The organism is Paraburkholderia sp. J41 (genome assembly GCF_905220235.1).
GTDB lineage: Bacteria > Pseudomonadota > Gammaproteobacteria > Burkholderiales > Burkholderiaceae > Paraburkholderia.
The window spans coordinates 1-56,823 of the sequence record NZ_CAJMZE010000005.1; the positions used below are offsets into that span (position 1 = coordinate 1).

A 56,823-nucleotide genomic window follows, 5' to 3' on the forward strand; every position below is an offset into this window, starting at 1 on the left:
AAGCCGGCGAAAGCCGGCTTTTTTATCGCGCGTGCAACGCATTCGGCGGTGCGCTAACGCCTCCGGCTCACTGCCCGAATCCCGTCAAGCCGATCAGGCTCCCCGCGCCCAGCAGCCACAGCGGGTGAATCTTCGTGCGGAACGCAAGCACCGCGCACGCGCCCGTAATCGCCCAGGCGATCCACGAAGGATCGGAGGCGCGCGCGATCAGCACGGCGCTCGCGGCCACGAGCCCCGCCGTCACCGGCACGAGCCCTTTTTGCGCGACGCGCCGCCACGGGCGGTCCTTGAAACGGTCCCACGCATGCAGCGCGGCAACGGTCACGAGCGACGAAGGCCCGAACTTCGCCAGCGACGTCACGAACATGCCGGGCCAGCCGGCCACGTGCCAACCCACCAGCGTGACGATCATCATGTTCGGGCCGGGCGCGGCCTGCGCGAGCGCGAACAGCGCGCTGAATTCGCTCGCGGGCATCCAGTGATGCACCTCGACGACCTGGCGCTGCATCTCCGGCAGGATGGTGTTGCCGCCGCCGAACGCGAGCAGCGAAAGCTGGCTGAAGATCGTGGCCAGCGCAACGAGCGTGGCCGTCATGGCGCGTCTCCGGCGTGCTTGCGCGCGGCGCGCGCCGCGATGGCGATGCCGACGGGCGTCAGCACCAGCATGGTCGGCAGAAGCGGCACGCGCAGCACCGCGATCGCCGCGAAGCCGAGCGCGGCCACGGCCGCCGCCGCCGGTTCGCGCCGCAGCGGCAGAATGATCTTCAACGCCATCGAAATCAGTAAGCCGGCCGCCGCCGCCGCCAGTCCGACAAACAGATGCCGCACGTGCGGATCGTTCTGCGTGCGCTCGTACAGCACGCCAAGGCCGATCACGACCAGCGAAGGCCCCGCGATCAGCCCGAGAATGCCGGCGAGCGCGCCGCGCCAGCCGTGAAAGCGCATGCCGATCGCCACCGAGAGATTGATGACGTTGCCGCCCGGCAGGAACTGGCACAGGCCGAGCAGGTCGGTGAACTCGCTGGCGGCAAGCCAGCGGCGCTGCTCGACGATCGCGCGGCGCGCGAGCGGCAGCGCGCCGCCGAACGAGGTGAAGCCAAGGCCGAGAAAGCCGAGAAATATTTCGCGCACCGTGGGCGTGTGCAGGCCGGCCTCGGCGCCGGTGCTGGCGGGGAAAGCGGTGTGTTGTGTCATGGCGATAAGAACCTCTGAGGCAAGCTGCGAGGTTAGCGCCGATCGCGCGCGCGGCAAAACGATTTTTCAGGCGGCGCTTTGTGATCTACACTCACAAGGATGGCTCGCTCACTTCCTCCCTTTCCCGCGCTGCGGGCGTTCGAAGCCGCTGCACGGCACAACAGCTTCACCGCCGCGGCCGCCGAACTTCATGTGACTCACGGTGCAATCAGCCGGCAGGTGGCCGCGTTCGAGGCGTGGGTCGGCGTGCAGGTGTTTCATCGGCATGGCAAACGGGTCGCGCTCAGCGACGCGGGGCGCCGCTATTTGACCGCCGTGCAAGCCGCCTTCGACGACATCGCGCGCGCAACGCAGCAGTTGCGCGATACGGGCGTCGTTCACGTTTTGCGCGTGAATGCGCTGCCCACCTTCGCGATGAAATGGCTCTTGCCGCGCCTTTCGCAGTTTCAGCGGCTCGCGCCCAACGTGGAGCTGCGTTTGTCCACGTCGAATGCGCCCGTCGAAACGCTCGAGGGTTTCGACGTGGCCGTGCGGCGCGGTCCGGCGCATTGGCCCGATTGCGAAGCTGGCCATTTTCTCGACGAAACGGAACTGCCCGTGTGCAGTCCCGCGTTGCTCAAGCGTGCGCCGATTCATCAGCCGGGCGATCTCGCGCGTCACGTTTTGCTGCATTCGGATACGCGTCCCGATGCGTGGCGCAACTGGCTCGCGGCGGCCGACGTGAAAGCGAAGTGCCGCAAGAAGCAGTCTTTCGATCACTTCTATCTGGCGTTGCAGGCGGCGGTGGACGGATTGGGCGTGGCGCTCGGGCCGTTGCAGTTGCTCGACGACGAATTGGCGTCGGGGCGCCTCGTGGCGCCGCTGGCGGGACCGCAGCATCATGCGCGCGGCTATTGGTGGGTGGCGCGCCGCGAAGTTGCGCAGGCGCCGCTCGTCATGCAGTTTTGCCGCTGGCTGGAGGAGCAGGCGGCGCAAGGGGAAAAAGACGAAAGAGCGGAAAAAGCCGAATCCGCGAACGGCGATCGCGTGTACGAGCGCACACGCGATCCCGCTTGATGCCTGCTTGATGACTGCTTGATGCCTGCCCGGTGTCTTAGAGGTAGAACATGCGGTCGTCGTCGGAGTCGCGGTCCTCGATTGCCGGCTTTTCCTTCCCGCCTTCCTCGCCTGCGTCCTCGTAGAACTTCAGCACGGCTTCGAGCACCTGGTCCGGGTCGTCGATCACCTGCATCAGGTTCATGTCCTCGGGATTGATCAGGCCCATCGGCACGAGCGCGGTGCGGAACCAGTCGAGCAGGCCGGTCCAGAATTCGCCGCCCACGAGAATGATGGGCACGTGACGCGACTTCTTCGTTTGAATGAGCGTGAGCACTTCGGCGAGTTCGTCGAGCGTGCCGAAGCCGCCGGGCATGACGATCACCGCGTCGGAGTTCTTCACGAACGTGACCTTGCGCGTGAAGAAATGCCGGAACCGCAGGGAAATGTCCTGCCATTGATTGCCGGACTGCTCGTGCGGCAATTCGATGTTCAGGCCCACGGAAGGCGACTTGCCCGCGTGCGCGCCCTGGTTCGCCGCTTCCATGATGCCGGGGCCGCCGCCGGAGATGACGGCGAAGCCCGCGTCGGAGACTTTTCGTGCGATTGTGGTGGCGAGCTGGTAGTACTTCGAATCGGGTTTCAGGCGTGCGGAGCCATAGATGCTGACCGCTGGCCGGATCTCGGACAGGTACTCGGTCGCCTCGATAAACTCTGCCATAATCGTGAACATCTGCCACGATGCGCGCGCCTTCTTGGCCGTTGCGCGCTCTTGATCTGCGAGTGAACGCAGACTCGGAATCACTTTTCTCTTGTCCATAATGCCTGAAGAACTACGCGTGAATACAACCCTGCAGCAACAAGCCGGGCTGGAAGGTAAGACCCTGCTGCTGGTCGACGGTTCTAGCTATCTCTATCGGGCCTTCCATGCGATGCCGGATCTGCGCGGTCCTGACGGCGAGCCGACGGGGGCGCTCTACGGCATGATCAACATGCTGCGCCGCATGCGCAAGGACGTTACGGCAGAGTATAGCGCGTGCGTGTTCGATGCAAAGGGCAAGACGTTCCGCGACGACTGGTATCCCGAGTACAAGGCGAATCGCCCTTCCATGCCCGAGCCGCTCGCTGCACAAATCGAGCCCATTCACGTGGCCGTGCGCTCGCTCGGCTGGCCGTTGCTCATGATCGAAGGCGTGGAAGCCGACGACGTGATCGGCACGCTCGCCTGCCAGGCCGAAAAGCTCGGCATGAAGGTGATCGTTTCCACCGGCGACAAAGACCTCGCGCAACTGGTCACGGATCACGTCACGCTCATCAACACGATGACGAACGAAACGCTCGATCGCGAAGGCGTGATCGCGAAGTTCGGCGTGCCGCCCGAACGGATCGTCGACTATCTCTCGCTGATCGGCGATACGGTCGACAACGTGCCCGGCGTGAACAAGTGCGGCCCGAAAACGGCGGTGAAGTGGCTCACGCAATACGGCTCGCTCGACGGCGTGATCGAACATGCCGACGAAATCAAGGGCGCCGTGGGCGGCTATCTGCGCGACGCGCTCGAATTCCTGCCGATGGCGCGCAAGCTCGTCACCGTGGAAACGGCGTGCAATCTCGAACCGCATCTGGAGTCGATCGAAGCGTCGCTCGCCACGCGCCCCGAAGCGCGCGAGGAATTGCGCGACATCTTCGCGCGTCACGGCTTCAAGACCTGGCTGCGCGAAGTGAACGAAGCCGCGCAGCAAAGCGAAACCGTGCCGGCCGCCACGAGCGGCGACGTGCCCGAGAAAGACGCCAACGTGCAGCCCGCTTTGTTCGTCGAAGCGCCGCGCCATTACGAGACCATTCAAACGTGGGAGGTGTTCGACGCGTGGCTCAAGCGCATCGAAGCCGCCGAACTCACGGCGTTCGACACCGAAACCACGGCGCTCGATCCGATGGTCGCGAGGCTCGTCGGCGTGTCGTTTTCCACGGAGCCCGGCGTGGCCGCGTATTTGCCGCTCGCGCACCGTGGGCCGGACGCGCCCGATCAACTGCCGTTCGACGAAGCGATCGCGCGCCTCAAGCCGTGGCTCGAAAGCGAGCGGCACAAGAAGGTCGGCCAGCACCTCAAGTACGACGAACAGGTGCTGGCGAATTACGGCATCGCGCTGAACGGCGTCGAGCACGACACGCTGCTCGAATCGTACGTGCTGGAATCGCATCGCACGCACGACATGGACAGCCTCGCGCTGCGCCATCTCGGCATCAAGACGATCAAGTACGAGGAAGTCGCGGGCAAGGGCGCGCAGCAAATCGGTTTCGACGAAGTGGCGCTCGACAAGGCGGCCGAATACGCGGCCGAAGACGCCGACGTCACGCTGCAATTGCATCGCGCGCTGTATCCGCAGATCGCGCCGGAAAAGGGCCTCGACTACGTGTATCGCAGCATCGAGTTGCCCACTTCACGCGTGCTGCGCACGATGGAGCGCAACGGCGTGCTGATCGACGCGGAACGCCTCGAAAAGCAAAGCGCCGAAATCGCGGTGCGCCTGATCGAACTGGAGCAGCAGGCATACGCGCTCGCGGAAGGCGAATTCAATCTCGGCTCGCCCAAGCAGATCGGCCAGATCTTCTTCGAAAAGCTGAAGCTGCCGGTCGTGAAGAAAACCCCCAGCGGCGCGCCTTCCACCGACGAAGAAGTGCTGCAAAAACTCGCCGAGGATTATCCGCTGCCGAAGCTGCTGCTCGAACATCGCGGGCTTTCCAAGCTCAAGTCCACGTACACGGACAAGCTGCCGCGCATGGTCAACGCGCAAACGGGCCGCGTTCACACGAACTATGCGCAGGCCGTGGCGGTCACGGGGCGGCTTGCGTCGAACGATCCCAACTTGCAGAACATTCCCGTGCGCACGGGCGAAGGCCGGCGCATTCGCGAGGCGTTCATCGCGCCGCCGGGCTGCAAGATCGTGTCCGCCGACTATTCGCAAATCGAGCTGCGCATCATGGCGCATATTTCGGGCGACGAAGCATTGCTCGGCGCGTTCGCGCGCGGCGACGACATTCACCGCGCCACGGCCGCCGAAGTGTTCGGCGTGACGCCGCTCGAAGTGTCGAACGATCAGCGGCGCATCGCGAAGGTCATCAATTTCGGCCTGATTTACGGCATGAGCGCGTTCGGGCTCGCGTCGAATCTCGGCATCACGCGCGACGCGGCGAAGCTTTATATCGACCGCTATTTCGCGCGTTATCCGGGCGTGGCGCGTTACATGGACGAAACGCGCATGGACGCCAAATCGAACGGTTACGTCGAAACCGTGTTCGGCCGCCGCCTGTGGCTGCCCGAGATCAACGGCGGCAACGGTCCGCGCCGCCAGGCCGCCGAGCGCGCCGCCATCAACGCGCCGATGCAGGGCACGGCCGCCGACCTCATCAAGCTTTCGATGATCGCGGTGCAGAAGTGGCTCGACGAGAGCGGCATCGGCACGAAGATGATCATGCAGGTACACGACGAACTCGTGCTCGAAGTGCCGGACAGCGAGCTTTCGGATGTGCGCAAGCGCCTGCCCGAGTTGATGTGCTCGGTGGCGCAGCTCAAGGTGCCGCTCGTCGCCGAAGTGGGCGTGGGCGCGAACTGGGAGGAAGCGCACTGAGCACGTGAGCGCCCTGGCGCGGCCGCGCACGCAAGAGGTTGCGGCGCGCTTTGTGCGCAGCGTTCGTCCATCGTCATTCGACATGCACGGAGAAGCTATGCATCGGTTTATCGTTGTGGGTGGGGGCGCGGGCGGGCTGGAACTGGCCACGCGTCTTGGCGACCGTTACGGCGAAACGCGCGCGAAGCGCGGGCGGCCGCGCGCCTCGATCACGCTCGTCGACCGCTATCCGACGCATATCTGGAAACCGCTGCTGCACGAAGTCGCGGCGGGCAGCATGGACCCGTTCACGCATCAGCTCGAATACGCGGCGCAGGCGCGCTGGCACGGCTTCGAGTTTCAGCAGGGCGATCTCACGGGCCTCGACCGCGCGGCCAAACGCATCACGCTCGGCCGCGTGTTCGACGAGGACGGCGCGGAAATGCTGCCCGAGCGCACGCTCGAATACGACACGCTCGTGATCGCCATCGGCAGCACCACGGCATTTTTCGGCGTGCCGGGCGCGGCCGAAAATTCCATCGCGCTCGATACCGTCGAGCAGGCCGAACGCTTTCGCAAGCGCTTGATCGCCGCGTGCGTGCGCGCCGAGCATCAGGCTTCGGAGCGCGTCGCGCCGGACGCCGCCGCCGATGTGCCCCCTATCGCGCCCAACGCGCCCAACGTGGCCGCTGGCGGCGAGCCGCGCGTGCAGGTGGCCATCGTCGGCGCGGGGGCGACGGGCGTGGAATTGTCGGCGGAACTGCGCAACACCGCGCAGGTGCTCTCGGCGTATGGGCTGCACAATCTCGACCCGCGTCACGACGTGGGCATCGTCGTGATCGAATCGGGGCCGCGCATTCTGCCCGCGCTGCCCGAGCGCGTTTCGTCGGCCACGGCGGAACTGATGACCAAGCTCGGCGTGCGCATTCTCACCGGCGAGCGCGTGACCGAAGTCGCGCCCGGCGTCGTGCGCACGGCAAGCGGCAAGGCGTTGCGCGCCGACCTCACGGTGTGGGCGGCGGGCATCACCGCGCCCGGCGTGCTCGCGAAGCTCGACGGCCTTGCGGTCAACCGCATCGGCCAACTGGTCGTGCGCCGCACGCTGCAAACCGAAACCGACGACAACATCTTCGCGCTCGGCGACTGCGCGGCCTGCGAATGGCCCGGCCACGAACGCGGCGTGCCGCCGCGCGCGCAGTCCGCGCATCAGCAGGCCACGTTTCTGTTCAAGTCGTTCGGCGATTTGCTCGCGGGGCGGCCGCTGCCCGAGTTCACCTATCGCGACTTCGGCTCGCTCGTGTCGCTCGGGCACTTCAGCGCGGTCGGCAGTCTGATGGGCGGTTTGATCGGCGGGAATATGCTGATCGAAGGCCTGTTTGCGCGCTTCATGTACATGTCGCTGTACCGCCTGCATATTGCGGCGCTGCACGGCTACGCGCGCATGATGCTCGACACGTTCGCGCACTGGCTGCGCCGCACCACGCTGCCGCGCGTGAAGCTGCACTGAGCGTTTGTCCCTTGGCAGGTTCGTCCTTTATCGAGGAGCGTCAGCATGCTGAAACCCGAAGTCGATAGTCTCGTGCCGCACGTGCCGTTCGACCGGCGCACGTTCATCAAGGCGGCGCTCGGCAGCGGTTTTGCCGCGGCCGTGCTGCCGGTTTCGGCGCAAACCATCCACACGGACAGCGAAGGGCTGGAGGCCGGCGAGATCGGCTTTCAGTCGAACGGCACGCTGATTCCCGCGTATCGCGCCCAGCCGCGCGGCAAGACGCATCTGCCGGTCGTCATCGTGATTCACGAGATTTTCGGCGTGCATGAACATATCGCCGACGTATGCCGCCGCTTCGCGAAGCTCGGCTACATGGCGATCGCGCCGGACCTGTATGTGCGTCAGGGCGACGCCTCGGTGTATCCGACGATCCAGCAGCTCAACGAGCAGCTCGTGAGCAAGGTGCCCGACGCGCAGGTGCTCGGCGACATCGACGCGGCCGTGGCCTGGGCCGGCCAGCATGGCGGCGACACGCGGCGGCTGGGCATCAACGGTTTTTGCTGGGGCGGGCGCATCACGTGGCTGTACGCGGAACACAATCCGCGCGTGAAAGCGGCCGTGGCGTGGTATGGCCGTGTGGCGGGCGATCGCACGCCGAACACGCCGCAGAATCCGCTCGACCTCGCGGGCAATCTGCAAGTGCCGGTGCTCGGCCTTTACGGGCGCCAGGACAACAGCATTCCGCAGGACACGCTGGAGCAGATGAAAGCGGCCATCGCGCAGGGGCCGCAAGGCGGGCGCGGCTCGCAGTTCGTCGTGTACGACGACGCGGCGCATGCGTTTTTTGCCGATTACCGGCCGAGCTACCGCAAAGCCGACGCCGAAGACGGCTGGAAGCGCGCGATTGCGTGGTTCAAGGAGCACGGCGTGGCGTGACGCCGTGCTGTTGCTCGATGCCGGTTTTTCGGGCGGGGCTTACGGATTCGGCCCCGTCGCGACGGGGCGTGACGGATCGGCGCTCCATTCGCTCCACGAGCCGGGGTAGAGCGCCGCGCCGTGCAGCCCGGCGATCTCCATCGCCAGCGCGTTATGGCATGCGGTCACGCCCGAGCCGCATTGCAGCACCACGTGTTCGGGCGTCGTGCCGGGCAACAGCGCGGTGAAGTCCTCGCGCAGCGCGTGCGCCGACTTGAAGCGGCCGTCCGGCGTGAGATTGTCCTTGAAGAAGCGATTGCGCGCGCCCGGAATGTGGCCGCCTATCGGGTCGATGGTTTCGTTTTCGCCGCGATAGCGGTCGGCGGCGCGCGCATCGACCACGGTGAGTTCGCGCGCCGTGAGGTTGCGCATGACCGCTTGCGCGTCCACCGTCACCTGGAGCGGCGCGCCGGCCTTGAAGGTGCCGCGCGCGGGCGTGGGCACGTCGCGCGTGAGCGGAAAGCCGGCGGTTTCCCACGCTTGCAGACCGCCGTCGAGCACCGCCACGGAGTCGTGGCCGAGCCAGCGCAGCAGCCACCAGAGGCGCGCCGCGTACGAGCCGCCCTGCGCGTCGTAAGCCACCACTTGCTGACCTTCGTTGAGCCCGCGCAGCGCGAGCGTGGTCACGAGCGCGGAACGGTCCGGCAGCGGATGCCGGCCGTTCTTGCCCGTTTTCGCGCCCGAAAGATCGCGGTCCAGATGCAGATACTGCGCGCCCGGCAAGTGGCCGAGCGCGTAAGCGGTTTCGCCGGCCGCGGGATCGACGAGATCGAAACGGCAATCGAACACGAGCACGCTGCCCGGCGCCGCCGTCAGGCGTTCGTGCAGATTGTCGGACGAGATGAGCGTGGTGTAGTGCGTATGGTGGACGTGGGACATGGCGGCTCCTTGAATCGTGCGCGGCCGCCCGCGTGCGCGCGGCGGCCCGGTGCCGTCAGTCTAAACAAAAAGACGGGCCGAAGCCCGTCTTTCCTTGCCGCCCTCGCGCCGCGTTCGAACCGCCGCGCGGGTGTTCGCCGTTGCGCTCAGATCGGCCCAAGCTCGCGGCGCAGGAACTCGTGGAAGTGCTGCATGCCGTCTTCCATCGGGCTCTGGTACGGGCCGACTTCGGACTCGCCGCGCTCGTAAAGCGCGCGGCGGCCGGCGTCCATGCGCTCGGCGATCTCGTCGTCTTCCACGGCCGTTTCCATATAGGCGGCGCGTTCCGCCTCGACGAATTCGCGCTCGAACAGCGTGATTTCCTCGGGGTAATAGAACTCGACGATATTGGTCGTTTTCTGCGTGCCGTTGGGGACGAGCCACGACACCACGAGCACGTGCGGATACCACTCGATCATCAGATTCGGGTAGTACACCATCCAGATCGCGCCGAACTCCGGCGGCACGCCGTTACGGAAGCGCAGGACTTCGTCGTGCCACTTGCGGTACGTGGGGCTGCCGGGCTTGCCGAGCTGGCTGTGGATGCCCACCGTCTGCACGCTGTACCACTCGCCGAACTCCCACTTCAGGTCGTCGCAGGAGACGAACTGGCCGAGACCGGGGTGAAACGGCACGACGTGGTAATCCTCCAGATAGACCTCGATGAAGGTCTTCCAGTTGTAATTGCACTCGTGGATCTCGACGTGATCGAACATGTAGTCCGTGAAGTCGAGATGTTTGGCCGGACCGAGGCGGGCGAGATCGCGCGCGACGTCGCGCCCCGCCGTTTCGAACAGCAGGCCGTTCCACTTTTGCAGCGGCGTGTTGTTGAGGTTCAGGCAGGGCTTGTCGGCGAAATGCGGCGCGCCGAGCAGTTCGCCCTTGAGGTCGTAAGTCCAGCGATGCAGCGGGCATACGATGTTGTCTGCCGAGCCGCGACCGTTTAGCATGATGGCCTGGCGATGACGGCAGACGTTCGAGAGCAGCTCGATCTCGCGGCTCTGGTTGCGAACGAGCACGCGGCCTTCTTTTTCGCCGGGCAACGCAAAATAATTCCCCGCTTCCGGCACCATCAGCTCGTGCCCGACGTAACGAGGACCTTTCTGGAAAAGCGTGTCGATTTCGCGCTTGAGAAGCGCTTCGTCAAAATAAGCGGTGACTGGCAGCTGGCTGTGGATAGACTTCAGCTGCAATGCATTGCTCAGATTGGACATTCCCACTCCCGATGAAGACGTGAAAGCAGTGAACAACCCAACCATCGAAAATTCGATTTAGGGAGCCGGCGATTATACCCGGTTTACCCGATGTAGGGGGCAGCTAAGTCACTGATTTCCGCACGAATTGTGTCGGGAAAATGTCCGATTCATGAAAATTCGGCGCCGAATGGCGAAATCGCGATGCCGCCGCCGTGGGGCCGTGTTTTCGCTCGAAACGACCCTCGCGCCGGCGAGCGGTTCGAAAGGTCTGCTTTTGCCGTAGAATGTCCGCCTTGTTTCATTCTGGCGACGACTCATGGCGAAATCCGCAAGAAACGACGGTGCCGCAACGGCCGGCACGGCCGAAGCCGAAGCGCTCCCCGAGAGCTACGAGGCGGCGCTCGCGGAACTCGACGGGCTCGTCGCGCGCATGGAAGGGGGCAGCCTGAGCCTCGAAGACTCCCTGGCTGCGTACCGCCGCGGCGCCGCGCTGGTGCGTTTCTGCCAGCAGCAGCTCGAAAAGGTTGAACAACAGGTGCGCGTGCTCGACGGTGAAACGCTGCGGCCCGTGCCCCTCAATACGACAGACTCCGCTGCGGGCGGAGACGACGATCTATGACATTTGACCAATGGACCCGGCAGGTGCTCGACCGGGTCGAAAGCGCGCTCGATCACTATTTGCCGGCTGCCGGCGTGCAGCCGGCGCCGCTGCACGACGCCATGCGCTACGCCGTGCTGGGCGGCGGCAAACGCGTGCGCCCGTTGCTGTGCCACGCGGCGGGCGAACTCACGGACGCCGCGCCCGAGGCGCTCGACGCGGCGGCCTGCGCGCTCGAAATGATCCACGTCTATTCGCTCGTCCACGACGACATGCCGTGCATGGACGACGACGACCTGCGCCGCGGCAAGCCCACGGTACACGTCAAATATGACGAACCGACGGCGCTGCTCGTCGGCGACGCGCTGCAATCGCAGGCTTTCATTACGCTGACGTCGGACGCCGTCGCGGCCACGCGCCAAGCGCCGCTCGTGCGCGAACTCGCGCTGGCGAGCGGCTCGATCGGCATGGCCGGCGGCCAGGCGATCGACCTCGCGAGCGTCGGCCACGCGCTCACGCGCTCCGAGCTGGAAACCATGCATCGCCTGAAAACGGGTGCGCTGCTGCGCGCCTCGGTGCGCATGGGCGCGCTCGCGGGCGAAGCGCCCGCGGCGCAAACGCTCGCGGCGCTCGATGCCTACGCGGCGGCCGTCGGGCTCGCGTTCCAGGTGGTGGACGACATTCTCGACGTGACCGCCGACTCGGCTACGCTGGGCAAGACCGCCGGCAAGGACGCGAAAGACGGTAAGCCGACCTACGTGTCGATCATCGGCCTCGATGCCTCGCGCGCCCTCGCGCAGCAGTTGCGCGCCGACGCGCATGCCGCGCTCGAACCGTTCGGCGCACGCGCGCAGCGCCTCGCCGAACTCGCTGACCTGGTGGTGAACCGGGTGAGCTGACCGCGCCAACCCGCCCGCGCGCACGACGCGGCACGCCGCGTCATGTGCAGAAAAAGTGCGGGAGCGCCAGTTTTCCTACAATGGAACGACGATGTACGACTTGCTGAAAACCATTGACGACCCGGCGGATCTGCGCCGTCTCGATCGCCGACAGTTGCAACCGCTTGCCGACGAACTGCGTGCCTTCGTTCTCGAAAGCGTCTCGCAAACGGGCGGCCACCTGTCGTCCAACCTCGGTACGGTCGAACTGACGATCGCGCTGCACTACGTGTTCGACACGCCGCGCGACCGCATCGTCTGGGACGTGGGCCATCAGACGTACCCGCACAAGATCCTGACCGGCCGCCGCGACCGCATGCCCACGCTGCGCCAGCTCGACGGCCTTTCGGGCTTTCCGAAGCGCGACGAATCCGAATACGACACCTTCGGCACGGCGCATTCGAGCACGTCGATCTCGGCGGCGCTGGGCATGGCCATCGCGAGCAAGCTCAAGGGCGAAAACGCCATGGGCATCGCCGTGATCGGCGACGGCGCGATGACGGCCGGCATGGCGTTCGAGGCGATGAACAACGGCGGCGTGGAAGACGACGTGCCGTTGCTCGTCATTCTCAACGACAACGACATGTCGATTTCGCCGCCGGTGGGCGCGCTCAATCGCCATCTCGCGCGCCTGATGTCGGGCCGCTTCTACGCCGCCGCACGCGCGGGCGTGGAGCGCGTGCTGCGCCATGCGCCGCCGGTGCTCGACCTCGCGCGCAAGCTCGAGGAGCACGCGAAGGGCATGATCGTGCCGGCTACGCTGTTCGAGGAATTCGGTTTCAACTACATCGGCCCGATCGACGGTCACGACCTCGATTCGCTGATCCCCACGCTGCAAAACATCAAGGAACTGCGCGGCCCGCAATTCCTGCACGTGGTCACGAAGAAAGGCCAGGGCTACAAGCTCGCCGAAGCCGACCCGGTGCTCTACCACGGCCCCGGCAAGTTCAATCCGGCCGAAGGCATCAAGCCGTCCACGGCGCCTTCGAAAAAGACCTACACGCAGGTGTTCGGCGAGTGGCTTTGCGACGCCGCGGAACTCGATACGCGCGTGGTGGGCATCACGCCGGCCATGCGCGAAGGCTCGGGCCTCGTCGAATTCGAGAAGCGCTTCCCCGATCGTTACTTCGACGTGGGTATCGCCGAGCAGCACGCGGTGACGTTCGCAGGCGGTCTTGCCGCCGAGGGCATGAAGCCCGTGGTCGCCATCTACTCGACCTTCCTGCAACGCGGCTACGACCAGTTGATTCACGACGTGGCGCTGCAAAACCTGCCGGTGGTGTTCGCGATCGACCGCGCGGGTCTCGTGGGCGCGGACGGCGCGACGCACGCGGGCGCCTACGATCTCGCGTTCATGCGCTGCATCCCGAACATGATGATCATGGCGGCGTCCGACGAAAACGAGTGCCGCCAGATGCTTTACACGGCGCTCCAGCAGGATTGCCCGACGGCCGTGCGTTATCCGCGCGGCGCGGGCACGGGCGTGGCCACGGTCAAGCAAATGGCCGCGCTGCCGGTAGGCAAGGGCGAAGTGCGCCGCGAAAGCAATGCGCCGGCGGGCAAGCGCGTGGCGATCCTCGCGTTCGGCACGATGGTCGCGCCGTCGCTGGCCGCGGCCGAAACGTTCGACGCCACCGTCGCCAACATGCGTTTCGTCAAGCCGATCGACGCGGAACTCGTGAAGCAGCTCGCCGAAACGCACGACTATCTCGTGACGGTCGAGGAAGGCTGCATCATGGGCGGCGCGGGTTCGGCCGTCGTGGAATCCCTGCTTGAAAGTGGGGTTATCAAGCCCGTACTACAATTGGGCCTCCCCGACCGCTTCATCGATCACGGCGACCCGGCGAAGCTGCTGGCGGGCTGCGGCCTGGACGCGGCAGGCATCGCGAAGTCGATCCGCGAGCGCTTTCTCGATCAATCGGCGGCGGCCGGAAAATCGGTGATGCGCGTCGCTTGAGGCAGGCGCCCGACAGTTCGGGCGGCTCGTTCAAGGGTCCATTTCACATTGAACCGGCGGACGGGTTTTCCACCCGCGCACCGCCAGACAGCGCCGGCTCTTGCCGGCGTTGCCATTTGCGCGCCGTATCCGGCGCGGCTTGAGGACAAGAACATGAATCAGATGAACCCGGCCTTCGTGATGCCGGACGTGCAAAGCTCCGTCGATACGCGTCAGATTCCGATCCAGCGCGTGGGCGTGAAGGGCGTGCGCCATCCGCTCACGGTCAAGACGGGCGCGGGCGACGTCCAGCCGAGCGTCGGCACGTGGGATCTCGACGTTCATCTGCCGGCCGACCAGAAAGGCACGCACATGTCGCGCTTCGTCGCGCTGCTCGAAGAGAACAAGGCGCCGCTCGATCCGGCCACGTTCCGCGCGATGCTGGCCTCGATGCTCGAAAAGCTCGAATCGCAGGCGGGACGCATTGCCGTGTCGTTCCCGTATTTCGTGAAGAAGGTCGCGCCGGTGTCGGGCGTGGAAAGTCTTCTGGACTACGAAGTGACGCTTGCGGGCGACGTGCGCGGCGGCCAGACGCGTCTGTTCCTCAAGGTGCTGGTGCCGGTCACGAGCCTGTGTCCATGCTCGAAGAAAATCTCGCAATACGGCGCGCACAATCAGCGCTCGCACGTGACGATCGACGCTGAATTCGACGGCAATCTGGCCGTGGAAGACCTGATCCGTGTTGCGGAAGAAGAAGCGTCGTGCGAACTCTGGGGTCTGCTCAAGCGCCCCGACGAGAAGTTCGTGACCGAGCGCGCGTATGAAAATCCGAAGTTCGTGGAAGACCTCGTGCGCGACGTGGCCGTGCGTCTGAACGCGGATTCGCGTGTGCTCGCCTACACGCTGGAAGCCGAGAATTTCGAGTCGATCCACAATCACAGCGCCTATGCCGTGATCGAGCACGACAAGCGCGCGGCGTGATTCAAGCAAGCGCAAGCCGAAAAAAAGCCGCCTGAAAAGGCGGCTTTTTCGTTGATGGGCGCGCGCGATACGCAATACGCGATATGCGATAGCGCCGTTATCGCTGCGCGAGCGCCGTCAAATCCCAGCGCGGCTTCACCGTGAACGCGTAGTCGCGCGTGGCTTGTTCAGGCCAACGCTGCAAGCGCAACGCGCCCGCGAGCGCAATCATCGCGCCGTTGTCGGTACACAGCGAGAGATCGGGGTAATGCACCTCGAAGCCCCGCTTCTTCGCCGCCGCCGAAAGCGTCTCGCGCAACTGCTTGTTCGCGCCCACGCCGCCCGCCACCACGAGGCGCTTCATCTTCGTTTTCTTGAGCGCGGCGAGCGATTTCGCGGCCAGCACTTCCACGGCGGCGTCGACGAAACCGCGCGCGATGTCGGCCTTGGCCTGCTCGCAGATATTCGCGCCGAGCTTCTTCACCTGCGTGAGCACGGCCGTTTTGAGGCCGCTGAAGCTGAAATCGAGATCGCCCGAGTGCAGCATCGGACGCGGCAGCTCGACCGCGCCCGGCGTGCCGAATTCGGCGAGACGCGAGACTTCCGGGCCGCCCGGATAGCCGAGGCCGAGCAGTTTGGCGGTCTTGTCGAAGGCTTCGCCGGCGGCGTCGTCGAGCGTTTCGCCGAGCGTTTCGTACACGCCCACGTCGGTCACGCGCATCAGTTGCGTGTGGCCGCCCGAAACCAGCAGCGCGACGAACGGAAACGGCGGCGGCGCGTCCACCAGCAGCGGCGAAAGCAGATGCCCTTCGAGATGATGAATGCCGACGGTAGGCCGGTTCCACGCCATCGCGAGCGCGTTGGCGATGCTCGCGCCCACGAGCAGCGCGCCGGCGAGGCCGGGGCCTTGCGTGAAGGCGATCGCGTCGATGTCGGTGCGCGTCGCGCCGCTTTTCTCGAGCACTTCCTCGAGCAGCGGCAGCGCGCGGCGGATATGGTCGCGCGAAGCGAGTTCGGGCACGACGCCGCCGTACTCGCGGTGCATGGCGATCTGCGAATGCAGCGCGTGCGCGAGCAGGCCGCGCTCGCTGTCGTAGAGCGCGAGGCCGGTTTCGTCGCAGGAGCTTTCGATGCCGAGAACAAGCATGGTGTGGCGCGCAACGGTCGCGAAAGCGCCGCGAATCGTCGCTAAATCGAGGTAAAAGGGAAGCCTGAAAGTATAACAGCGCGCGCGACGGCCGGCTGAACGCGGCGAAGCGCGTGAGCGACGCCGCCGCGCAGGTAGAATGCGCGCCATGGAATCTTTCGATATCGCCGTGATCGGCGCGGGCGCGGCCGGCATGATGTGCGCGGCGGTGGCTGGCCAGAAGGGGCGCCGCGTGGCGTTGATCGACCACGCGCCGCGCCTCGCGGAAAAAATCCGCATCTCCGGCGGCGGCCGCTGCAATTTCACCAATCTGCACGCGAGCCCGGCCAATTATCTGTCGAACAACACGCATTTTTGCCGCTCGGCCCTGGCGCGCTACACGCCGCGCGACTTTCTCGCGCTGCTGCGCCAGCATCGCGTGACGTGGCACGAGAAGCACAAAGGCCAGCTTTTTTGCGATCAGTCGAGCGATGCGATCATCGACGTGCTGCGCGCCGAATGCGATGCGGGCCATGTGGCGTGGCGCCGTCCGCTGCCTGTCGAAGCCGTGGGTCATGCCGATGGCGCGGGCTTCACGCTCGGCACGCCGCAAGGCGAGATTCGCGCTCGCGCGCTCGTGATCGCGACCGGCGGCCTGTCGATTCCGAAGATCGGCGCGACGGATTTCGCTTATCGCATCGCGAAGCAGTTCGGCCACAAGCTTGTCGACACGCGCCCGGCGCTGGTGCCGCTCACGTTCGCGCAGGACGAATGGGCGCCTTACGTGCCGCTCGCGGGCGTGTCGCTGGAAGTGAACGTGGCGACGGGCGAGCGCAAGAGCGGCGGCGCATTCGACGAAGATTTGCTGTTCACGCATCGCGGGCTCTCGGGGCCGGGCGTGCTGCAAATTTCGAGCTACTGGCAGCCGGGCCAGCCGATTCGCGTGAACCTGCTGCCGGAGCGCGACGCCTCGGCCGCATTGATCGAGGCGAAGGGCGCGACGAAACGCCAGATCGGCAATCTGCTCGCCGAATGGGTGCCCGCGCGTCTCGCGCACGCGTGGCTCGAAACGCATCGGGTGAGCGCCGACGCGCGCCTCGCCGATCTGCCCGACAAGACGCTGCGCCGCATCGGCGAAGGGCTCGCGCAGTGGACGCTCACACCCATCGGCACGGAAGGCTACAAGAAAGCGGAAGTCACGCGCGGCGGCGTGGACACGCGCGAGCTTTCGTCGTCGACGCTGATGAGCCAGCGCGTGCCCGGCCTCTATTTCGTGGGCGAAGCGGTGGACGTCACGGGCTGGCTCGGCGGCTACAATTTTCAGTGGGCGTGGGCTTCGGGCGTGGCTGCCGGCGAGGCCGCCGCGGACTTCGCGAGCGCCGCGCGCAAGGCTTGACGATGGTCTGGCCTTGTGTCAGGCCCTCTGCTAAACTCGGATTTCTTTACCTCCGATCCGTTATTGGAAAATGACGACCATCCGCGTAAAAGAAAACGAACCTTTTGAAGTGGCCATGCGCCGCTTCAAGCGCACGATCGAGAAGAACGGTCTGCTAACCGAGCTTCGTGCGCGTGAGTTTTACGAGAAGCCTACGTCGGAGCGTAAGCGCAAAAAGGCAGCGGCGGTAAAGCGCCATTTCAAGCGCCTGCGTGGCCAGATGCTGCCGAAGAAGCTGTACTGATTCCGGCGCCGCTGCCTTATTAAGTTGGACCCGGCGGGGCTTGCGGGCTTCGTTGCAGCGGCTGCCAACTCTGGTGTGGTCGCAACCAGGTCAAATTAGCGCCGACCCGCCTGGAAACGCTTCCAGGCGGGTTTTTGCATTCCAGCAACCCAACGCATTCAGGTGAGTGATGAGCCTCAGAGACCAGATCAACGACGACATGAAGGCCGCAATGCGCGCCCGCGAAACCGAGCGCCTCGCCACGATTCGTCTGCTGCTCGCCGCCATCAAGCAACGCGAAGTCGACGAGCGCATCACGCTCGACGACGCGGGCGTCACGGCCGTCATCGACAAGATGATCAAGCAGCGCAAAGACTCGATCAGCCAGTTCGAAGCCGCCGGCCGTAACGATCTCGTCGAAAAGGAAGCCGCCGAGTTGACCGTGCTTGCCGCCTACATGCCCGCGCAGCTTTCGGACGCCGAAATCGCCGCGGAAGTGCAGGCCGCTGTCGCGCAAGTGGGCGCGGCGGGCCCGCAGGACATGGGCAAGGTAATGGGCGTGCTCAAGCCGAAGCTGGCGGGCCGTGCCGACATGACCGCGGTTTCGGGCCTCGTCAAAGCCGCGCTCACGAAGTAAAGGCACGCTACACGAAGTAAAGGCGCGCGGCGTTTCGCACCGTTTTCGGGCCGCGCCGCACGGCTCGTTGCCGCGCGCCGCGCGCAACCGCGCTCAACGGGCGCACAGGCCTTCATGATTCCGCATTCTTTTTTGCAGGACCTGCTCAACCGCGTCGATATCGTCGACGTGGTGGGCCGCTACGTGCAGCTCAAGAAGGGCGGCGCGAATTTCATGGGCTTATGCCCGTTCCACAACGAAAAAAGCCCGTCGTTCACGGTCAGCCCGACGAAGCAGTTTTATCACTGCTTCGGCTGCGGCGCGCACGGCACGGCCATCGGCTTTCTCATGGAGCACGCCGGGCTCTCGTTTCCCGAAGCCGTGGAGCAGCTTGCGCAGTCGGTCGGGCTTTCGGTGCCGCAGGAACCTTCGCCGATGCGCGGCAGCGCCGGCGGCGGTGCGGGCGCTTCCGGCGGCTATTCGCCGGGCGTGTCGAAGGCGGTGTCCACGGCGCTTTCCGACGTCATGCAAACGGCTTGCGACTATTACCGCAAGCAGTTGCGCGGCGCGCCCAACGCCATCCAATACCTCAAGAAGCGCGGGTTGACGGGCGAGATCGCCGCGCGCTTCGGCCTCGGCTACGCGCCGGACGGCTGGCAGAACCTCGAATCCGCGTTCGAGAATTACCGCGACGATCTGCTTGTCGAGTCGGGTCTCGTCATCGTCAGCGAAAAGCAGGATGCGCAGGGCCAGTCGCGCCGCTACGACCGTTTTCGCGACCGGGTGATGTTTCCCATTCGCAACGTCAAGGGCCAGGTCATCGGCTTTGGCGGACGCGTGCTGGACGGCGGCGAGCCGAAATATTTGAATTCGCCGGAAACGCCGCTATTTAACAAGGGCAGCGAGTTATACGGGCTGTTCGAGGCGCGGCTGGCGATTCGCGAGCAGCGTTATGTGCTGGTGGTCGAAGGCTATATGGACGTGGTCGCGCTGGCGCAACTGGGTTTCCAGAACGCCGTGGCCACGCTGGGCACCGCGTGTACGCCCATTCACGTGCAGAAGCTCATGCGTCAAACCGACACGGTGATCTTCAGTTTCGACGGCGATTCGGCGGGCCGCCGCGCGGCGCGGCGCGCGCTGGACGCGTGTCTGCCGCATGCCGCCGACAACCGCACGATTCGCTTCCTGTTCCTGCCCGCGGAACACGACCCGGACAGCTACGTGCGCGAATTCGGCACGGAAGCGTTTTCGGAGCAGGTGGAGCGCGCCATGCCGCTCTCGCAGTTCATGCTGAACGAAGTGCTGGCGGAAAAGGAGCTGGATCAGCCGGAAGGCCGCGCCCGCGCGCTGTTCGACGCGAAACCGCTGTTGCAGGCGCTGCCCGCGAACGCGTTGCGCGCGCAGATCATGCACATGTTCGCGGACCGGCTGGACGTGCCGTTCGAGGAAGTGGCGGCGCTGTGCGAGGTGGACGCGCGCATTGCCCAGGCGGCGCGCCAGGCGCCCGCGCGCAAGGACCGGCACCTCGTGACCGGGCTGGAACGCAAGGCGCTGCGCAATCTCGTGATGCATCCGCGTATTGCGGCGCAGCTCGACGAAGAGTCGGAGAAGGCGCTTATCGGCTTGACGCGCCACGGCGAGCTGTTCGAGGAGGTGGCCACCCACGCGCGCGCACTCGGCGACGCGGCGGAATTTCAGCTTCTTTCCGACTTGCTGAGAAATGGGGCCAATGCTCCTACGTTCGAGGAGATTTTTCGAGAAATTCTGGACTATGATGAAAACGTTCGGGATCTACTGATGAAAAACCCGGAGGACGGCACTGCGGTGGAGGAGCGCCGCGAGCAGGAACGGCTCGTCAGCGAGGAATTGAAAGCGGCAATCCTGAAAATGCGTTACGACGCTTGTTGCGAGCGGTTGGACGCGCTTTCGCGGCAGTCGCGCCACACGCCGGAAGAAATTGCGGAATTGACGTCGTTGAGTCAGACGCGGGCTGAAATGAAGCGTCAGCTCGGTCTGTAGGGGAAGGCCGCAGGAAGGGTCATTTTTTCTGCGTGCTAAAATAACAGGTTTTCAGCGGTTTGTTTTTGTTTTTCCGGGGGGGCGCGTAGGGTGGTAGGCCGGGTTGGGGTAACCGGGCGTGTCCAGTCTCCAGCAAGGGCGGAATGCAATGGCAAAGACTATGGGCGGGAAAAAGGCGGCAGGCAAGGGCTCGACGGAGCCGACCACTGAGGTCGAACAGGCCAGCGCCGCCAGATCCCCTCGTTCGTCAGGAAAAGCGCCGAGCACCCGTTCCGACCCGGCATCCCGGAGGAAGTCCATGGCTGCTTCGGCTGCGAGAGCGGCGCCTGTACGCGCGGCGAAAGCCGCTACGCAACCGGCAACGAAGCGGTCCGGTTCGAGAAGTGCAAGGGAAGTGCCTGCCGTCGCGGACGATGCGGCAGAGCGCGAGGCTCACGTATCCACGGTTCAAGAGGCTGTTGTCCAGCAGCCGCGAGTCGAGACTATAGCCGGTACGGCGAACTCCATGACGAAAAAGCTGAATGAAGTACCCGTCGATGACGAGGCAACCCAGAGCGAAGAGAGCGCACCCGCCGCCAAGGAGAAAACCTCCCGCGCGCGCGACCGGCGAGCGAAGGAAAAGGCGCTGCTGAAGGACGCTTTCGCGTCGTCGCAGCCCGGCACCGTCGAGGAGCTGGAGGAGCGGCGCACCAAACTGCGCGCGCTCATCAAGCTCGGCAAGGAGCGCGGCTTCCTCACGTATGCGGAAATCAACGATCACCTCCCGGACAACTTCACGGAAACCGAGGCGATCGAAGGCATCATCAGCACGTTCAACGACATGGGCGTGGCCGTCTACGAACAGGCGCCCGACGCCGAAACGCTGCTGCTCAACGACAACGCGCCCAACGCTTCTTCCGACGACGAAGTCGAAGAAGAAGCCGAAGTCGCGCTCTCGACCGTCGACTCCGAATTCGGCCGCACGACCGACCCCGTGCGCATGTACATGCGCGAAATGGGCACGGTCGAACTGCTCACGCGCGAGGGCGAAATCGAAATCGCCAAGCGTATCGAAGACGGCCTCAAGCACATGGTCATGGCGATCTCCGCGTGCCCGACCACCATCGCCGACATTCTCGCGATGGCCGAGCGCGTCGCCAACGACGAAATCCGCGTGGACGAACTCGTCGACGGCCTGATCGATCCGAATGCCGAAGATACCGACGGCTTCGACGCGAAGCAGGCCGAAGAAATCGAAAACGAGGACGAAGAGGAAGAAGAGGAAGAAAGCGAGGAAGAGGAAGAAGAGGACGACGGCGCGGCGCAGGCGACGGCCAACGCGGCGCAGCTCGAAGCCTTGAAGCGCGCTTCGCTCGAAAAATTCGGCTTGATCAGCGAGTGGTTCGACAAGATGCGCCGCGCGTTCGAGAAGGAAGGCTACAAGTCGAAGTCCTACCTCAAGGCGCAGGAAACCATCCAGAACGAGCTGATGTCGATCCGCTTCACGGCGCGTACGGTGGAGCGTTTGTGCGACACGCTGCGCGCGCAGGTGGACGAAGTGCGCCAGGTCGAGCGCCAGATCTTGCATACGGTGGTCGACAAGTGCGGCATGCCGCGCTCGGAATTCATCGCGCGTTTTCCGGGCAACGAAACCGACCTCGACTGGTCGGAGAAGATCGTCGCCGAAAGCCACTCGTATAGCGCCATTCTTTCGCGCAACGTGCCGGCGATTCGCGAACAACAGCAGCGCCTGCTGGACTTGCAGGCGCGTGTGGTGCTGCCGCTTAAGGACCTGAAGGAAACCAACCGCCAGATGGCGGCCGGCGAACTGAAGGCGCGTCAGGCGAAGCGCGAAATGACCGAGGCCAACCTGCGTCTCGTGATTTCGATCGCCAAGAAGTACACGAACCGCGGCCTGCAATTCCTCGATCTGATTCAGGAAGGCAATATCGGTTTGATGAAGGCGGTGGACAAGTTCGAATATCGCCGCGGCTACAAGTTCTCGACTTACGCAACGTGGTGGATTCGTCAGGCCATTACGCGTTCGATCGCGGACCAGGCGCGCACGATCCGCATTCCGGTTCATATGATCGAAACGATCAACAAGATGAACCGCATCTCGCGTCAGATTTTGCAGGAAACCGGTCTTGAGCCGGACCCGGCAACGCTGGCGGAAAAGATGGAGATGCCGGAGGACAAGATCCGCAAGATCATGAAGATCGCGAAGGAGCCGATCTCCATGGAAACGCCGATAGGCGACGACGACGATTCGCATCTCGGCGACTTCATCGAGGACAACAACACGGTGGCGCCCGCCGACGCCGCGTTGCACGCCTCGATGCGCGACGTGGTGAAGGACGTGCTCGATTCGCTCACGCCGCGCGAGGCGAAGGTGTTGCGCATGCGCTTCGGGATTGAAATGAGCACGGACCACACGCTCGAAGAAGTCGGCAAGCAGTTCGACGTTACGCGCGAGCGTATTCGCCAGATCGAGGCGAAGGCGCTGCGCAAGCTGCGTCACCCGAGCCGTTCGGACAAGCTCAAGTCCTTCCTCGAAGGCAATTGAGGCAGATGCAGGTTTAATGCGCGGAAGTCTCGCGCTGGATGGCCAGGCCGGTCTGCTTTCGTGTAGTATATCGGCCTGTCGTCAAAAAGCCCGGCCTTTGGGTAGACCGGGCTTTTTTATTGACCGCAGGAAATATCGTGGGCCGGACGCCGTGTTGGTTGCAGGCAGCGGACTCATAATCCGCCTCCGAAAGGACGTCGTCGGTTCGAACCCGACCCGGCCCACCATTCTCCATTCCTTCAAGTTTTCCGGGGCGTTCTGCGCCGTTAAACATAAAGTGGCCATTTAGGCACGTTATGCTTTATCGGGCGATCGGCCTCTCAGGCTGACCCTTTCTCGGCTCGCCGAAGCGACATTCCAAATCGAGCCGAACGCTCGGCGGTTTGCCACCGGAAGCGTGAGCGTTTCTTTCGGCTCCTCGAAGGGCCTCGTTATCTACAAGCGCGACGGGAGCAGGCATGGCGCGGCAGCGCGTTCTATGCTGAAATGCATTTCACGCTCGAACCCGCCGATTGACCGATACTGACGCCAGTACGCTGCTGTTCGGAAAGCCCATGACCCCTGCGAGGCATCGCGAAAATTCATCCGCTGCATGGCCGATCCGTATCGGATGCGCCGGATGGAGCTTGTCGTCAAAGGTAGCGCAGCGGTTTCCGGGTCAAGGTAGTCATCTCGAGCGGTATGCGCAGGTCTTTTCTTCGGTCGAAATTGACACGTCGTTCTACCGCCGGCACCAGCCCAAAACGTATGCCCGCTGGGCGGCAAGCGTGCCCGATGCCTTTCGGTTCTCCGTCAAGCTGCCACGGGCGATCTCGCACGAGCTGAGATTGCGCGATGCCGATACCGCCACCAGCGAATTTCTGGCGGACATTGCGCCGTTGGGCAAACATCTGGGATGCCTGCTGCTTCAGTTGCCGCCCAGCCTCGCACTGGACGAAGCCACGGCCCGGCATTTCTTCGCGCAACTGCGCGGCCTCACGGACGCGCGTATCGTTTGCGAGCCGCGCCATCCGACATGGTTTTCGCAAGCAGGCGCCGACACGATGAAAAGCGCTGGAATTGCCTGCGTACATGCTGATCCGTCGCCCGTGCCCGGTGGCGCGGAACCGGTGGGCGATCCGCATACCTTGTATTTCCGTTTGCACGGCTCGCCCGAAGTGTATTACTCGGCCTACGACGAGCCGTTCATCGAGGCGATGGCTGCGCGGATCACCGAGGCCCGAAGCGCGGGTTGCGAAGTCTGGTGTATTTTCGACAATACGGCTCGCGGCGAGGCCGTTCCCAACGCACTCACGTTATTGGAGAAGCTGCACAAGACGGTTATCTAAAGATGGTTGCGGGCACAACGTGTTATGCGCGATTGCCCTGAGGCAGCCGTCTGCGTCTTTCGCCGTTGCCGACGTTTTTTGTGCGGACGCGGTATTGATTTTTCGGCATTGCCTGTAATTGATGGGGCTTTAATATCGAATTTGGACGACAGAAAAAGTAGATAAATAACTTAAAGCCGACTTGAGAAAATTTTAGAAAATTCATACTCTGCGATATCTCGCTACAATGATCGCCATCGCCGGCTGTGCAAGATACAGTGTCGGTCATTTCCAAAATTACTCGCCGCTCCTCAGCCGAATAACGTCGTCCAAGACGTGAATATGCCTTTTCCCTCGTTAAACGTTGACGCCGGTTAAATCACTCACGCCCAACGTTTCCCGGCGACGCTGTACTATCGACAATCGCTGTTTGGCTCATCGCCAGCTTCCCGCCGCGAATATTTGCTCTGAATGAATGGCAAATCCAATACGTGCCCGACCGGCGCGTTTCTCGCTGCGGATGTGTTTTCTGGAGGCATGCGTCATGGAAGTTATTCCGGTTGCCGGTGACCTACTGGCAGCAATTCTGGTTCTTTCATTGTTTGCCGCGACGGAATGGAGCGCGAAAAACAATCTCCCGTCTGCGTTACGCGACGAATTTAAAAAGGTGATCGCAAATAATGGGATGGCAGGAAATCACCCGGCACGCATGCGCCGCGATCGCGATTCTCACGCTATTTATCGTCGTGGGTCGTAGCGCGTCGAGCAATCTGTATGACCGTCGCGGGCAAGCGGCAACCCGACGCTGAATCGGTTAATCGGCAAAGCGCCACGCCGCCGCGCAAGCGTTAGAGCAATGGCCTTTGCGATTTACGCCCCCTGCACGCGCGATTTTTACTCAGTCAGATTCCCTCGAACCCGGTTCACGGTGAGTCGCCGCGCATGTTGCCTTGGCGCTCGATCCACGCACGAAAAAGCGTGATGCATTCGGTATTCGCCTGATCGTCGCGCACATAAGTGCAATAGCTGCGCGACGGCAAGCGCGGGCCGCCGAATGGCGCCACGAGCCGGCCGGCCGCGAGATCGTCGGCAATGAGCGCAGTGGGGCCCATGGCAACGCCCATTCCGTCCACGGCAGCCTGTAGCGTCAAATAAAAATGATCGAGCGTGACAGTGGCCGCCGGCTGCAATTCGGCCAATTGCGCTTTGGCAAGCCAGTCGGGCCACAATCGCGGAAGGCTCGACGTATGCAGCAGGGTATGCCTTCGTAAATCGGCGGGCTCGTGAAGCGCAATACGCTGCAATAAAGCCGGGCTGCAAACAGGCAGGCGTTCTTCGGCGAGAAACGGCTGCATCGAATAGCCGTAAAACGTATCCGGGCCACCGCGAATCACGATGTCGTAAACCTCTTTGAGCGCATCGAGCGGTTCGTTCGACGTTTCGATCTTCAACACGACGTCGGGATGCGCCTGGCGAAAATGCGCGAGTCGCGGCACGAGCCAGCGCAGTGCGAATGTCGAGGGCGCGTTCAACGAAAGCGTGCGGGAAACGGGCGCCAAAATGCCGTATTGCTCCGTGGCTTGCGTGAGGCATTCGAATAGCGGCGTGACTTGCGCGAGATAGGCACTTGCTGCGGCGGTCAATATTACGCGGCGGTTATGCCGCTCGAACAACGCCGCGCCGAGCCACTCCTCCAGGGCGCGAATTTGCTGGCTCACGGCGCCGTGCGTGACATGCAGCTCGGTTGCGGCTTCCTTAAAGCTGCCGAGGCGGCCGGCGGCTTCGAAAGCGCGCAAGGCATTCAGCGGAGGCATGACCCGTTTCATAACATTCGTGCAATCGCACGTTAGATAAACTCACTCGGTTCCGCAATTTATCTCGTTTGTTGCCCATGAGCAAGATAGTTATTCTGATCATTTCATATTAACTCTCTACTCACGATGATTCACTGGGGCGCGATTGTGCTGTTCGCGGCGTTGCTGCACGCAACATGGAATGCAATGTTGCACGGCAACAAGGACCGCTTTCTTTCCATGACGTGGATGAGCTTTTCCATCGCCGTGGTCTCCACCGTCGCCACGGCAATCGCGCCATTGCCGGATAAAGGCGCGTGGCCGTGCATCGTGAGTTCGGGGCTCGTGCATATCGCTTACAACGTGTGTCTTGTGCGCTCGTATCGTCGTGGCGATTTCGCGCAGGCATATCCCATTGCGCGCGGTTCCTCGCCTTTACTCGTTACGCTCGGCGCAGCGCTATTCGCGCATGAAGCGATCGGCATCGTGCATGTATTGGGCATCGCCTTGGTGTCGGGCGGCATCGTTGCGTTGGCGTTGCCCGTGCGCGGCGTCTCGCGTAAAGCGGTGCAAGCCGCGCTCGCCACCGGCGCAACAATCGCGCTTTACACCGTTATCGACGGCATCGGTGTGCGGGCTTCGGGCGGACACGCGTTCTCTTATACCGCGTGGATATTTCTTTTCTACTGGCTAATGCCGCTACTGTTCGTGCTTAAGCGCGGATCGTCGCAATGGCTCGTGTCCGTGCGAACCATGCCGCGCTCGGTCGTGTCTTCGCTTGCTGGCGGGCTTGTTTCGCTTCTCGCCTACGGCATCGTCATTTGGGCATTGCAGTCGGGCGCTATGGGCGCGGTTTCCGCATTGCGCGAAACGAGCGTCGTGTTCGCCATGCTGATCGGCCGCGTGTTCCTGCGCGAGACCGTGAACGCGAGGCGCGGCATTGCGTGCGTGGTCGTGGCGGCGGGCGCCGTATGCCTGGGAATGTGACGCGCGGATGTCGAATGCGTCGAATTGTTCGTGAAAGGCGATGCAATCGAACCGACGGTCATTCACACCTGTCATTTTCATGTCGATCAAGTTGTCTAACGTTGACTATCCTCCTCTTGAGTGACGGCGATAAAGAAAAACTCTCGGCTTCCATCGAATAAACCAATTTCCCCTATGTTGAAAAATACATACCATTTTGGTGGAGACGATTTTCGCCGGGGCAGGAAACTTGCCCGAAGCGCTGTAACGACTCAAGGAGCTAAACAATGTCTAGTGAAGCGAAGTGCCCGTTCAAGCACACGGCGGGTGGCGGTACGACCAATCGTGACTGGTGGCCGAAGCAACTCCGGTTGGATTTGCTCAGTCAGCATTCCAGCAAAACCAATCCTCTCGATCCCGGCTTCAGTTACGCGGAGGCCTTCAAGACACTCGATCTCGCGGCGGTGAAGAAGGATCTCGCCGAACTCATGACGAATTCGCAAGACTGGTGGCCCGCGGATTTCGGTCACTATGGGCCGTTGTTCATTCGCATGGCGTGGCATAGCGCGGGCACTTACCGCATCGGTGACGGGCGCGGCGGCGCGGGACGCGGGCAGCAGCGTTTCGCGCCGCTCAATAGTTGGCCCGACAACGTGAGCCTCGATAAGGCGCGTCGCCTGCTTTGGCCGATCAAGCAAAAGTACGGACAAAAGATTTCGTGGGCCGATTTGCTGATTCTTACCGGCAACGTCGCGCTCGAAAGCATGGGCTTCAAGACCTTCGGCTTTGGCGGCGGCCGTGAGGACACATGGGAACCCGACCAGGACGTCTACTGGGGTAACGAAAAAACGTGGCTCGGCGGCGACCTGCGCTACGGCAAGGGCGCGGCAGGCAAGAATGACGATGAAGGCGTGATCGTCGCCGACGAAGAACTGCATGGCGCCGAAGCCAGCCGCACCGATCACGGCCGCAATCTGGAGAATCCGCTCGGCGCCGTGCAAATGGGCTTGATCTACGTGAATCCCGAAGGCCCGGACGGCAACCCCGATCCGCTTGCGGCGGCGCACGACATTCGCGACACCTTCGGGCGCATGGCGATGAATGACGAGGAAACCGTCGCGCTCATCGCGGGCGGCCATACGTTCGGCAAGACGCATGGCGCGGGCCCCGCCGATAACGTGGGCCCCGAACCGGAGGGTGCGGACATCGAAAACATGGGCCTCGGCTGGAAGAACCGCTTCGGCACGGGCAAGGGCGGCGACACCATCACGAGCGGGCTCGAAGTCACCTGGACCAGCACGCCTACGCAGTGGGGCATGGGCTTCTTCCAGAATCTGTTCGGCCACGAATGGGAGCTTACCAAGAGCCCGGCCGGAGCGAATCAATGGATTGCAAAGGATTCCAAAGCAACGATTCCGCACGCGCACGATGCGTCGAAAAAGCTCAGGCCGACGATGTTAACCACCGACTTGTCGCTGCGTTTCGATCCCGCCTACGAAAAAATCTCGCGGCGCTTCATGGAGCATCCCGAGGAATTCGCCGATGCGTTTGCGCGGGCATGGTTCAAGCTCACGCATCGCGACATGGGGCCGCGTGCGCGCTATCTTGGCCCCGAGGTGCCTGCGGAAGAACTGATCTGGCAGGACCCGATTCCCGCCGTGAATCACCCGCTGGTCGACGACAAAGACGTTGCCGCGCTCAAGGAAAAAATTCTCGCTTCGGGCTTGAGCGTGAGTGAACTGGTTTCCACCGCGTGGGCTTCGGCATCCACGTTTCGCGGTTCGGACAAGCGCGGCGGCGCGAACGGCGCGCGCATTCGTCTCGCGCCGCAGAAGGATTGGGACGCGAACCGGCCGCAGCAGCTTGCGAAGGTATTGAAAGCGCTCGAAGGCATTCAGCACGACTTCAATGAATCGCAAGGCGGCAAGAAGATATCGCTGGCCGATCTCATCGTGCTGGCAGGCGGCGCGGCAATCGAAAAAGCCGCGAAAGATGCGGGCGAAAGCGTGACCGTGCCGTTCGCGCCGGGCCGTGCGGACGCATCGCAAGATCAAACGGATGTGGAGTCCATGGCGATGCTCGAACCCGTTGCCGATGGTTTCCGCAATTATCTCCAACGCAGGTTCAGTGTGTCGGCGGAAAGCCTGCTGATCGACAAGGCGCAATTGCTTACGTTGACCGCGCCGGAAATGACGGTGTTGATCGGCGGATTGCGCGTACTCGGTGCGAATGCGGGCGCGGAAACGCATGGCGTGTTCACGCAGCGCCCCGGCGCGCTGACCAACGACTTCTTCCGCAATCTGCTCGACATGGAAACCGATTGGCAGCCCGTTTCCGAAGCGCGCGACGTGTTCGAAGGCCGCGATCGCAAGACCGGCGAGCGCAAATGGACGGGCACGCGCGTCGATCTAATCTTCGGTGCGCATGCACAGTTGCGTGCGCTTTCGGAGGTATATGCGAGCGAAGACGGTCAGAAGAAGTTCGTGCGCGACTTCATTGCCGCGTGGACCAAAGTGATGAATCTCGATCGTTTCGATCTGCATTGATCGCTTACGCCCCGCCGATCGCAACGGCGCATGCGAGCAGGCGGGGCGTTCATCACGCATTCATCAAAGAGGGAACCGCTTCAATGTCAGACAACGAAATGAAGTCCATTCCGTATCGCAGCGCGCTTATCATTGGCGCGGGTTCGGGTATCAGCGCGTCGCTCGCGCGCGTGTTGCGCGCGGCACAGATTCCGGTGGTCGTCGCGGCGCGCAACGTCGAGAAACTCGGGCCGCTCGTGGCCGAAACGGGCGCCATTGCGCTGCCGGCGAATGCCGCCGACGCAAGCCAGGTCGAGCAGCTTTTCGCGCAGACGCAGGCGCGCATCGGCGCACCTGAAATCGTGATCTACAACGCGAGTGGGCGTGTGCGCGGCCCGATTGCGGAACTGGACGCGCGCGCGGTGGAAGAGGCCGTCGCGGTTTCCGCGCTGGGCGCGTTTTATGCCGTGCAGCAAGCCGCAAAATACATGGTGCCGGCCGGAAAAGGCGCGATTCTGCTGACGGGTGCCACGGCGGGCGTGAAAGGATTTGCGCTGTCCGCGCCGTTCGCGATGGGGAAGTTTGCTTTGCGCGGCCTCGCGCAAAGCGCGGCGCGCGAATTGATGCCCAAGGGCATTCACGTGGCGCATGTCGTGATCGACGGCGGCGTGCGTGCCGCGCATCGTGCCGACCCGCCCGATCAACCCGACAGCACGCTCGATCCCGACGCGATCGCGCAGTGCTATCTCGACCTGTTGCGCCAGCATCGCAGCACATGGTCGTGGGAGCTTGAAGTACGCCCATGGACGGAGAAGTTCTGAGCGCGCCCGCGACGCGCCCAGATTCATCTTCGGGACTGCTAGCCGTTCAGTAATGCACGACGGTGCGAATGGACTTGCCTTCGTGCATCAGATCGAACGCTTCGTTGATGTCGGCCAGTTCTTTCGTGTGCGTGACGAATGGCGCGAGTTCGATCTTGCCGACCATGGCGTCTTTCACCATGCCCGGCAATTCCGAGCGGCCTTTGACGCCGCCGAACGCGGTGCCCAGCCAACGGCGGCCCGTCACGAGCTGGAACGGGCGCGTGGAGATTTCCTGACCCGCGCCCGCCACGCCGATAACGACCGACTGGCCCCAACCGCGGTGCGCGCATTCGAGCGCCGCGCGCATGACGTTCACGTTGCCGATGCACTCGAAGCTGTGATCGACGCCCCAACCGGTCATTTCGACGATCACTTGCTGAATGGGCTTTTCGTGATCCTTGGGATTCACGCAGTCGGTTGCGCCGAATGCGCGCGCGAGATCGAACTTGCCCGGATTCGTGTCGATGGCGATGATACGTCCGGCCTTCGCGAGCTTCGCGCCCTGAATCACGGCCAGGCCTATGCCGCCAAGGCCGAACACGGCCACCGTGTCGCCTTCCTGCACCTTCGCCGTGTTCTTCACCGCGCCGAGGCCCGTGGTCACGCCGCAACCGAGCAGGCACACCTGCTCGGGGTTTGCCTGCGGGTCGATCTTCGCGAGCGAGACTTCGGCCACGACCGTGTATTCGCTGAACGTCGAACAGCCCATGTAGTGATAAACAGGCTGGCCGTTGTAGCTGAAACGCGTCGTGCCGTCGGGCATCACGCCCTTGCCCTGCGTGGCGCGCACGGCCACGCAAAGATTTGTTTTGCCGCTCTTGCAGAACAGGCATTCTCCGCATTCGGCCGTGTAGAGCGGAATGACATGATCGCCGGGCTTTACGCTGGTCACGCCTTCGCCCACTTCCACCACGATGCCCGCGCCTTCGTGGCCGAGCACGGCCGGGAACAGGCCTTCGGGGTCGTCGCCGGATAACGTGAAGGCGTCGGTGTGGCACACGCCCGTGTGCGTGATCTTCACCAGCACTTCGCCTTTGCGCGGCGGTTCAACGTCGATTTCGACGATTTCAAGGGGCTTGCCTGGCCCGAATGCAACGGCAGCGCGTGACTTCATGGCGATCCTCGCGAAAGAAAGGAGGGAATGGAAAACGGCGCCGGCTCAGCGCAGATAAGAACGCACGAGAGAAACGACTTCTTCGATGGACTTCTGTTGGGCGGCGCTCGACTTCGGCAAATGCGCGAATTCCTCGCGCAAATGGCTTTCGAGCACGCCGGCCATCAAGCCGTTGACGGCGCCGCGCACGGCCGCGATCTGCTGAAGAATGGGGCCGCATTCGGCGCCTTCCTCTAGCGCGCGTTCGAGTGCATCAATCTGCCCGCGCATGCGGCGTACGCGAGCCAGAACACGTTTTTTCTCTTCGATGCTATGGGGCATCTTCACCTCGCCGGATACTGCCCGCCAGTATAGTCGGATACTGAGGGGGAGTATAGAATTTTTTCCGCTGAAGCAGAAGATGTCGGCCAGGTCGGGAAACGTTGCTCGACGCGGCGTTCGGCACGAAGGTTGTGAGCCGCGACGGTCACCTGGCTGGCGGCTGTGTGCTGGCAAAGCATGCAAGGCTGGGGCGGAGCCGCATTGCCGGCTTGCCGGTAGCTGCCCGTAAATTGCCCGCAAACGGGTTGCGGTGACGTTTGCCAAATCCATGAAAAATGGCGCGACCCGAAGGCCGCGCCATCTGCGCTGCTTGTCATGTCACCGCGTTTTTCGCGGCATTGAACGTCGACGTGAGCGTCGATTCGTGTCTCAAACGCTAGCGCGCTCACTGCCCGAAGTACACAGGCTTAACCCCCGGCGCGTTTGCCGTGTGGGCCGGTTGCGACGGCATATCCGCCGCGCCGGAAGCCGAGGTGCCCGGCATGACGCCGCCGTAGCCGCCGCCTTGGGCCTGTTGAACCTGCTCGGCGCCCACGCGAGCTTCCGCAGCCTGGGCTTCACGCGGATACGAAGCCTGATCGCCCACGGACGGGTTATAGCCCGCCTGTTCCACCTGCCTTTGATCCTGCTTGACTTGCGCGCGCGTCAGCGAATCGTTGCCCGTGTTCACCGGCATTTCGGTCTGTGCGAACGCGACCAGCGGCGTGGCGATGAGAGCGGTCACTGCGGCAATCTGCTTGATCGTCTTCATGGTGTTTCTCCCAATTGTGGTGGTAGGAGACTACCACTCAGCACACGCTGTGCCACGCCCCAAGGTGTTTCCCGATATGGCACGCGCTAGCGGAATAAATTGCCGTCACTTTCAAATGGCAAACGCGCATCGTGTTCTTGCGGAAAGAAATAGAAAATTGAAAGGCGCGGCAGAGAAATTGCTTCCTTCTTTTTAAGGAAGGTAGCGAACGAGAAGCGAAGCAACGGCGCGAAAGTTCCGCGTCCCCGACTTAACTCCAGGAACGGAGAAACCCGCATCATGATGGTAGAGGCCGTGTGGTTCCTTTTGATTGGCGTAATGCTGATGTTCATGGCGCTCGCCAGCGGATCCATCGCCCGCTTGCCCCTGACTGGTGCAATGATCTATCTCGCCGTGGGTGCGATCGTGGGGCCCGCTTGCCTGGGTCTCGTGCGCGTCGATCTCGCCGGACATGCGTGGCCGTTATCGGTGATTGCCGAAGCTGGCCTTGTCATCTCGCTCTTTTCGGTAGGCATGCATTTGCGGGTGAAATTGCGGGACCGCCTGTGGCGGTTGCCGCTGCGGCTGGGTGTGCTCGCGATGGTGTTGACTGCCGCATTCATGGCGGCGTTCGTGTGGATGATGGGTGAGCCGGCCGGCGTCGCGCTTTTTGCCGCCGCCGCGCTTTCACCCACGGACCCGGTGCTTGCCAACGAATTGCGCGTGCGCGAAGCGGGCGACGACGAGCCGCTGCGCTTCGCGCTTTCGGGCGAAGGCGGCCTCAACGACGGCGCCGCACTGCCGTTCGCGCTTGCCGGCCTCGTGCTATGCGGCGTGCCGGTGGGCGGCATGCAAAGCACGGGCGCCTTCGCGTTTTCGATGCTGTGGGGCATTGCAGGCGCGCTCATGATCGGCGCTGTGCTCGCCACGATGTGCGTGCGCGTGATCTTCTATTTGCGCACGCGTTATGGCGAGACGGTTGGACTCGACGGCTTTATCGCCTTGGGGCTGATGTCGGTGACATACGGCGTTTCGCTGCTCGCGCACACCTATGCGTTCGTGGCCGTATTCGCTGCGGGCGTTGCGTTGCGTCACGAGGAATTGCGCGCGACCGGCGAGCGGCGGCCCGCGCAAGCGCTGGAAAACGTGCAGCTCGGCGAACATGCCGAAGTGGCGAAAGATCCTAACCGCGCGCACGCCTGGCTCGCCGAAAGCATGACGGGCTTCACGCTCGAAATCGAACGGCTCGCGGAATTCTCTCTACTCCTGTTGATTGGATGCATGGTGTCGGCCCATTGGCAGGAGATGATCGAATGGCGGCCCATGCTCTATGCGCTCGTGCTTATTTTCGTCGCGCGACCCGTGGCGGTGTTCGTGTCGATGGCGGGATCGAGTGCGAGCGGCCTGCAACGCTGGTTGATGGCGTGGATCGGCATGCGCGGCGTGGGCACGTTCTATTACGCGGTGTGGGGGATCGATCAGGCGGGCGACGCATTGCGGCCGGTGCTTCCGGTGGCGCTCGACGCCATCGTCATATCGGTGGTGCTGCACGGCGCCACGGCGGGCTACGCCATGGAGCGCTACTTCCGGCGCAAAGACAACGCGGGCAGTGCGGCGGGCAGGGCGCTGGAATAGCGCTTGCGCTACAGGCTGATCACACCTATCCGTACCTGCAAGCGAGGGACCTCATGGATAAATATCGAAAAGGCAACGAGACGCCCAAGGCCAAGGCAAAGCGCAAAGCATCGGAATATCCGTATGCGTCGGGCGGCTGGGGATCGCTCAAGGCGGTGACTCGCATTGTCGTGCAGGAGAAAGTCGCGTTCAAGGACGCGAGTATTTTGCCGCATCAAAACAAGCCGGACGGCTTTCAATGCGTGAGTTGTTCGTGGGCCAAGCCCGCAAAGCCGCACGCTTTTGAGTTCTGCGAAAGCGGTGCAAAAGCCACGGCGTGGGACACGACGAAAAAGCGCGCGGATCGCGACTTCTTCGCGGCGCATACCGTGAGCGAGTTGCTGCAATGGCATGACCACGATCTCGAGGAGGCCGGCCGACTGACCGAGCCGATGCGCTACGATGCGCATACCGATCATCTCGTTCCCGTTAGCTGGGAGGAAGCCTTTTCGGCCATCGGCGCTGAGCTGAAAACCTTCGACCCCGACAGCGTGGTGTTCTATACCTCGGGCCGCGCTTCGCTCGAAACCTCGTACATGTTGCAGCTTTTTGCGCGCATGTACGGCACCAATAATTTGCCCGACAGTTCGAACATGTGCCACGAAAGCACGAGTGTGGGACTGAAAGAGGCGATAGGCGTTGGCGTGGGCACAATCGGGCTCGACGATTTCGAGCAAACCGATCTCATGTTCTTCTTCGGTCAGAATGTGGGCACCAATAGCCCGCGCATGTTGCATCAGTTGCAAGACGCGCGCAACCGGGGCGTGCCCATCATCACTTTTAATCCGTTGCGCGAACCGGGTCTCGTGGCATTTGCCAATCCGCAGTCGCCGCACGACATGCTGCTGCCGGCCAACACGCAAATCAGCACGCAATATCATCAGTTGCGTATAGGCGGGGACACGGCCGTACTCACCGGCTTATGCAAAGCGGTGATCGAAGCCCACGAAGATGCGGTGGTGTATGGCAAGGCGCCCGTGCTCGATCTGGCGTTCATCGAAACGCATACGCAAGGCTTCGAGGAATTCGTGCGCTTCATACGCGACACGTCGTGGAGCGACATCGTACGGGAAAGCGGCCTTTCACGCGCGGACATCGAGGCGGCGGCCGGCGAATACATACGCGCGAAAGCGGTAATCATCCATTACGGCATGGGTCTTACGCAGCATCGTTTAGGCGTGCAGAACGTGAGGATGATCTGCAATCTGCTGTTTTTGCGCGGCAACGTCGGCCGGCCCGGCGCGGGGCCTTCGCCGGTGCGCGGGCATTCGAACGTGCAAGGCCAACGTACGGTGGGCATCACCGAGAAACCCGAACTTGCGCCGCTCGATCAACTCGCGAAGCAATTTAATTTCGATCCGCCGCGCAAGCAGGGCATGACAACGGTCGAGGCTTTCGAGGCGATGGTGGAAGGCAAGGTGAATGCGGTGATCAATCTGGGCGGCAATCTCGTGCGCTCCGTTCCCGATAGAGTGCGTACCGAACCCGCTTGGGCCGGATTGCGTCTTGCCGTGAACATCGCCACGAAACTCAATCGCAGTCATCTCGTGCATGGGCGCAATGCGTACTTGTTGCCTTGCCTGAGCCGTATCGAGATCGACCGAACGGGCGGCCGCGAACAGGTGGTGTCGATGGAAGACAGCACTGCGCGCTTTCATGGCTCGCGTGGCGTGGCGGAACCGGCGGCGCCCCTGGTGCGCTCCGAGCCGTTCATCGTGGCGGGCATTGCACGCGCCACCCTGGGCGATAAATCGACTGTGGACTGGAACGCGTGGTGCGAAGACTATGCGCGCGTGCGAGTGGAAATGGCAAAGACGTGGCCGGAAATGTTCAGCGCGTTCGAAACGCGCATGTGGGAACCCGGCGGCGTGGTGCGGCCATTGCCGGCGCGCGAGCGCGAATGGAAAACAAAAAGCGGTAAGGCCGAATTCATGGTGCCCGAGTCGCTCTCCGAAGACCCCGACATGCCCGAGCGCGAAGCCGACGCGCTGCGCCTCATGACGCTGCGCTCGGACAGTCAGTTCAACACCACGATCTATAGCCTTGACGACCGCTTTCGCGGCGTAAAGGGCTCGCGCATGGTGTTGATGATGAACGCCGACGACATGTGCGCGCGCGATATCGACGAGGGCGATCAGGTCACATTGCGTACGATTGCGGACGATGGCGTGTTGCGCGAAGTGTCGGGACTTGCGGCGAAGCCCTACGATATTCCGCGTGGTTGCGCGGCGGGCTATTACCCCGAGTTGAATCCGCTCCTGCCGCTTTGGCACTATGCGAAGGAAAGCAAGGTGCCGGCCGCGAAGTCGATACCGGTGCGCGTGGTAACAGTGGAAAAACGCGAGGCGTCGCGCGGCGTCAACGGCATGGCGTCCACGACATGACCGTGTGACTGCATCGCGCGCCGCGATGCAGTCATGCGGCTATAGTCAGACTACAGTCATGCCGCTTTCCGCGGCGCGCGGCTTTTCAGCAGGAGCGCGAAGGCGCGCTCGGCTGGCGCAAGCGGCGCTTTACTCGCCCGGAATCGCGTTCGTCCCAAGGTGGAGGAGCGCCATGCGTCCACCACCCAGGGATGAACGTAGCTGCGGCGGCACACAGCGGGCGTATTTTTCAGCAACGCCGCGACCTGGCGAATGGTTTGCGCAAGCGTGCTGCGTGCCGCGCGTTCGCTGCGTGGCGGTTCGAGATCATAAAGCAGGGCAAGTGCCGCCACGCTCGCGCCCCAGGTGCGAAAGTCTTTTGCCGTGATGCAGCAGCCGCCGTTTTGCTGAAGATACTCGTTGACGTCTTCCGCGGCAATGCGATGCGGCAGGGCATTGTCGAGACAGGCGAATAATTCACGCCCCGGTAACGCGCGGCATTCGCGCACGACTGCAAGCACGTGCGCATCGTCGACGGTGATTTCGTGCTTGATGCCGTGCTTGCCTTTAAAACGCAGTAGCGCGCTTTGCTCCTCGAATCGCACGTGCCGCTTGCAGAGCGTCGTTAGTCCGTATGTGGCGTTGTCTCGCGCATATTCGGCGCCGCCGATACGCGCCAGCGAGCGGTCGAGCAGACGCACGATAGCCGCAATCACCTTCTCGCGCGGCAAGCCTTCCAGCAAGAGATCGCGTTCGACTGCCGTGCGCACGCGCGGCAAGGCGCGCGCGAATTCGGCAATCTTCGCGAACTTTTCGCTTTCGCGCTGCTCGCGCCACGTAAGGTGGTAGCGGTATTGTTTGCGGCCTCGTGCGTCGCGCCCCGTGGCTTGCAAATGACCGTTGGGATCGGCGCAAATCCACACGTCTTCCCACGCCGGCGGTATCACGATAGAGGCAATGCGCGCGAGAATGCGAGCGTCCTTGATCAGCTTGCCGCGCGCATTGAGGTAATCGAAGCCTTCGCTCGTGCGGCGGCGGCTGTATCCCGGTTCGCTATCGGAGCTGCGATGCACGGCGTCGCGAGCCGCATTGCGGGTCGCGCGTTTTGCTGCGCGGCGTGGTGCAGCCTTGGCGGTTACGAAGTCTCCCGGCGATGCGGTTTGCTCTTCCGAGCGCTCGAAGTCGCGGTCCATGACGCCTCCGTGCGTTTGTGAACGTTTTGGGAGGAATGGGTGCAAAGCGCGTTCCCGAGTCCCCAGGCCGCATACCCTTCTCTTGCACAGAGCACTATTTATCTTCTACTTCGTGTGCGATCTTGGCTTCGGGGTGTTCGTACGCGTGGCGCTCGACGATCATCTGTGCGGCGTCATGCAAATTCGTCACGATGGCATAAGGAAGTCGCACGGGCGTGCTTTGCCATTCGGTTTCATTGCCGCAATCCGTGAGAATCGAACGGCAGCCGGCGCGATTGCCTGCTTCGACGTCGTTGAGGATATCGCCCACCATCCAGCTCTGCGCAAGGTCGATATGATGTTCGCGTTGCGCGCGCAGCAGCATGCCGGGTTGCGGCTTGCGGCATTCGCACGCGCATGCATAAGGTGCCACATTGCCGCGCGGATCGTGCGGGCACCAATACGCGGCGTGCAACGTGGCTCCGCAATCGGCGAACATGCGACGCAAGTGAGCCTCCATTCCTTCGAGTGCGGAATGGGGAAAGCGGCCCAATGCAACACCGCCCTGATTGCTCACGACGATCAGCCGCAGCGGCGCTTGCGCGAGCAGCGACAATGCCGCGGCGGCGCCCGGCGCGAAGCGCATGCGCGTCGGATCGACGTTATAAGGTTCGTCATGAAGCAATGTGCCGTCCTTGTCGAGAAACACGGCCGGCCATTGCGCTTGCGTCGATTGCACTTGCATGGAGTTTCCCGTAGCCAAAGGCGCATGCGAATGTCGTCTTAATTCGCGTTGCGCTCGAGTGGCGTATACGTATAGATAGCTGGCGCGGCGGCACATACGTGAACGCGTTCGAGTTCGTGACCGATGCACGGCGCCTGCAAGATGATGCGCACGCGTCATGCCGCTCGCGCAGCAAGGCCGGTAATGATCCAGACGCAAATCGTCTAGATCCGGCGATGCCTGCGAGCGGCGCGTTTGAACGCGTATGCCGTGCGCGTGTGGTGCAATGGAATGCCGCTCGTAGATGGAGAACGCAATGGAACCGACCCGCATTCTGTTTATTCGCCATGCAGAGAAACCCGGTGCTGCATTTGGCAAAGGCGTGGACGCCGAAGGCAATCCCGACGAAGAAAGTCTTGCCGTGCGCGGATGGCAACGCGCCGGAGCGCTCGCGCGGTTTTTCTCGGCGGGGAAGGACGAACGGCTGGGAGACGTGCAGCCCGAGTCGGTATTCGCTCCGGGCCTGGGGCCAGCCAGCCAAAGCAAGCGGCCCATGCAGACAGTCGATCCGCTCGTGACCTTATTGCGCGAATCCTCGCCGGTGAAGCACGTTCTCACGCATCTGAAGGACGATGGCGCGGCGCTCATGGCGGACGTTCTCACGCAGACCGGCGTGGTATTGATTTCGTGGGAGCACAAGGTGCTGCCCACGCTGTTTTCACATATCCCCGGCGCGCCCCCAGTGCCCGCCGCGTGGCCCGAGGACCGTTACGACGTGATCTGGCTGCTCGATCGCCGCGCGCATGGCTGGGCATTCTCGCAACACCCGCAACTGCTGCTCGCGGGTGACAGTCGAACTTTGATCGAGTGAGATGGGAACGTAATTTGCTCGCGATGATTATTCTTTTAGCAATTCGAGCGAGCGTGTTGCATGAATGGCATGAATGGAAAAGGACTTAGGGCCTGTGCGATTTCTTTAAGTCTGGCGCTTTCCTGCATGGCGTCCGCCCATGCTGACGATGGCGCGCAGCCGTGCGGGAAACTGGTGGGAGCCAATGCGCCTGGCAATGCCAACGAAGCTGACGCCGGCTTTACGCTGCGCAATGGCGAAGCGGTCGATTTCGTTTCCGGCGGCCACGCCACGCACGGAAAATTACTCGTATTCGCCGACGGGCAGCTATTTCGCGCCTACTGGCAAGCGCAAGGCGGCGAAGAAAAATATGCGCTCGCCAATGCGGGGCCGAACAGCGTGCGCCTCGTTTCCACGCCGCCGCAGGGCACGCCCGCCACCGACGGCAAGCCCGGCATCATGACGCAACCGATGCGAGTGCTGTCCTGTCCGAAGTTGTGAGCTGACGAATGAAAAAGGGCAGCGTCGCCGCTGCCCTTGATTCATCGCGCTTTGGGCGCACGATCAATTCGGAACATAGCCCACGGGCAACGTCGAATTAGCGCTTGCCACGGAAGCGTTGGCCGACACCACGTACACCGGCGATTCGGTGAGATTCAGCGCCAGCGTGCCGTTGGCGTAATTCATCGTCGACGGATTGCCCATCACGTCGAGCACGGTGACGGTGCCGCTCGTGCCCGGCGCATCCACGGTCAGGTTGTACGGCACGCTGTAAGTGGAGCTGAAGCCGCTACTCGCGCTCCACACGCTATTGTTGTGCGTCCATAGCGCCGTGACGACAGCGCCGTTATTCAACTGCCGGAACGCATAAGCGTAGACGCCCGAGGGCGTGCCGTTCACCGGCCCCAAGGTGTTGGTGCCGTCGAGAATGCGCGTCATCGCGGCGACCGCCATGGCAGCGGGTTTCGGGCTGATATTGGTCGCGCCGTATTGGCCCTGGGCATCGGCGAGATCGAAGAACGTGCCATAGCCGATAAGGTCCGGAAAGTCCGCGCCATAAAACACCCACGTCTGGTCCGCGCCCTCGCCCAGAATGATGAGATGCGTGCGCGCCACCACGGCGCCTTGGGCGAAGAGTACGTTGGCCGTGGGGTAATTCGGGCCGTATGCGCTGCCGTTGTCGTAGTTGATGCCCACTTCCGTCTGGAACAGTTTCATGCCCGGCTTGTAATCGGCGGCCATTTCGCTGCGCAACGCGCGCATCTGTCCGATTAGCGAATCGCTGCTCGTGGACGGATCGCCCGCATGCAACTCGGGCGGCACGGAAGGCGAATTGCCGTTGATGTCGTAATAGCCATGCGTCGTTACGCCGTCGATGTACTGCGCAAAGCCGAGCGGGGCGAGCTTCCTGAGCCGGTTGCTGGTGGAAATGGGCGCGGTGTCGGTGCTGCCCATCACCACGGCGTGCGGGTCGGTCGAGTGAATGCCCTGATAAACCGCTTGATAAAGCTGCACGAATTGCGTGTCGTTGCCGGCCCACTGCGAGTCGGGTTCCCACGTCAGTTGATAGTAGTTCGCGGACTGATTGGGGAAGTGAGTTGTCCGAATGATATTCGACTCGGTTCCCACGCGCGCCATGTAGTTCTGGTAATACGCGAGATCGGTGGGCGGCAGCGTTTCGTCCTCGAAGGCGCTCGTGGGACTGGCCCACGCGGGAATGCCGTCCAGTCGAATCATGCGCATTACGTTGCCGGTCAGATAGAACGGATCGGCGTTTGCGTTCGCGTACGGATTGAACGTGCCGGGGCCGTTCGGCTCCATGTTGTACAACTCGCGATGATCGAGATTCCACGAGATGCCGAGCGCCGCAAGCACGTCGCCGTTGTCGTTTTCGCCTTGCATGCCGAAACGATGCTGATCCTGATGCGCATACGTCACTGCCGGCAGCACGTTCGACAGATCGGGAAGTACGCCGAACGTGGCGCTTCCGGCTGGGCGCGTGCCCGCCGAAGGGAGTTGGCCGCCCGCGTTGGCAAGCGTTGCATTGATGGCGAAATAGCCGAAAAGCGTCGACGAGCAGGTCAGCGTGGTCGTTACGGCGCCGGCTGCCACCGGCACGCTGCCGCTGGCCGCGACCTTGCCGAGTTGATCCGCGATCGACCAGTTCAGCGTGTCGGCGGCAGGCGCATTCGTGACGAACGCCACAGGGAATGCGGCGCCCGCACTGAACATGCGGCCGCTCTGCGCGGTGGGCGTATCGGCCGAAACGAGCGTGCCGCTCGCGGTGGCGCCCGAGGTGGCCGGCGCGCCGCACGTCATCGAACCCGCCGCGATGGCGGAGCCGTCGAGACCACGCGTTGCGGCGCTCGGCGCCGACGAATCCGGGCCGGCGGCCGCGCTCGATCCACCGCCGGCATTCGAGTTTGCGTTGGCATTCGTGGCGTTCGTGGCATTGGCGGCGTTCGTGCCGGAGCCGCCGCCGCCGCATGCCGTCAGCACCATTGCCGACGAAAGAAGTAAGCAAATAAGCTTCATCGTTTTAACAGGCAAAGCGACGCCCAGCCGGCAAGCGCGCCAAATTGCGCTTTCAATGCGGGCTGAAGTCGATGAGTATTGGGTGGCGGGCATTCCGCTAATCCACGCTGAAATTCGCGTAACGACTTAAAGGGTGCGAGTCGAAATTCAGTGAATTAAAACGGAGCTTTGCGCGCCGGCTACTGCATTCGCTAGTCACGTCTCGCTTCGCGCTGGTTCCCTTATTAAAGGAGAAGCGCGCAATCGTTTGCGCGAGAAGATGGGTAATTAATGCAATCGTCAGATTTTTCGCGGCGATATTACCGGAAATTTCCCCTTTGATGTGAAAATAAGGCGTAAGTAAATGTCACAGACGGTGTAATGCCGACGGCGGATTCCCGGTCAACTTTACCTCTGAGGCTTTCTTCAGTTGATTGGCGTCGTAACACCAATCCTGTTGTGCTTTCACGCCTTGGAGTTAACGGCATTGACGGCGAGACGAGTGGAAACTGAAGGGGCGAGCCGGATTATTTTTGTGTTTTCGACTCCATTTTTTGAAAGAGTCGGTCTATCCGGTATATTCAATTAATCAGACAAATAATCGTTATCTAATAAGCGAGGTTTCGATGTTCGACGATCCGCACGTCACGTCTCTACGCAACGATCTCGCGCTCGCGTTGCGAGCCGCCGCGCATTTCGGTTTGGGCGAAGGCGTCTGCAATCATTTCAGCGTGGCGTTGCCCGGCGAGAGCGGTCTATTTTTGCTGAACCCGCGTGGATTGATGTGGAGCGAAGTGCGCGCCGAGGATATCGTCGTGGTGGATGAGGCGGGCAATGTAGTGGAGGGGCGCCACGAAGTCGAACCTACCGCCATGTTCATTCATGCCGCCATACATCGCATTGCGAAGAAGGCGTGCGTGCTTCACACGCATATGCCCTACGCGACGGCGTTGACGCTCACGGTCGATTGCGGGATCGACACCACCCTGTCACAGAACGCCATGCGTTTTCATGGCCGAGTTGCACTCGATCACGAGTACAACGGTCTTGCGCTTGGCGTCGGGGAAGGCGAACGCATCGCGCATGCGCTCAAAGGCCGCGACGTGGGCTTTCTGGGCAATCATGGCGTGGTGGTGTGCGGCGAACGCGTCGATTACGCTTTCGACGATCTCTACTATCTCGAACGCGCGTGCGCCGCGCAGGTCATCGCGCTGTCGAGCGGCCGCCCGTTGCGGCCCGTCAACGCCGAACTCGCGCAACGCGTGGCGGACCAGGTGCAGGGCGAACGCCTGCAATCCGAACTGTTTTTCAACGCGCTAAGAAAAACGCTGGGCTGATCTATGCAGAAGCCGCGTCGGCAACCGGCTCGCTTTCCGGTTCGGCTTCGCCGAGCATGGTGCCGCGGCACTCGGGCGAGCCGCATCGGCAGACATATTCGCGGATTGTTTCTTCGCAGGCGTCGTCGGGCAGCACGAGTGCGTAGTCGATAAACAATTCCTCGCCGGCGGCGATGTCGCGGCGTGCCTCGATAAACACGCGGCCGTCTACTTCCACGGTTTCGCAGTTTGCCTCGCAGGCGTGATTGAACCAGCGCGCGGAATTGCCGCCCTGGCCGCCGTCGATCACACGGCCGTCGGCAAGGCCGAACAGGAAGGTGTGCGCGCCTTCTTCGCGCCGGCTGTAGCGTCGCGCCGCGCTGCGCCAGCTCATGATTTTCCCCTTGTATTCGAGGATGCGTTCGCCCGCGCTGAGCGGGCGCAAGGCATAGACGCCTCGTCCGTGAACCGGCGAGCGTCTGACAGTGATTCGTCTGGTCATGGAGTCGATTCGCGCGTGAATGCCGGCAAGTATAGATGGCCAGAATGAAAGCGAGAACACAATTCACGCATAACCGCACGCGCTTATCAATCGCTTGTCAATCGCTTATCCATGCACCTATGGAAGCGCGAATCGGTCCGTGACGTTTGCCGGCGAATTCCCTAGAATGGATAACTCTGCTGCTGTCGCAATCGAACTTCATGGAACGCAAGAAAGCCGAACACATCCTGATCGAAGCCGACGAAATGGCGGGCCTCGTGCTCGACGGTTTCGACCTGACGATGAACACCGACGCGGGCCGCGCGCTGTACGATCGCGCGTTCACCGCCTATTTGCATAGCGAAATCGGCGACCTGCCCATCGCCGAGCTGTACGACGCGCTCAACGGATCGCCCGACGCTTTTTCCGCCGGCAATTGTCCGCAAACTCATCCGTGATAAGAACCATCGCGTCGTCAGGCGCGATGGTCCGTGCGCCGTTCAGCGATTACTTCACGTTGAACGCATAATGCCCCGTCGTGCGATGCCCGTCGGCGGCCACGGCGATCCACGCCACCGAATATTTGCCCGGCGTGAGCGCATTGAGCGCGACCGTCATGCGCTTGTTGTTCTGCGCGTCCACCTTGGCTTTTTCGCGGATCACCGACTTGCCTTGCGCGTCGGTCACGTCAATCGAGCTGAAAGCGGGCTCGAGTCCATCGTCGAAGTCGATGACCACGGCATTCACGTTTGCGGGCGCGGTGGCGCCGGCCGCCGGTTCCTGGTGCGTGGGATAGGCATGCGCCCAGGCGAATTGCGCGGCGAGCAATGCGCACGAAGCGAAGGCAAGGCGAAAGAAAGCGGATTTCATCGGAATTCCTTTTAATGGATCATTGGAAAAGCGGTTTGCCGATCGTGCTCGGCGCCACGTCGTCGAAGAAAATATGGGCCTGCACGAGAATGCCGACATGCGAGCCGCTTGCACGATTGATGGGAATTTGCGCTTCAATGCCGAGTTGGCCGTAACGATTCATCCAGATGAAACCGGGGTTGACCGTGCCCGTGGTTTGGCCCTGGCTTCTCGACAACGGCACTTCCACAAGCGGAATCAGATTCGAAAACGGCTGCGGCAAGCCCACGTCGTGAACGTGCTGCTGCAAATACGGAAGGCTGTACTGCACGGTGAATCCGTAGTCGAACGAATTGGGTTGGCCGCCGCCCGTGGTGAACGACGGACCCGCTTCGCCCGTGATCGCAACGGGGCGCAGCCACGCGAGCGAGTCAGGCAGATCGCCCATGCCTTTGCCCGCGAAAATCGTGGGCGAAATCGTGGAGAAATTGTCGGCGATGGCGCGGCTGCCAGTGCCGCCCAGGTCGGCGTCCACGCCAATCGACGTCATGAACTCATGCGCGTCGTTCACATAGAGCAGATATTTGAGTCCCACGCCGAAGTTGTCGAGGCCGTGCGCCGTGGGGTTGTTCTGCATGACATAACCGCCGTCCACGGAAAACGCGAGCCTTGGCGTAATGAGTTTGTCGTACTCGAAGTCGAAGGTGTTGAGGCTTTGATCGCCGTCGTCGCCGGGTACGCGTTGATGTCCGAATTCGAAATTGGCCTCGTCGCCCACGCCGGGATCGTCGACGGAAAGCGTGGACGGAAACACGCGGTCGCCCGCGATGGCGTGAGCGTGTGCGGCGCCGGATGCGAGCGCGAACACGCATGCGCCGAACAAGGCGTGAACGGCGCGCGTGCGAAAGGCCAGCCGCGCGCGGCCGGTTGGCAAATGATGAGACATGAGTCGTCCTGTCGTGACGTTGCGAAGCCGCGCGCCGCAAGCGTTGCATGCGCGCGTGCAGACCGCCGATGAATGGCAACATCGGCGGGAAACGATTCGATTGGCTCAGGACAGGGGTGGGGCGCGCGCGTGCGCGTGACTCGCGGGTTCGACGAGACGCGCGCTTTCGAAGCGCGTGGCGATACGCGACTGTACGAGTCGCGCCACCACGAAAAGCGGAACGGGAACGCCGGTTACGGCCGGCAAGTGCGCGAAAAAGCTGCAATAGCCGCAATCGTCCATATTGCCGGCGGCGTGCATGTCGCCGTGGCCGCTGCGATCGTGCATGCCGTGCATGTAGCCCTGCATCGGGCCCTGCATGGAAGGCATGCCGCAAGGCGAGGACGTTTGCATCGCTTGCGCCGCGAGCCAATGCGAAACCACCGGCGCGAGCGTGGCCATGAGGAGCGCAAGCGTTCCTAACAGGCTGCCCAGCTTGAGATGGATTCGGCGCACGGCGCGAGACACGAAATGACGAGAGCGATCGCGCGATTATGCCACGCGAGCTTCCTGTGCCGTGCTTGCGCCTTGTTTGCGCCGCGTTGCGCTGGGTTGGCGCCGCGCCCGAGCCGCGCGCGGGCGGCTCGTCAGGATGTTGCGATCAGGCGCGGGCTTCCACGGTGTGCCGCAGTTCCTGATAGCTGCGCAAGCCCGCAATGCCCAGTTCGCGGCCAGTGCCGCTCAAGCCCAGGCCGCCCCAGCAGACTTGCGGAAAGATCAGTTGCGGCGTGTTGACCCACACCAGTCCCGCGCGAAGTTGCGCCTTGTAGCGGCGCGCGGCGTTCGCGTCTTGCGTAACGACCGTGGCGACAAGCCCATAGCGCGTGTCGTTCGCGAGTGAAATTGCTTCGTCATCCGAACGAAACGATTTCACGCATGCAACCGGACCGAAAATTTCCTCGCGCCAGAGCAGATTGTCGGACGCGGGTTCGGCCACGACGAGGGGCGCCATGAAGAAGCCCGCCTTGCACGCCGCGTCGAGCGTGCCCGCGAAAGCGACTTGCGCGCCTTCTTCCACGCCTTGCGCCACGAGCGATTGCACACGCGCGTGCTGCGCGGCGCTGATGAGCGGACCCATCGCGACGTTCTCGCCTTGCGGCGGCGCGACCACGAGCGCGCGCACGGCCGTTTCGAATGCGGCCATGAACTTGCGGTAGAGGTCGTCGTGTACGAGAATGCGCCCCGTGGCCGAGCACATCTGCCCCGCGTTGGTGAACGCGCCGCTTACGGCGAGCGCAACGGCGTGGGCCACGTCGGCGTCCTGGCGCACCACGAGCGCCGACTTGCCGCCCAGTTCGAGCGTCACGCGCTTCATGTCCAGCGCGGCGGCCTGCATCACCTTGCGCCCCGACGCCGTGCTGCCTGTGAACGAAATCTTGTCGACGAGCGGATGCGCGGTGAGCCACGCGCCCACTTCGCCGCCGCCGTTCACAACGTTGACCACGCCGTCGGGCACGCCGGCTTCGCTCACGATGTCGACGAGCATATGCTCGGTGGGCGAGGTGAATTCCGAAGGCTTGAGCACGACGGTGCAGCCGGCGGCCAACGCGGGTGCGAGTTTCCACGCCGTGGTGACCATGGGGAAGTTCCAGGGCACGATCAGCGCGGCCACGCCGACGGGTTCGTGCGTGCGCTGCGCGAGCACGGTCTTGTCGGGCACCGTTATCGTTTCCGCTGCGAATAGCGCGGTGTTTTCGCACAAGTCCGCGTAGTAGTCGAACGTGGCGATGGCGTCGCTCACGTCGAGATCGGCTTCGAACGGCGGCTTGCCGCTCACGCGCATCTGCATGGCGGCAATGCGTGCCCGATCGGCTTCGAGCAATTCGGCAATCTTGCGCAGCAGCTTGCCGCGCGCGCCAGGCGTGCTATGACGCCACGCGACCAGCGCGTCGCGGGCCGCATGCACGGCGCGATCGACCATCGCTTCGCTCGCATGTTCCTGCCAGCCGATGGTTTCGCCGCTCGCGGCGTTGCAGACCGGCGAACAGGCTTGCGCGTTCTGCGCGCGTATCGTTGCGCCCGCAACGGTTGCGGCGGGCAGCACGAAGGCGTTGTCGGCGTGTCGTTCGGGAATGGTGGCCATGATGATCTCCTCTCGCGATGATTGCGTTAGCGGTATGCCACGCCCGGCATGATGCAAAGCATTTCGAACGCGAGATTCGCGCCCACGAGCGCCGTGGTGCCCGCCTGATCGTACGGCGGCGAAACTTCCACGAGGTCCGCGCCCACCACGTTGAGCCCCTTCATGCCGCGCACGATCTGAAGCCCTTGCTGCACGGTGAGTCCGCCCACTTCGGGCGTGCCGGTGCCGGGCGCGAACGAGGGGTCGAGTCCGTCGATATCGAAGCTCAGATACACGGGCGCGTCGCCCACGCGCGCGCGCACTTCTTCCATCAGCGGGTCGAGCGAGCGGTTCCAGCATTCCTCGGCTTGCACGACGGTGAAGCCTTGTTGACGGCACCAGTCGAAGTCGTCGGCGTGATAACCGGTGCCGCGCAAACCGATTTGCGTGACCTTGTCGCATTGAAGCAGGCCGTCTTCCACGGCGCGGCGAAACGGCGTTCCATGTGCGATCTTTTCGCCGAACATGGTGTCGTTCACGTCGGCATGCGCGTCGATATGCACGACCGCCACCTTGCCGTATTTCTTGTGCAGCGCGCGCAGGATCGGCCACGCAATCGTATGGTCGCCGCCCAGCGTGATCGGCTTGCAGCCGTTTTCAACGATGCGGTCGTACGCGCTTTCGATCAGGCGAATCGAGTCCTTCAAATCATAGGGATTCGTGGCCACATCGCCGATATCGGCAACTTGCAGCGAGTCGAACGGCGCCGCGCGCGTGGCCATGTTGTAGGGGCGCAGCAACACCGATTCGCTGCGGATCTGGCGCGGGCCGAAGCGCGTGCCCGAGCGGTTGGACGTGCCGATATCGAGCGGCACGCCCACGAAGCAGACGTCCAGTCCGGCGGTGGTGTCCGCTTGCGGCAGGCGCATCATGGTGGCGATGCCGCCAAAGCGCGGCATGTCGTTGCCGCCGAGCGGCTGATTGAGTTGGCGCTCCATCTCGCGAGTCTCCAATCGTTGATGTCGAATGATCGGGCGATGGTAGGGCCAAACGCGCGCGCGCAAATAGCGAAGTGGGAATGTTTACATCGACGTGAATCAATGTGAGCGCGCGTTTACGATGCGGATGGGCGAGGTCGCCCATTAAAGCCGCTTAAACCGGCGCCTGGCCCCACGCGATCAACTCGCGTTTGGTGCGCACGCCGAGCTTGGCAAAGGCGCGCTTCACATACGATTCGGCCGTGCCAGTCCGCACGTCGAGAATCTGCGCGGTTTCGGGAATGGTCTTGCCGGAGATGAGATGCGCGCACGTTTCGTATTCGCGGCGCGAAAGACGCACGGCGTCGCTTGCGATGCGCGCGTCGAATTGCGCGAGCGGATGCATGAACGGCGCGGCGTGCGCAATGCGGCGCGCCGCGCTCGTGGAGGCGTGCAATTCGAGCAGCGGAAATAAAAACTCGCTGATGCCGCGAAAACGGCTCATTTCAGCGAGCGAGAACGCCGGTTCGCGCAAGCCGCGTTCGAGTGCAATGGAGTCTTGTGCGTGGCGCGTGCCGCGCGCGAGCACGCACTCGTGCGCGATACGCGCTTCGTCGAACAAGCGCTGACGAAACTCGTTGGGCGGCAACGCACCGATATCGCGCACCACCAGCATCGTGCCGATCTTGCCCCGAATTCCGGCGAATAGCGGATCGCTTTCGTAAAAGCGGTCGTAATAGAGCGTCATGACGTCCGCAATCTCGCCGTGGTCCATGCCGACTCCGCCGCTGCCGATCCACTCGCAGCGAAAGCCGATGGGCATCGAATTGTCCACGCGCGAGCGTTCGATATGCACCACGTTGACCGGCACCACTTCGTTCACGAGCAGCGTGAGACGCGGCACGAAATCGGGCGTGCCGACGGCCTCGATCACGTTGCCGAGCGTTTTAAAAGAAAGCGAAAAGTCGGGTTGTTCGCGATTGAGCGGGGGTACGTTGAGCAGCATGGCGCGCCCCTTCGTGAAGGCCAACCGATTATAGCCGAAGCATTTTGGCGTTCAAAAAAGACACTCGCACCGAGTAAAAACACGGCTTGTCCCCCCGGAGGGGGGGCATACCGCGCGCGCGCCTCTCGGTAACTTTGACAATGCCAGACAAACAGTCATCGACTCGGCATCAATATCGACAGGAAGCGACATGAGCAAACTGATTCAGGACATCGTGCCGTTGGGCGCGGGCATCGGCGAATTCACCAGGCTGGACTACGGCATGGACGAAAGCGATTGGCGCGCGGCCCAGGGTAAAAGCAATAACTATGTGATCGGCTGGTGGGAAGGCAAGGTCGGCGACGTGGAGTTTCCGGCAACGACCGCCGACGAAGCCGTGTGGCTCGTGGAAGGCAGGATTGCCTTGACGGACGTAAAGGGCAATCGCAAGGAATTCAAGGCAGGCGAAGGCTATTTGTTGCCGGCCGGTTTTGCGGGCCGCTGGGAAACGCTCGAAGACGCGAGGAAATTCTACGTCGTGCTCGAACAAGCCTGAAGCATGCCGCCTCGCAAGAGGCGGCATCGTCCTTATGCTTTGAAGAAGTGATGCCCCTATGAGTTCCTTCGCCGAACGGGAAGCGCAATCGCAGGCAACGGCACATGCCGCGCAACCCACGCAAGCGCAGCCGCGCGTGCCAAACTCACTCAGCGTGCCGGAATCGCTTTCGCGCACGCGCTTCTTTCCTTACTGGCTCGACAATCCCGCCGAACCGCCGACCGAAGCCAAACTTACTGCCGATATCGAAGCCGATCTGCTGATCGTGGGCGGCGGATTTACGGGCTTGTGGGCCGCGGTGCAGGCGAAAGAGCAAATGCCGCATCTGAATGTCGTGCTGATCGAAGCGGGCAAGGTGGCGCATGGCGCTTCGGGGCGCGCGGGCGGCATTATTTCGACTTCCGTGATGCATGGATTGCCCAATGCCGTGCGGATGTTTCCCAATGACATTGCGCAGTTGGAAGCGTTCGGCCATCACAATCTCGATGGCTTCGAGGAAGCGCTGAAGCGCTATGACATTGACGCCGATATCGAATGGAACGGCGAAATGACCGTGGCCGTCGACCCGGAGCACATCGCGCACTTGCGCGGCGACTACGAATTGCATACGCAATACGGGCACGACGTTGTGTTACTCGACGCGAAAGCGACGCGCGAGCAACTGGATTCGCCGCTGTTCGCGGGCGCGCTGTGGTCACGCAATCGCAGCGGCATCGTGCATCCGGCCAAGCTTGCGTGGGGACTCAAGCGCGCGGCGCTCTCGCTGGGCGTGCAGCTTTACGAGCACACGCCGCTGATCGAAGTCGCCGACGAAGGCGCCGCCGTTCATGTGAAAACGCCCGAGGGCAGCGTGCGTGCGCCGCGCGTGGTGTTCGGCAGCGGCACCGCGAAAATCGGCATTGCCGATATCAACCGGCGCGTGCTGCAAGTGCGCGATCATGTGCTTGCCACCGAGCCGCTGACCGAGGAACAACTCGCGCGCGTCGGCTGGAAAAATCGTCAAGGCATTTACGACACGCGCACGCAACTCAACTATTTCCGCCTCACGAAAAACAACAACATTATTTTCGGCGGTCTGGTCAGTTATCACTTCGACGGCGATCCGAATCCGCCGCAAGATCGGAAAGCCGAAACTTACTATCGACTTGCGCAGGCGTTCTATCGCACGTTCCCCCAACTTGCCGATGTGCGTTTCTCGCACGCATGGGGCGGCCCTATCGACTATTGCTCGCGCGGGTCGGTGTTCGCAAAGCGCTATCTCGGCGGTAAAGCGGTGTTCGTCGCCGGTTATACGGGTTTTGGCGTGGCCGCGAGCCGTTTCGGTGCGTTCATGGGCCTCAATATCCTGTTCGATCGCGATAGTCCCGAGCGCGCGCTCGACATCGCGAAGCTGAGCCCCACGTATATCCCGCCCGAGCCGGTGCGCTGGCTGGCCGCGAAAGTCACGTTCCATGCATTCGACGGCGCCGATGCCGAAGGCGGCTGGAAGCGCGCGTGGATCAAGGGCATCAAGGCGATGGGCTTTCCAATGTGAGTGAGTTTGCGGCGCTTCGCGTGAAGCGCCGCTTTGGCGGAATCGACTCAGCATGTTTTCCAATACTTCCGATCTCGATCTGCGTTTGATCCGCGTGTTTCTTGCCGTGGTGGACGCGCGCGGCATCACGGCGGCCGAAGCCACATTGGGCGTGCGGCAATCCACGATCAGCACGCAGCTTTCAGCACTCGAAGCGCGCGTGGGATTCAAGCTCTGCGAGCGCGGGCGCGGCGGTTTCCGGCTCACCTCGAAGGGCGAACGCTTCGCGCCTTCGGCGCGGGCGCTCGTGGCGGCCACCAGTGAGTTTGTCGCGCGCGTGCGCGATATCGACCGCAAGCTTGTCGGCACGCTCGGCATCGGCTTGATCGGGCAGGCTTCGCATGGAGAGAATGCGCGCCTTGCCGAAGCGATCGGCGCATTCCGCAAGCGAGATCAGGCCGTGCGCTTCACGATGAAAGTCGCGGCGCCGCAAGAACTCGAGGAAGGGCTCGTCAACAACCATCTCGACATTGCGATCGGCTATTTCTGGCATCGCGTGGCGGGACTTGCCTATACGGAGTTATTCAGCGAGCGTCAGGTGGTGTGTTGCGGCCGCGGGCATCCGCTCTTTCACAAGGCGCCGCACGTCGCCACCGACGACTTGCGCGCGCACGACTGGGTTTGGCGCAGCTATCCGGTTCCCGAAGAACTGGCCGGCATCGGCGAGCGCCAGGTTACGGCCATCGCCGATAGTATCGACGCCGCAACGGTTCTGATTCTTTCCGGCAGTCATATCGGCTATTTGCCGGCGCACCATGCGGAGCCTTTCGAACAGCGCGGATTGATTCGCGCACTCGGCCGCACGCGATTCGGCTTCGACGTGCCGATGCACCTCGCGATGAAGCGCAGCTCGGCGGAAAAGCCCATCGTGCGGGCATTCTGCGAGGACTTGCTCGACGTTTATGGACTGAATGCCAGTTTGCCCGCGCCGGCGGTCGAATGAACGCCAGTCGAATGAACAACAAGCGTCATACATTGGCCGCACGCGACGTGAACGTCCGGAATCCGTAATAAGGCGCGCACGCTCGTCGTTTAGAGTAGGCATCAGACGTTGATAGTGCGTCGAGCGGCGGCAACAGCCGGATCGGCGCTCAATGGAGCGAGACAATGAGCGATAACGGCATTACCCAGATCGAAACGTTCGGTTTCGAACGCATTCCCGATGCTTCGCGCTATGCGCGTCCCGTCGATCTCTTCCGGCTGCTGTTCGGCGGCTGCAATACGTTTTCCACTTCGGTGCTCGGCAGTTTTCCCGTGCTCGTGGGCCTTTCGTTCAAGGCGGGTGTGTGGTCGATCGTGATCGGCGTGCTCGCGGGCACGTGCATTCTGGCGCCCATGAGTTTGTTCGGTCCGCGCAACGGCACGAGCGATCCGGTTTCGTCGGGCGCGCACTTCGGCATTCACGGGCGCATTGTCGGTTCCTTTCTCGCCTTGCTCACGTCGATTGCGTTTTTCGCGCTCGCGGTGTGGAGTTCCGGCGATGCACTCGTTGGCGGCGCGCACGATATGGTCGGTGTGCCCGTCAACACCTGGACACTCGGCGCCGCCTATATGGTGTTCGCGGTGCTCGTGGTGGTGGTGTGCATCTACGGCTTTCGCTTCATGCTGTGGGTGAACAAGATTGCCGTATGGGCCGCGAGCCTGATGTTCGTGGTGGGCGCATTGGCATTCGCGGGCGCGTTCGATCCGCATTACGCGGGCACGTTGCACGAGGGCGGCGCGGGGTTCTGGGTGGCGTTCGTCAGCGCGGTGCTCGTGGCGCTCAGCAACCCGGTTTCGTTTGCCTCCACGCTCGGCGACTGGGCGCGCTACATTCCGCGGCACACGCCGCGCCGTCGCGTGATGGGTGCGGTATTCGCGGCGCAAATCGCCACGTTTGTGCCGTTCTTCTTCGGCCTGGTCACGGCCACCATCATCGCCGCGAAAGCGCCCAGCTATATCGCGTCGAACGACTACGTCGGCGGATTGCTGGCCGTGTCGCCGCGCTGGTTTCTGCTGCCTACCTGTCTGATCGCGATTATCGGCGGCATGTCGACGGGTACGACCGCGCTCTACGGCACCGGCCTCGATATGTCAAGCATGTTCCCGAAGCTGTTGAACCGCGTGCGGGCAACCATGTTGATCGGTACGCTGGCGATCGGCTTTATTTTCGTGGGCCGCTTCGCGTTCAATCTCGTGGAAAGCGTTTCGACTTTTTCCACGCTCATTTGCACGTTTAGCTGCCCGTGGATGGCGATCATGGTGATCGGTTTCATCACGCGTCGCGGCCATTATCTTGCCGACGATCTGCAAGTGTTCAATCGCGGCGGGCGCGGCGGTCATTACTGGTTCACGCACGGCTGGAACTGGCGCGCAATGGGCGCGTGGCTGCCTGCTGCGTTTCTCGGCCTGTCGTTCGTGAATCTGCCCGGTCAGTTCGTGGGGCCGCTGGGTTCGCTCGCGGGCGGACTCGACTTGAGCGTGCCGGTTTCGCTCGTGATCGGCGGCCTGCTTTATGTCGTGCTGCTCGCGCTGTTTCCCGAACCCGATGCCGTGTATGGCGAAGCAGGGCGGCGCTTCGTGCGTGGCTCGCGCGCGCCTCGCATGCGCGACGCTTACGGTGCGGGCAGTGTGCGAGAGTTGGAGCGCAGCCCTGAATACGCCGAATAGGCGCATTCCGCCGAGCGTGAAAATATCGCCTTTTCGGAGGCGATTTTTCTTTGTACCGTTCTCGCGCGCGAAACGGCGGTCAATGCTTTAATCCTCTAATCCGAAGAGACAGAAAAGAGGAGCTAGCATGAACGACGTGTTGAAATTATTCGGCCTTCACGGCAAGCGCGCGCTCGTTACCGGATCGACGCGCGGCATCGGCCTGGCGCTCGCAACCGGCCTCGCGCACGCGGGCGCGGCCATTGTCATCAACGGTCGCGAGGAAGCGCCGGCACGCGCGCTGGCCGATCAATTCCGCGCGCAACAAATCGAAGCCGATATCGCCATTTTTGACGTGACCGAACCCGAACGCGTGGCGCAGGCGATCGACGAAATCGAAACTCAAATCGGTGCAATAGACATTCTCGTGAATAACGCCGGCATTCAGCGCCGCGCACCGCTGGAAGATTTTGAAGCGAGCGACTGGAACGCGTTGATGCGCGTGAATCTCGACGGTGCGTTTCATGTGTCGAAAGCCGTTGCGCGGCACATGCTCGCGCGCGGGCGCGGCAAGATCATCAACGTGTGTTCGGTGCAAAGCGCGCTTGCGCGCCCAACCATTGCGCCCTATGCCGCTTCGAAAGGCGCATTGCGCATGCTTACGCAAGGCATGTGCGCCGATTGGGCTCGTCACGGCATTCAGGCGAACGCGATTGCGCCCGGCTATTTCGCCACCGATCTGAATCGCGCGCTGATGGAGGACGCGGAATTTTCGACGTGGCTTTGCAAACGCACGCCGGCCGGACGTTGGGGACGGGTGGAGGAATTGTGCGGCGCGGCCGTATTTCTCGCTTCGGACGCGTCGAGTTTCGTGAACGGCCAAACCCTTTTTGTCGATGGCGGATTGACAAGCGTGGTTTAAAGCGCGACTCCGTTTTTAATCGAGTAATTTCAACACATCGGCATACAAGGCTTTCGGTACGCGCACGCCGTTGCGCTCGCTGCGGGCGCGCGCTTCGAAACGCCGTTGCGAAGGCAGTCGTGCGCCTTGCCCGGTCATGGCCGCGAACAGCGCTTCCGCCCGCGCTTGCCCGGCTTCGTAGCTTGCCGGATTGCCCTCGCTGCCGAAGCGATGCGGGTCGATTGCAATCACGAGTTCGCCGTGACAGGGGCTGGCGCCCGCGCCCGCGTCGAACGCCTGCGATTCCATGCTCGTGAGATCGCCGATCAATGCGCCCGCGAGTAATTCGATCATGGCCGCGAGCGCGGAGCCTTTGTGACCGCCGAAGGTTTGCATCGCGCCTTCGAGTGCCGCGCGCGCGTCGGTGGTGGGCCGGCCTTCGCGATCCAGCGCCCAATGCGAGGGAATGGCCTTGCCTTCGCGCGCGTGCAGCTCGATGTCGCCGCGTGCAATGGCGCTGGTTGCAAAGTCGAATACGAACGGCAAGCCGTTGGCGCGCGGCCACGCAAACGCGAGCGGATTGGTGCCGAACACGCCGCGCGTGCCGCCTGCGGGCGCGACCCAGCTATGACTCGGATTCATCGCGAGACCGACCAGTCCTTCCGCCGCGATCATTTCCACTTCGGGCCACAGCGCGGAGAAATGAAAGCAGCGATTGATGGTCATCGCGGCAATGCCTTGGCCGCGCGCCTTTTTTATCAAAGCGGGAAGACCGGTTTCGAATGCGAGCAGGGAAAAGCCGTAATGCGCGTCCACGTTCACGACACCCGGCGCCACGTCGCGCAGCGTGGGTGTGGCGCGCGCGTCCACCTTGCCGCTCTTGAGCGAACGCACGCAAACGAGCAGGCGATAGATGCCATGCGAATGGCACTCGTCGCGCTGCCCTTGTGTGATGACGCGTGCGATGGCAACGGCATGCGCTTCGGACATGCCGTGATGCAGCAGAACGTTACGTGCAAGGGAAAAGACTTCGTCGAGCGTGAGGACGACGTGAGTTTCGGAGTCGGTCATCGGCAATGGGGATCGTGGGCGCATGCTGCCGCATCGCGTTCAACGCGGCAGCCCCGCAAAAATCGCGTGTTTACAGGCCGACGTCGGGCAGCGCGGGGCGGTTCGACAGCGCCTTGTCGACGACGGCCTTGACATGCGCAAGCGCTTCGCCTTCGAGCGCGAGGCGCGGCGGCCGCGTGAGCGCGCTGCCGCGTCCCACGAGTTCTTCGCATAGCTTGATGCATTGCACGAGGTCCGGGCGCGCGTCGAGATGCAGTAGCGGCATGAACCAGCGATAAAGCGCGAGCGCTTCGTCAAAGCGCTTTTGCTTGGCGAGGCGGAACAGCGTTTCGCCTTCTTTCGGGAACACGTTCGACATGCCCGAAACCCAGCCTTGCGCGCCCACGGCAACGCTTTCGACCACCACGTCGTCGAGGCCCGCGAACAGCACGAAGCGGTCGCCCACGGCGTTGCGCAGATCAATGAACCGGCGCGTATCGCCCGAAGAGTCCTTGAAACAGACGATATTTTCGCAATCCTGAAGCGTCACGAGAATGTCGGGCGTGACGTCGTTCTTGTAGATGGGCGGATTGTTGTAGACCATCACGGGCAGGTCGGTGCCCGATGCCACGGCGCGGAAATGCGCGGCCGTTTCGTGCGGCTTGGCGGAATAGACGAGCGCGGGCATGACCATCACGCCGTCCACGCCCACGCGCGCCGCTTCGCGCACGGT

At 62.8% G+C, this 56,823-nt stretch carries 53 protein-coding genes and 1 tRNA gene (1 of these 54 only partly in view); 31 read left to right on the forward strand and 23 right to left on the reverse strand.

The window, feature by feature from the left end:
• Positions 1-67: 67 nt before the first annotated feature.
• Together U5805_RS06515 and U5805_RS06520 are read right to left on the reverse strand one after the other, a co-directional pair.
• Positions 68-595 (reverse strand): chromate transporter, encoded by a 528-nt coding sequence (locus tag U5805_RS06515; protein ID WP_322102639.1) that lies wholly within the window; start codon positions 593-595, stop codon positions 68-70.
• Positions 592-1,194, reverse strand: coding sequence for a chromate transporter (locus U5805_RS06520; RefSeq protein WP_322102640.1), 603 nt, complete (start codon positions 1,192-1,194; stop codon positions 592-594). Before U5805_RS06520 ends, U5805_RS06515 begins: the two co-directional genes overlap by 4 nt.
• Before the next feature lie 99 nt (positions 1,195-1,293).
• Here U5805_RS06520 and U5805_RS06525 point away from each other — a divergent pair, with 99 nt between their 5' ends.
• Positions 1,294-2,250: a transcriptional regulator GcvA gene (locus U5805_RS06525; protein WP_322102641.1), complete on the forward strand. Its 957-nt coding sequence runs from the start codon at positions 1,294-1,296 to the stop codon at positions 2,248-2,250.
• A gap of 37 nt (positions 2,251-2,287) precedes the next feature.
• Here U5805_RS06525 and U5805_RS06530 read toward each other — a convergent pair whose 3' ends face one another.
• The gene (locus U5805_RS06530) at positions 2,288-3,049 is read right to left on the reverse strand and encodes a TIGR00730 family Rossman fold protein (protein WP_322102642.1); all 762 of its coding nucleotides are present in this window, start codon (positions 3,047-3,049) and stop codon (positions 2,288-2,290) included.
• A 1-nt stretch (position 3,050) separates the two neighbouring features.
• Here U5805_RS06530 and polA point away from each other — a divergent pair, with 1 nt between their 5' ends.
• The 3 genes from polA (at position 3,051) to U5805_RS06545 (ending at position 8,262) form a co-directional block, all read left to right on the forward strand.
• The gene (gene polA / locus U5805_RS06535) at positions 3,051-5,858 is read left to right on the forward strand and encodes a DNA polymerase I (protein WP_415914553.1); all 2,808 of its coding nucleotides are present in this window, start codon (positions 3,051-3,053) and stop codon (positions 5,856-5,858) included.
• Between the two features lie 97 nt (positions 5,859-5,955).
• Positions 5,956-7,344 carry an NAD(P)/FAD-dependent oxidoreductase gene (locus tag U5805_RS06540; RefSeq protein ID WP_322102643.1) on the forward strand — a complete coding sequence of 463 codons (1,389 nt, stop codon included), beginning with the start codon at positions 5,956-5,958 and terminating at the stop codon, positions 7,342-7,344.
• 45 nt (positions 7,345-7,389) lie between these two features.
• Positions 7,390-8,262, forward strand: a complete 873-nt coding sequence (locus U5805_RS06545; RefSeq protein WP_322102644.1) for a dienelactone hydrolase family protein — start codon at positions 7,390-7,392, stop codon at positions 8,260-8,262.
• 39 nt (positions 8,263-8,301) lie between these two features.
• On the opposite strand, the gene U5805_RS06550 is transcribed toward U5805_RS06545, so the two are convergent.
• Complete coding sequence (locus U5805_RS06550) at positions 8,302-9,180, reverse strand: sulfurtransferase (RefSeq protein WP_322102645.1); 879 nt, start codon at positions 9,178-9,180, stop codon at positions 8,302-8,304.
• Between the two features lie 146 nt (positions 9,181-9,326).
• Complete coding sequence (locus U5805_RS06555; protein WP_322102646.1) at positions 9,327-10,433, reverse strand: aromatic ring-hydroxylating dioxygenase subunit alpha; 1,107 nt, start codon at positions 10,431-10,433, stop codon at positions 9,327-9,329.
• 298 nt (positions 10,434-10,731) lie between these two features.
• Here U5805_RS06555 and U5805_RS06560 point away from each other — a divergent pair, with 298 nt between their 5' ends.
• From U5805_RS06560 to folE2, 4 genes are all read left to right on the forward strand, one after another.
• The gene (locus U5805_RS06560) at positions 10,732-11,034 is read left to right on the forward strand and encodes an exodeoxyribonuclease VII small subunit (RefSeq protein WP_322102647.1); all 303 of its coding nucleotides are present in this window, start codon (positions 10,732-10,734) and stop codon (positions 11,032-11,034) included.
• Positions 11,031-11,912 (forward strand): farnesyl diphosphate synthase, encoded by an 882-nt coding sequence (locus U5805_RS06565; protein ID WP_322102648.1) that lies wholly within the window; start codon positions 11,031-11,033, stop codon positions 11,910-11,912. Before U5805_RS06560 ends, U5805_RS06565 begins: the two co-directional genes overlap by 4 nt.
• Positions 11,913-12,003: 91 nt before the next feature.
• The gene (gene dxs / locus U5805_RS06570; RefSeq protein ID WP_322102649.1) at positions 12,004-13,908 is read left to right on the forward strand and encodes a 1-deoxy-D-xylulose-5-phosphate synthase; all 1,905 of its coding nucleotides are present in this window, start codon (positions 12,004-12,006) and stop codon (positions 13,906-13,908) included.
• A 153-nt stretch (positions 13,909-14,061) separates the two neighbouring features.
• The gene (gene folE2, locus U5805_RS06575) at positions 14,062-14,868 is read left to right on the forward strand and encodes a GTP cyclohydrolase FolE2 (RefSeq protein WP_322102650.1); all 807 of its coding nucleotides are present in this window, start codon (positions 14,062-14,064) and stop codon (positions 14,866-14,868) included.
• Between the two features lie 97 nt (positions 14,869-14,965).
• Here folE2 and tsaD read toward each other — a convergent pair whose 3' ends face one another.
• Entirely contained in the window at positions 14,966-15,994 is a 1,029-nt protein-coding gene (gene tsaD, locus U5805_RS06580) for a tRNA (adenosine(37)-N6)-threonylcarbamoyltransferase complex transferase subunit TsaD (RefSeq protein ID WP_322102651.1), read from the reverse strand.
• Positions 15,995-16,142: 148 nt separating this feature from the next.
• Between tsaD and U5805_RS06585 the strand changes: the two genes are divergently transcribed.
• The 8 genes from U5805_RS06585 to U5805_RS06620 all read left to right on the forward strand — a co-directional run bounded on the left by U5805_RS06585 (position 16,143) and on the right by U5805_RS06620 (position 24,875).
• On the forward strand, positions 16,143-17,369 hold the full coding sequence (locus tag U5805_RS06585; protein WP_322102652.1) for an NAD(P)/FAD-dependent oxidoreductase: 1,227 nt from the start codon (positions 16,143-16,145) through the stop codon (positions 17,367-17,369).
• A 70-nt stretch (positions 17,370-17,439) separates the two neighbouring features.
• A complete protein-coding gene (gene rpsU, locus U5805_RS06590) occupies positions 17,440-17,652 on the forward strand; it encodes a 30S ribosomal protein S21 (protein ID WP_158952615.1) in 213 nt (70 codons plus the stop codon).
• Positions 17,653-17,821: 169 nt separating this feature from the next.
• Positions 17,822-18,268, forward strand: coding sequence for a GatB/YqeY domain-containing protein (locus tag U5805_RS06595; RefSeq protein WP_322102653.1), 447 nt, complete (start codon positions 17,822-17,824; stop codon positions 18,266-18,268).
• A gap of 114 nt (positions 18,269-18,382) precedes the next feature.
• Complete coding sequence (gene dnaG / locus U5805_RS06600; protein WP_322102654.1) at positions 18,383-20,266, forward strand: DNA primase; 1,884 nt, start codon at positions 18,383-18,385, stop codon at positions 20,264-20,266.
• Positions 20,267-20,414: 148 nt separating this feature from the next.
• Positions 20,415-22,811, forward strand: a complete 2,397-nt coding sequence (gene rpoD, locus U5805_RS06605; protein WP_322102655.1) for an RNA polymerase sigma factor RpoD — start codon at positions 20,415-20,417, stop codon at positions 22,809-22,811.
• Between the two features lie 139 nt (positions 22,812-22,950).
• Positions 22,951-23,038: transfer RNA gene (locus tag U5805_RS06610), tRNA-Ile, on the forward strand.
• Between the two features lie 327 nt (positions 23,039-23,365).
• A complete protein-coding gene (locus tag U5805_RS06615; RefSeq protein WP_322102865.1) occupies positions 23,366-24,139 on the forward strand; it encodes a DUF72 domain-containing protein in 774 nt (257 codons plus the stop codon).
• Positions 24,140-24,662: 523 nt separating this feature from the next.
• A complete protein-coding gene (locus U5805_RS06620; RefSeq protein WP_322102656.1) occupies positions 24,663-24,875 on the forward strand; it encodes a hypothetical protein in 213 nt (70 codons plus the stop codon).
• Between the two features lie 166 nt (positions 24,876-25,041).
• Here U5805_RS06620 and gcvA read toward each other — a convergent pair whose 3' ends face one another.
• Positions 25,042-25,944 carry a transcriptional regulator GcvA gene (gene gcvA / locus U5805_RS06625; RefSeq protein ID WP_322102657.1) on the reverse strand — a complete coding sequence of 301 codons (903 nt, stop codon included), beginning with the start codon at positions 25,942-25,944 and terminating at the stop codon, positions 25,042-25,044.
• A 114-nt stretch (positions 25,945-26,058) separates the two neighbouring features.
• On the opposite strand from gcvA, the gene U5805_RS06630 reads away from it, so the two are divergent.
• From U5805_RS06630 to U5805_RS06640, 3 genes are all read left to right on the forward strand, one after another.
• On the forward strand, positions 26,059-26,898 hold the full coding sequence (locus tag U5805_RS06630) for an EamA family transporter (protein ID WP_322102658.1): 840 nt from the start codon (positions 26,059-26,061) through the stop codon (positions 26,896-26,898).
• 266 nt (positions 26,899-27,164) lie between these two features.
• Positions 27,165-29,423 carry a catalase/peroxidase HPI gene (gene katG / locus U5805_RS06635; RefSeq protein ID WP_322102659.1) on the forward strand — a complete coding sequence of 753 codons (2,259 nt, stop codon included), beginning with the start codon at positions 27,165-27,167 and terminating at the stop codon, positions 29,421-29,423.
• A gap of 83 nt (positions 29,424-29,506) precedes the next feature.
• Positions 29,507-30,223, forward strand: coding sequence for an SDR family NAD(P)-dependent oxidoreductase (locus U5805_RS06640; protein ID WP_415914546.1), 717 nt, complete (start codon positions 29,507-29,509; stop codon positions 30,221-30,223).
• Between the two features lie 46 nt (positions 30,224-30,269).
• On the opposite strand, the gene U5805_RS06645 is transcribed toward U5805_RS06640, so the two are convergent.
• The 4 genes from U5805_RS06645 to U5805_RS06660 form a co-directional block, all read right to left on the reverse strand.
• Positions 30,270-31,379: an S-(hydroxymethyl)glutathione dehydrogenase/class III alcohol dehydrogenase gene (locus U5805_RS06645; protein ID WP_322102660.1), complete on the reverse strand. Its 1,110-nt coding sequence runs from the start codon at positions 31,377-31,379 to the stop codon at positions 30,270-30,272.
• Positions 31,380-31,424: 45 nt separating this feature from the next.
• Positions 31,425-31,700, reverse strand: coding sequence for a formaldehyde-responsive transcriptional repressor FrmR (frmR, locus tag U5805_RS06650; protein ID WP_322102661.1), 276 nt, complete (start codon positions 31,698-31,700; stop codon positions 31,425-31,427).
• A 385-nt stretch (positions 31,701-32,085) separates the two neighbouring features.
• Positions 32,086-32,451 (reverse strand): DUF4148 domain-containing protein, encoded by a 366-nt coding sequence (locus tag U5805_RS06655; RefSeq protein WP_322102662.1) that lies wholly within the window; start codon positions 32,449-32,451, stop codon positions 32,086-32,088.
• Positions 32,452-32,537: 86 nt separating this feature from the next.
• Positions 32,538-32,783, reverse strand: coding sequence for a hypothetical protein (locus U5805_RS06660; RefSeq protein ID WP_322102663.1), 246 nt, complete (start codon positions 32,781-32,783; stop codon positions 32,538-32,540).
• Positions 32,784-32,829: 46 nt separating this feature from the next.
• Between U5805_RS06660 and U5805_RS06665 the strand changes: the two genes are divergently transcribed.
• Both U5805_RS06665 and U5805_RS06670 read left to right on the forward strand, forming a co-directional pair.
• Positions 32,830-34,065, forward strand: a complete 1,236-nt coding sequence (locus U5805_RS06665) for a cation:proton antiporter (RefSeq protein ID WP_415914547.1) — start codon at positions 32,830-32,832, stop codon at positions 34,063-34,065.
• A 53-nt stretch (positions 34,066-34,118) separates the two neighbouring features.
• Positions 34,119-36,488: an FdhF/YdeP family oxidoreductase gene (locus U5805_RS06670; protein WP_322102664.1), complete on the forward strand. Its 2,370-nt coding sequence runs from the start codon at positions 34,119-34,121 to the stop codon at positions 36,486-36,488.
• 56 nt (positions 36,489-36,544) lie between these two features.
• On the opposite strand, the gene U5805_RS06675 is transcribed toward U5805_RS06670, so the two are convergent.
• Both U5805_RS06675 and U5805_RS06680 read right to left on the reverse strand, forming a co-directional pair.
• Entirely contained in the window at positions 36,545-37,660 is a 1,116-nt protein-coding gene (locus U5805_RS06675) for a DNA topoisomerase IB (protein ID WP_322102665.1), read from the reverse strand.
• Between the two features lie 94 nt (positions 37,661-37,754).
• Complete coding sequence (locus tag U5805_RS06680) at positions 37,755-38,384, reverse strand: HAD-IIIA family hydrolase (protein ID WP_322102868.1); 630 nt, start codon at positions 38,382-38,384, stop codon at positions 37,755-37,757.
• Between the two features lie 532 nt (positions 38,385-38,916).
• On the opposite strand from U5805_RS06680, the gene U5805_RS06685 reads away from it, so the two are divergent.
• Together U5805_RS06685 and U5805_RS06690 are read left to right on the forward strand one after the other, a co-directional pair.
• Positions 38,917-39,234, forward strand: a complete 318-nt coding sequence (locus U5805_RS06685) for a hypothetical protein (protein ID WP_322102666.1) — start codon at positions 38,917-38,919, stop codon at positions 39,232-39,234.
• Between the two features lie 69 nt (positions 39,235-39,303).
• Positions 39,304-39,714, forward strand: a complete 411-nt coding sequence (locus tag U5805_RS06690) for a hypothetical protein (RefSeq protein WP_322102869.1) — start codon at positions 39,304-39,306, stop codon at positions 39,712-39,714.
• Positions 39,715-39,777: 63 nt separating this feature from the next.
• Here the strand turns inward: U5805_RS06690 and U5805_RS06695 are convergent, their stop codons facing one another.
• A complete protein-coding gene (locus U5805_RS06695) occupies positions 39,778-41,418 on the reverse strand; it encodes a hypothetical protein (protein ID WP_322102667.1) in 1,641 nt (546 codons plus the stop codon).
• Here U5805_RS06695 and U5805_RS06700 point away from each other — a divergent pair.
• Positions 41,405-41,878: a hypothetical protein gene (locus tag U5805_RS06700; protein WP_322102668.1), complete on the forward strand. Its 474-nt coding sequence runs from the start codon at positions 41,405-41,407 to the stop codon at positions 41,876-41,878. The genes U5805_RS06695 and U5805_RS06700 overlap by 14 nt on opposite strands.
• 475 nt (positions 41,879-42,353) lie before the next feature.
• The gene (locus U5805_RS06705) at positions 42,354-43,064 is read left to right on the forward strand and encodes an aldolase (protein ID WP_322102669.1); all 711 of its coding nucleotides are present in this window, start codon (positions 42,354-42,356) and stop codon (positions 43,062-43,064) included.
• 1 nt (position 43,065) lies between these two features.
• Here U5805_RS06705 and U5805_RS06710 read toward each other — a convergent pair whose 3' ends face one another.
• Positions 43,066-43,545 carry an SET domain-containing protein gene (locus tag U5805_RS06710; protein ID WP_322102670.1) on the reverse strand — a complete coding sequence of 160 codons (480 nt, stop codon included), beginning with the start codon at positions 43,543-43,545 and terminating at the stop codon, positions 43,066-43,068.
• Positions 43,546-43,745: 200 nt separating this feature from the next.
• Between U5805_RS06710 and U5805_RS06715 the strand changes: the two genes are divergently transcribed.
• A complete protein-coding gene (locus tag U5805_RS06715; RefSeq protein ID WP_322102671.1) occupies positions 43,746-43,982 on the forward strand; it encodes a hypothetical protein in 237 nt (78 codons plus the stop codon).
• A gap of 49 nt (positions 43,983-44,031) precedes the next feature.
• Here U5805_RS06715 and U5805_RS06720 read toward each other — a convergent pair whose 3' ends face one another.
• The 6 genes from U5805_RS06720 to U5805_RS06745 form a co-directional block, all read right to left on the reverse strand.
• Positions 44,032-44,394: a copper resistance protein CopC gene (locus U5805_RS06720; RefSeq protein ID WP_322102672.1), complete on the reverse strand. Its 363-nt coding sequence runs from the start codon at positions 44,392-44,394 to the stop codon at positions 44,032-44,034.
• 19 nt (positions 44,395-44,413) lie between these two features.
• Positions 44,414-45,319: a hypothetical protein gene (locus U5805_RS06725; RefSeq protein ID WP_322102673.1), complete on the reverse strand. Its 906-nt coding sequence runs from the start codon at positions 45,317-45,319 to the stop codon at positions 44,414-44,416.
• Between the two features lie 105 nt (positions 45,320-45,424).
• Complete coding sequence (locus U5805_RS06730) at positions 45,425-45,814, reverse strand: DUF2946 domain-containing protein (protein WP_322102674.1); 390 nt, start codon at positions 45,812-45,814, stop codon at positions 45,425-45,427.
• A gap of 145 nt (positions 45,815-45,959) precedes the next feature.
• On the reverse strand, positions 45,960-47,441 hold the full coding sequence (locus U5805_RS06735) for an aldehyde dehydrogenase family protein (protein ID WP_322102675.1): 1,482 nt from the start codon (positions 47,439-47,441) through the stop codon (positions 45,960-45,962).
• 26 nt (positions 47,442-47,467) lie between these two features.
• A complete protein-coding gene (gene speB, locus U5805_RS06740; RefSeq protein WP_322102676.1) occupies positions 47,468-48,418 on the reverse strand; it encodes an agmatinase in 951 nt (316 codons plus the stop codon).
• Between the two features lie 154 nt (positions 48,419-48,572).
• Positions 48,573-49,403: a helix-turn-helix transcriptional regulator gene (locus tag U5805_RS06745; protein WP_322102677.1), complete on the reverse strand. Its 831-nt coding sequence runs from the start codon at positions 49,401-49,403 to the stop codon at positions 48,573-48,575.
• A gap of 190 nt (positions 49,404-49,593) precedes the next feature.
• Here U5805_RS06745 and U5805_RS06750 point away from each other — a divergent pair, with 190 nt between their 5' ends.
• The 5 genes from U5805_RS06750 to U5805_RS06770 all read left to right on the forward strand — a co-directional run bounded on the left by U5805_RS06750 (position 49,594) and on the right by U5805_RS06770 (position 55,061).
• Positions 49,594-49,938: a cupin domain-containing protein gene (locus U5805_RS06750; protein WP_322102678.1), complete on the forward strand. Its 345-nt coding sequence runs from the start codon at positions 49,594-49,596 to the stop codon at positions 49,936-49,938.
• A gap of 136 nt (positions 49,939-50,074) precedes the next feature.
• Positions 50,075-51,472, forward strand: a complete 1,398-nt coding sequence (locus U5805_RS06755) for an FAD-dependent oxidoreductase (RefSeq protein WP_322102679.1) — start codon at positions 50,075-50,077, stop codon at positions 51,470-51,472.
• Positions 51,473-51,524: 52 nt separating this feature from the next.
• Entirely contained in the window at positions 51,525-52,454 is a 930-nt protein-coding gene (locus tag U5805_RS06760) for a LysR family transcriptional regulator (protein WP_322102680.1), read from the forward strand.
• Positions 52,455-52,618: 164 nt separating this feature from the next.
• On the forward strand, positions 52,619-54,160 hold the full coding sequence (locus tag U5805_RS06765) for a purine-cytosine permease family protein (protein WP_322102681.1): 1,542 nt from the start codon (positions 52,619-52,621) through the stop codon (positions 54,158-54,160).
• 127 nt (positions 54,161-54,287) lie between these two features.
• Positions 54,288-55,061 (forward strand): SDR family oxidoreductase, encoded by a 774-nt coding sequence (locus U5805_RS06770; RefSeq protein WP_322102682.1) that lies wholly within the window; start codon positions 54,288-54,290, stop codon positions 55,059-55,061.
• A 15-nt stretch (positions 55,062-55,076) separates the two neighbouring features.
• Here the strand turns inward: U5805_RS06770 and U5805_RS06775 are convergent, their stop codons facing one another.
• On the reverse strand, positions 55,077-56,111 hold the full coding sequence (locus U5805_RS06775) for an Ldh family oxidoreductase (RefSeq protein WP_322102683.1): 1,035 nt from the start codon (positions 56,109-56,111) through the stop codon (positions 55,077-55,079).
• 70 nt (positions 56,112-56,181) lie between these two features.
• Positions 56,182-56,823, reverse strand: the 3' portion of a protein-coding gene (locus U5805_RS06780; RefSeq protein ID WP_322102684.1) for a dihydrodipicolinate synthase family protein. Its footprint extends 273 nt past the window's final position; 642 of the gene's 915 nt are visible here — the last part of the coding sequence; its start codon lies beyond the right edge, outside the window — the gene reads right to left on this strand; its stop codon occupies positions 56,182-56,184.

Coding starts and splice junctions, on each gene's coding strand:
- U5805_RS06515 (WP_322102639.1), bottom strand. CDS start 595: ATGACGGCCACGCTCGTTGCGCTGGCCACGATCTTCAGCCAGCTTTCG.
- U5805_RS06520 (WP_322102640.1), bottom strand. CDS start 1,194: ATGACACAACACACCGCTTTCCCCGCCAGCACCGGCGCCGAGGCCGGC.
- U5805_RS06525 (WP_322102641.1), top strand. CDS start 1,294: ATGGCTCGCTCACTTCCTCCCTTTCCCGCGCTGCGGGCGTTCGAAGCC.
- U5805_RS06530 (WP_322102642.1), bottom strand. CDS start 3,049: ATGGACAAGAGAAAAGTGATTCCGAGTCTGCGTTCACTCGCAGATCAA.
- polA (WP_415914553.1), top strand. CDS start 3,051: ATGCCTGAAGAACTACGCGTGAATACAACCCTGCAGCAACAAGCCGGG.
- U5805_RS06540 (WP_322102643.1), top strand. CDS start 5,956: ATGCATCGGTTTATCGTTGTGGGTGGGGGCGCGGGCGGGCTGGAACTG.
- U5805_RS06545 (WP_322102644.1), top strand. CDS start 7,390: ATGCTGAAACCCGAAGTCGATAGTCTCGTGCCGCACGTGCCGTTCGAC.
- U5805_RS06550 (WP_322102645.1), bottom strand. CDS start 9,180: ATGTCCCACGTCCACCATACGCACTACACCACGCTCATCTCGTCCGAC.
- U5805_RS06555 (WP_322102646.1), bottom strand. CDS start 10,433: ATGTCCAATCTGAGCAATGCATTGCAGCTGAAGTCTATCCACAGCCAG.
- U5805_RS06560 (WP_322102647.1), top strand. CDS start 10,732: ATGGCGAAATCCGCAAGAAACGACGGTGCCGCAACGGCCGGCACGGCC.
- U5805_RS06565 (WP_322102648.1), top strand. CDS start 11,031: ATGACATTTGACCAATGGACCCGGCAGGTGCTCGACCGGGTCGAAAGC.
- dxs (WP_322102649.1), top strand. CDS start 12,004: ATGTACGACTTGCTGAAAACCATTGACGACCCGGCGGATCTGCGCCGT.
- folE2 (WP_322102650.1), top strand. CDS start 14,062: ATGAATCAGATGAACCCGGCCTTCGTGATGCCGGACGTGCAAAGCTCC.
- tsaD (WP_322102651.1), bottom strand. CDS start 15,994: ATGCTTGTTCTCGGCATCGAAAGCTCCTGCGACGAAACCGGCCTCGCG.
- U5805_RS06585 (WP_322102652.1), top strand. CDS start 16,143: ATGGAATCTTTCGATATCGCCGTGATCGGCGCGGGCGCGGCCGGCATG.
- rpsU (WP_158952615.1), top strand. CDS start 17,440: ATGACGACCATCCGCGTAAAAGAAAACGAACCTTTTGAAGTGGCCATG.
- U5805_RS06595 (WP_322102653.1), top strand. CDS start 17,822: ATGAGCCTCAGAGACCAGATCAACGACGACATGAAGGCCGCAATGCGC.
- dnaG (WP_322102654.1), top strand. CDS start 18,383: ATGATTCCGCATTCTTTTTTGCAGGACCTGCTCAACCGCGTCGATATC.
- rpoD (WP_322102655.1), top strand. CDS start 20,415: ATGGCAAAGACTATGGGCGGGAAAAAGGCGGCAGGCAAGGGCTCGACG.
- U5805_RS06615 (WP_322102865.1), top strand. CDS start 23,366: ATGACCCCTGCGAGGCATCGCGAAAATTCATCCGCTGCATGGCCGATC.
- U5805_RS06620 (WP_322102656.1), top strand. CDS start 24,663: ATGGAAGTTATTCCGGTTGCCGGTGACCTACTGGCAGCAATTCTGGTT.
- gcvA (WP_322102657.1), bottom strand. CDS start 25,944: ATGAAACGGGTCATGCCTCCGCTGAATGCCTTGCGCGCTTTCGAAGCC.
- U5805_RS06630 (WP_322102658.1), top strand. CDS start 26,059: ATGATTCACTGGGGCGCGATTGTGCTGTTCGCGGCGTTGCTGCACGCA.
- katG (WP_322102659.1), top strand. CDS start 27,165: ATGTCTAGTGAAGCGAAGTGCCCGTTCAAGCACACGGCGGGTGGCGGT.
- U5805_RS06640 (WP_415914546.1), top strand. CDS start 29,507: ATGTCAGACAACGAAATGAAGTCCATTCCGTATCGCAGCGCGCTTATC.
- U5805_RS06645 (WP_322102660.1), bottom strand. CDS start 31,379: ATGAAGTCACGCGCTGCCGTTGCATTCGGGCCAGGCAAGCCCCTTGAA.
- frmR (WP_322102661.1), bottom strand. CDS start 31,700: ATGCCCCATAGCATCGAAGAGAAAAAACGTGTTCTGGCTCGCGTACGC.
- U5805_RS06655 (WP_322102662.1), bottom strand. CDS start 32,451: ATGAAGACGATCAAGCAGATTGCCGCAGTGACCGCTCTCATCGCCACG.
- U5805_RS06660 (WP_322102663.1), bottom strand. CDS start 32,783: ATGAACATCAGCATTACGCCAATCAAAAGGAACCACACGGCCTCTACC.
- U5805_RS06665 (WP_415914547.1), top strand. CDS start 32,830: ATGATCTATCTCGCCGTGGGTGCGATCGTGGGGCCCGCTTGCCTGGGT.
- U5805_RS06670 (WP_322102664.1), top strand. CDS start 34,119: ATGGATAAATATCGAAAAGGCAACGAGACGCCCAAGGCCAAGGCAAAG.
- U5805_RS06675 (WP_322102665.1), bottom strand. CDS start 37,660: ATGGACCGCGACTTCGAGCGCTCGGAAGAGCAAACCGCATCGCCGGGA.
- U5805_RS06680 (WP_322102868.1), bottom strand. CDS start 38,384: ATGCAAGTGCAATCGACGCAAGCGCAATGGCCGGCCGTGTTTCTCGAC.
- U5805_RS06685 (WP_322102666.1), top strand. CDS start 38,917: ATGCAGACAGTCGATCCGCTCGTGACCTTATTGCGCGAATCCTCGCCG.
- U5805_RS06690 (WP_322102869.1), top strand. CDS start 39,304: ATGAATGGAAAAGGACTTAGGGCCTGTGCGATTTCTTTAAGTCTGGCG.
- U5805_RS06705 (WP_322102669.1), top strand. CDS start 42,354: ATGTTCGACGATCCGCACGTCACGTCTCTACGCAACGATCTCGCGCTC.
- U5805_RS06710 (WP_322102670.1), bottom strand. CDS start 43,545: ATGACCAGACGAATCACTGTCAGACGCTCGCCGGTTCACGGACGAGGC.
- U5805_RS06715 (WP_322102671.1), top strand. CDS start 43,746: ATGGAACGCAAGAAAGCCGAACACATCCTGATCGAAGCCGACGAAATG.
- U5805_RS06720 (WP_322102672.1), bottom strand. CDS start 44,394: ATGAAATCCGCTTTCTTTCGCCTTGCCTTCGCTTCGTGCGCATTGCTC.
- U5805_RS06725 (WP_322102673.1), bottom strand. CDS start 45,319: ATGTCTCATCATTTGCCAACCGGCCGCGCGCGGCTGGCCTTTCGCACG.
- U5805_RS06735 (WP_322102675.1), bottom strand. CDS start 47,441: ATGGCCACCATTCCCGAACGACACGCCGACAACGCCTTCGTGCTGCCC.
- speB (WP_322102676.1), bottom strand. CDS start 48,418: ATGGAGCGCCAACTCAATCAGCCGCTCGGCGGCAACGACATGCCGCGC.
- U5805_RS06745 (WP_322102677.1), bottom strand. CDS start 49,403: ATGCTGCTCAACGTACCCCCGCTCAATCGCGAACAACCCGACTTTTCG.
- U5805_RS06750 (WP_322102678.1), top strand. CDS start 49,594: ATGAGCAAACTGATTCAGGACATCGTGCCGTTGGGCGCGGGCATCGGC.
- U5805_RS06760 (WP_322102680.1), top strand. CDS start 51,525: ATGTTTTCCAATACTTCCGATCTCGATCTGCGTTTGATCCGCGTGTTT.
- U5805_RS06765 (WP_322102681.1), top strand. CDS start 52,619: ATGAGCGATAACGGCATTACCCAGATCGAAACGTTCGGTTTCGAACGC.
- U5805_RS06770 (WP_322102682.1), top strand. CDS start 54,288: ATGAACGACGTGTTGAAATTATTCGGCCTTCACGGCAAGCGCGCGCTC.
- U5805_RS06775 (WP_322102683.1), bottom strand. CDS start 56,111: ATGACCGACTCCGAAACTCACGTCGTCCTCACGCTCGACGAAGTCTTT.